At 60.9% G+C, this 55,876-nt stretch carries 56 protein-coding genes, 1 tRNA gene and 1 pseudogene (1 of these 58 cut by a window edge); 17 read left to right on the forward strand and 41 right to left on the reverse strand.

Going from position 1 to position 55,876, the window contains the following annotated elements; translation table 11 throughout:
• Positions 1-162: 162 nt before the first annotated feature.
• Positions 163-651: a tRNA adenosine(34) deaminase TadA gene (gene tadA / locus TRP66_RS22065; RefSeq protein WP_333407198.1), complete on the reverse strand. Its 489-nt coding sequence runs from the start codon at positions 649-651 to the stop codon at positions 163-165.
• Positions 651-2,024 carry a multicopper oxidase family protein gene (locus tag TRP66_RS22070; RefSeq protein WP_333407200.1) on the reverse strand — a complete coding sequence of 458 codons (1,374 nt, stop codon included), beginning with the start codon at positions 2,022-2,024 and terminating at the stop codon, positions 651-653. The genes tadA and TRP66_RS22070 overlap by 1 nt, the downstream gene beginning before the upstream one ends.
• A gap of 378 nt (positions 2,025-2,402) precedes the next feature.
• Between TRP66_RS22070 and TRP66_RS23760 the strand changes: the two are divergent.
• Both TRP66_RS23760 and TRP66_RS23765 read left to right on the forward strand, forming a co-directional pair.
• Positions 2,403-3,194: pseudogene (locus tag TRP66_RS23760) on the forward strand (cache domain-containing protein); the annotation flags it as partial.
• Positions 3,195-3,611: 417 nt separating this feature from the next.
• Positions 3,612-4,313 carry a methyl-accepting chemotaxis protein gene (locus TRP66_RS23765; RefSeq protein ID WP_442965247.1) on the forward strand — a complete coding sequence of 234 codons (702 nt, stop codon included), beginning with the start codon at positions 3,612-3,614 and terminating at the stop codon, positions 4,311-4,313.
• Between the two features lie 250 nt (positions 4,314-4,563).
• Here TRP66_RS23765 and guaA read toward each other — a convergent pair whose 3' ends face one another.
• From guaA to TRP66_RS22095, 4 genes are all read right to left on the reverse strand, one after another.
• Positions 4,564-6,141, reverse strand: a complete 1,578-nt coding sequence (gene guaA, locus TRP66_RS22080; RefSeq protein WP_333407204.1) for a glutamine-hydrolyzing GMP synthase — start codon at positions 6,139-6,141, stop codon at positions 4,564-4,566.
• A gap of 125 nt (positions 6,142-6,266) precedes the next feature.
• The gene (gene guaB / locus TRP66_RS22085; protein WP_333407206.1) at positions 6,267-7,736 is read right to left on the reverse strand and encodes an IMP dehydrogenase; all 1,470 of its coding nucleotides are present in this window, start codon (positions 7,734-7,736) and stop codon (positions 6,267-6,269) included.
• 95 nt (positions 7,737-7,831) lie between these two features.
• Positions 7,832-8,380 carry a sugar ABC transporter ATPase gene (locus TRP66_RS22090; protein ID WP_333407208.1) on the reverse strand — a complete coding sequence of 183 codons (549 nt, stop codon included), beginning with the start codon at positions 8,378-8,380 and terminating at the stop codon, positions 7,832-7,834.
• A gap of 69 nt (positions 8,381-8,449) precedes the next feature.
• Positions 8,450-9,229, reverse strand: coding sequence for a sulfite exporter TauE/SafE family protein (locus TRP66_RS22095; protein WP_333407226.1), 780 nt, complete (start codon positions 9,227-9,229; stop codon positions 8,450-8,452).
• A gap of 234 nt (positions 9,230-9,463) precedes the next feature.
• Here TRP66_RS22095 and xseA point away from each other — a divergent pair, with 234 nt between their 5' ends.
• The 4 genes from xseA (at position 9,464) to TRP66_RS22115 (ending at position 15,018) form a co-directional block, all read left to right on the forward strand.
• A complete protein-coding gene (gene xseA / locus TRP66_RS22100; protein WP_333407228.1) occupies positions 9,464-10,843 on the forward strand; it encodes an exodeoxyribonuclease VII large subunit in 1,380 nt (459 codons plus the stop codon).
• Between the two features lie 4 nt (positions 10,844-10,847).
• On the forward strand, positions 10,848-11,672 hold the full coding sequence (locus TRP66_RS22105; protein WP_333407230.1) for a peptidoglycan DD-metalloendopeptidase family protein: 825 nt from the start codon (positions 10,848-10,850) through the stop codon (positions 11,670-11,672).
• 434 nt (positions 11,673-12,106) lie between these two features.
• Positions 12,107-13,777 carry a 2-isopropylmalate synthase gene (gene leuA / locus TRP66_RS22110; protein ID WP_333407232.1) on the forward strand — a complete coding sequence of 557 codons (1,671 nt, stop codon included), beginning with the start codon at positions 12,107-12,109 and terminating at the stop codon, positions 13,775-13,777.
• 371 nt (positions 13,778-14,148) lie between these two features.
• Positions 14,149-15,018 carry an isocitrate lyase/PEP mutase family protein gene (locus TRP66_RS22115; protein WP_333407234.1) on the forward strand — a complete coding sequence of 290 codons (870 nt, stop codon included), beginning with the start codon at positions 14,149-14,151 and terminating at the stop codon, positions 15,016-15,018.
• A gap of 160 nt (positions 15,019-15,178) precedes the next feature.
• Here the strand turns inward: TRP66_RS22115 and TRP66_RS22120 are convergent, their stop codons facing one another.
• From TRP66_RS22120 to trmJ, 22 genes are all read right to left on the reverse strand, one after another.
• A complete protein-coding gene (locus TRP66_RS22120; RefSeq protein WP_333407236.1) occupies positions 15,179-15,598 on the reverse strand; it encodes a hypothetical protein in 420 nt (139 codons plus the stop codon).
• 57 nt (positions 15,599-15,655) lie between these two features.
• Positions 15,656-16,447, reverse strand: coding sequence for an amidohydrolase (locus TRP66_RS22125; protein ID WP_333407238.1), 792 nt, complete (start codon positions 16,445-16,447; stop codon positions 15,656-15,658).
• Positions 16,435-17,583 carry a pyridoxal phosphate-dependent aminotransferase gene (locus tag TRP66_RS22130; RefSeq protein ID WP_333407240.1) on the reverse strand — a complete coding sequence of 383 codons (1,149 nt, stop codon included), beginning with the start codon at positions 17,581-17,583 and terminating at the stop codon, positions 16,435-16,437. Before TRP66_RS22130 ends, TRP66_RS22125 begins: the two co-directional genes overlap by 13 nt.
• 116 nt (positions 17,584-17,699) lie before the next feature.
• On the reverse strand, positions 17,700-19,169 hold the full coding sequence (der, locus tag TRP66_RS22135; protein ID WP_333407242.1) for a ribosome biogenesis GTPase Der: 1,470 nt from the start codon (positions 19,167-19,169) through the stop codon (positions 17,700-17,702).
• Positions 19,170-19,309: 140 nt separating this feature from the next.
• Positions 19,310-20,461 carry an outer membrane protein assembly factor BamB gene (gene bamB / locus TRP66_RS22140; RefSeq protein WP_333407244.1) on the reverse strand — a complete coding sequence of 384 codons (1,152 nt, stop codon included), beginning with the start codon at positions 20,459-20,461 and terminating at the stop codon, positions 19,310-19,312.
• Positions 20,454-21,062, reverse strand: a complete 609-nt coding sequence (locus TRP66_RS22145) for a tetratricopeptide repeat protein (RefSeq protein WP_333407415.1) — start codon at positions 21,060-21,062, stop codon at positions 20,454-20,456. Before TRP66_RS22145 ends, bamB begins: the two co-directional genes overlap by 8 nt.
• A 72-nt stretch (positions 21,063-21,134) precedes the next feature.
• The gene (gene hisS, locus TRP66_RS22150) at positions 21,135-22,424 is read right to left on the reverse strand and encodes a histidine--tRNA ligase (protein WP_333407245.1); all 1,290 of its coding nucleotides are present in this window, start codon (positions 22,422-22,424) and stop codon (positions 21,135-21,137) included.
• A gap of 22 nt (positions 22,425-22,446) precedes the next feature.
• On the reverse strand, positions 22,447-23,556 hold the full coding sequence (gene ispG, locus TRP66_RS22155; protein WP_333407247.1) for a flavodoxin-dependent (E)-4-hydroxy-3-methylbut-2-enyl-diphosphate synthase: 1,110 nt from the start codon (positions 23,554-23,556) through the stop codon (positions 22,447-22,449).
• 3 nt (positions 23,557-23,559) lie between these two features.
• Positions 23,560-24,570: a RodZ family helix-turn-helix domain-containing protein gene (locus tag TRP66_RS22160; protein WP_333407249.1), complete on the reverse strand. Its 1,011-nt coding sequence runs from the start codon at positions 24,568-24,570 to the stop codon at positions 23,560-23,562.
• A complete protein-coding gene (pilW, locus tag TRP66_RS22165; protein WP_333407251.1) occupies positions 24,570-25,328 on the reverse strand; it encodes a type IV pilus biogenesis/stability protein PilW in 759 nt (252 codons plus the stop codon). Before pilW ends, TRP66_RS22160 begins: the two co-directional genes overlap by 1 nt.
• Before the next feature lie 26 nt (positions 25,329-25,354).
• Positions 25,355-26,503 (reverse strand): 23S rRNA (adenine(2503)-C(2))-methyltransferase RlmN, encoded by a 1,149-nt coding sequence (rlmN, locus tag TRP66_RS22170; protein ID WP_333407253.1) that lies wholly within the window; start codon positions 26,501-26,503, stop codon positions 25,355-25,357.
• Positions 26,504-26,534: 31 nt separating this feature from the next.
• Positions 26,535-26,960, reverse strand: a complete 426-nt coding sequence (gene ndk, locus TRP66_RS22175) for a nucleoside-diphosphate kinase (protein ID WP_333407255.1) — start codon at positions 26,958-26,960, stop codon at positions 26,535-26,537.
• Positions 26,961-27,056: 96 nt separating this feature from the next.
• Positions 27,057-27,257, reverse strand: coding sequence for a Fe-S cluster assembly protein IscX (iscX, locus tag TRP66_RS22180; RefSeq protein WP_333407257.1), 201 nt, complete (start codon positions 27,255-27,257; stop codon positions 27,057-27,059).
• A 13-nt stretch (positions 27,258-27,270) separates the two neighbouring features.
• Positions 27,271-27,612 carry an ISC system 2Fe-2S type ferredoxin gene (gene fdx / locus TRP66_RS22185; RefSeq protein ID WP_333407259.1) on the reverse strand — a complete coding sequence of 114 codons (342 nt, stop codon included), beginning with the start codon at positions 27,610-27,612 and terminating at the stop codon, positions 27,271-27,273.
• Positions 27,612-29,477, reverse strand: coding sequence for a Fe-S protein assembly chaperone HscA (gene hscA / locus TRP66_RS22190; protein WP_333407261.1), 1,866 nt, complete (start codon positions 29,475-29,477; stop codon positions 27,612-27,614). Before hscA ends, fdx begins: the two co-directional genes overlap by 1 nt.
• Before the next feature lie 47 nt (positions 29,478-29,524).
• Entirely contained in the window at positions 29,525-30,046 is a 522-nt protein-coding gene (hscB, locus tag TRP66_RS22195) for a co-chaperone HscB (RefSeq protein ID WP_333407263.1), read from the reverse strand.
• Positions 30,047-30,056: 10 nt separating this feature from the next.
• Entirely contained in the window at positions 30,057-30,380 is a 324-nt protein-coding gene (gene iscA, locus TRP66_RS22200) for an iron-sulfur cluster assembly protein IscA (RefSeq protein ID WP_333407265.1), read from the reverse strand.
• Between the two features lie 42 nt (positions 30,381-30,422).
• Entirely contained in the window at positions 30,423-30,809 is a 387-nt protein-coding gene (gene iscU, locus TRP66_RS22205) for a Fe-S cluster assembly scaffold IscU (protein WP_002552476.1), read from the reverse strand.
• An 82-nt stretch (positions 30,810-30,891) separates the two neighbouring features.
• A complete protein-coding gene (locus TRP66_RS22210) occupies positions 30,892-32,106 on the reverse strand; it encodes an IscS subfamily cysteine desulfurase (RefSeq protein ID WP_333407343.1) in 1,215 nt (404 codons plus the stop codon).
• A gap of 45 nt (positions 32,107-32,151) precedes the next feature.
• On the reverse strand, positions 32,152-32,643 hold the full coding sequence (gene iscR, locus TRP66_RS22215; protein WP_333407345.1) for a Fe-S cluster assembly transcriptional regulator IscR: 492 nt from the start codon (positions 32,641-32,643) through the stop codon (positions 32,152-32,154).
• 157 nt (positions 32,644-32,800) lie between these two features.
• A complete protein-coding gene (gene cysE, locus TRP66_RS22220) occupies positions 32,801-33,577 on the reverse strand; it encodes a serine O-acetyltransferase (RefSeq protein ID WP_333407348.1) in 777 nt (258 codons plus the stop codon).
• Positions 33,577-34,350 carry a tRNA (cytosine(32)/uridine(32)-2'-O)-methyltransferase TrmJ gene (gene trmJ, locus TRP66_RS22225; RefSeq protein ID WP_333407350.1) on the reverse strand — a complete coding sequence of 258 codons (774 nt, stop codon included), beginning with the start codon at positions 34,348-34,350 and terminating at the stop codon, positions 33,577-33,579. The genes cysE and trmJ overlap by 1 nt, the downstream gene beginning before the upstream one ends.
• A 184-nt stretch (positions 34,351-34,534) precedes the next feature.
• Here trmJ and suhB point away from each other — a divergent pair, with 184 nt between their 5' ends.
• Positions 34,535-35,350 (forward strand): type III secretion system regulator SuhB, encoded by an 816-nt coding sequence (suhB, locus tag TRP66_RS22230; protein ID WP_333407352.1) that lies wholly within the window; start codon positions 34,535-34,537, stop codon positions 35,348-35,350.
• Positions 35,351-35,589: 239 nt separating this feature from the next.
• On the opposite strand, the gene TRP66_RS22235 is transcribed toward suhB, so the two are convergent.
• The 7 genes from TRP66_RS22235 to queA all read right to left on the reverse strand — a co-directional run bounded on the left by TRP66_RS22235 (position 35,590) and on the right by queA (position 42,801).
• Positions 35,590-36,108 carry an isochorismatase family protein gene (locus TRP66_RS22235; RefSeq protein WP_333407354.1) on the reverse strand — a complete coding sequence of 173 codons (519 nt, stop codon included), beginning with the start codon at positions 36,106-36,108 and terminating at the stop codon, positions 35,590-35,592.
• A gap of 596 nt (positions 36,109-36,704) precedes the next feature.
• Positions 36,705-37,250 (reverse strand): glycine zipper 2TM domain-containing protein, encoded by a 546-nt coding sequence (locus TRP66_RS22240; protein WP_333407356.1) that lies wholly within the window; start codon positions 37,248-37,250, stop codon positions 36,705-36,707.
• A gap of 109 nt (positions 37,251-37,359) precedes the next feature.
• On the reverse strand, positions 37,360-38,271 hold the full coding sequence (gene secF / locus TRP66_RS22245; protein ID WP_333407358.1) for a protein translocase subunit SecF: 912 nt from the start codon (positions 38,269-38,271) through the stop codon (positions 37,360-37,362).
• Between the two features lie 9 nt (positions 38,272-38,280).
• The gene (secD, locus tag TRP66_RS22250; RefSeq protein ID WP_333407361.1) at positions 38,281-40,149 is read right to left on the reverse strand and encodes a protein translocase subunit SecD; all 1,869 of its coding nucleotides are present in this window, start codon (positions 40,147-40,149) and stop codon (positions 38,281-38,283) included.
• 62 nt (positions 40,150-40,211) lie between these two features.
• On the reverse strand, positions 40,212-40,547 hold the full coding sequence (gene yajC, locus TRP66_RS22255) for a preprotein translocase subunit YajC (protein ID WP_333407363.1): 336 nt from the start codon (positions 40,545-40,547) through the stop codon (positions 40,212-40,214).
• 59 nt (positions 40,548-40,606) lie between these two features.
• Positions 40,607-41,722, reverse strand: coding sequence for a tRNA guanosine(34) transglycosylase Tgt (tgt, locus tag TRP66_RS22260; protein WP_333407417.1), 1,116 nt, complete (start codon positions 41,720-41,722; stop codon positions 40,607-40,609).
• Positions 41,723-41,736: 14 nt separating this feature from the next.
• Positions 41,737-42,801: a tRNA preQ1(34) S-adenosylmethionine ribosyltransferase-isomerase QueA gene (queA, locus tag TRP66_RS22265; RefSeq protein ID WP_333407365.1), complete on the reverse strand. Its 1,065-nt coding sequence runs from the start codon at positions 42,799-42,801 to the stop codon at positions 41,737-41,739.
• Positions 42,802-42,919: 118 nt separating this feature from the next.
• On the opposite strand from queA, the gene TRP66_RS22270 reads away from it, so the two are divergent.
• Positions 42,920-43,004 (forward strand) — tRNA-Leu (locus tag TRP66_RS22270).
• A gap of 303 nt (positions 43,005-43,307) precedes the next feature.
• Here the strand turns inward: TRP66_RS22270 and TRP66_RS22275 are convergent.
• Together TRP66_RS22275 and TRP66_RS22280 are read right to left on the reverse strand one after the other, a co-directional pair.
• Positions 43,308-44,162 carry an MBL fold metallo-hydrolase gene (locus tag TRP66_RS22275; RefSeq protein ID WP_333407367.1) on the reverse strand — a complete coding sequence of 285 codons (855 nt, stop codon included), beginning with the start codon at positions 44,160-44,162 and terminating at the stop codon, positions 43,308-43,310.
• Complete coding sequence (locus tag TRP66_RS22280; RefSeq protein WP_333407420.1) at positions 44,159-44,668, reverse strand: sugar ABC transporter; 510 nt, start codon at positions 44,666-44,668, stop codon at positions 44,159-44,161. The genes TRP66_RS22275 and TRP66_RS22280 overlap by 4 nt, the downstream gene beginning before the upstream one ends.
• Before the next feature lie 126 nt (positions 44,669-44,794).
• Between TRP66_RS22280 and TRP66_RS22285 the strand changes: the two genes are divergently transcribed.
• From TRP66_RS22285 to TRP66_RS22295, 3 genes are all read left to right on the forward strand, one after another.
• On the forward strand, positions 44,795-45,682 hold the full coding sequence (locus TRP66_RS22285; protein ID WP_333407369.1) for a LysR substrate-binding domain-containing protein: 888 nt from the start codon (positions 44,795-44,797) through the stop codon (positions 45,680-45,682).
• 109 nt (positions 45,683-45,791) lie between these two features.
• Complete coding sequence (locus TRP66_RS22290; RefSeq protein ID WP_333407371.1) at positions 45,792-46,025, forward strand: hypothetical protein; 234 nt, start codon at positions 45,792-45,794, stop codon at positions 46,023-46,025.
• Positions 46,026-46,057: 32 nt separating this feature from the next.
• The gene (locus TRP66_RS22295; RefSeq protein WP_333407373.1) at positions 46,058-46,693 is read left to right on the forward strand and encodes a hypothetical protein; all 636 of its coding nucleotides are present in this window, start codon (positions 46,058-46,060) and stop codon (positions 46,691-46,693) included.
• Between the two features lie 42 nt (positions 46,694-46,735).
• Here the strand turns inward: TRP66_RS22295 and TRP66_RS22300 are convergent, their stop codons facing one another.
• Positions 46,736-47,281 (reverse strand): hypothetical protein, encoded by a 546-nt coding sequence (locus TRP66_RS22300; RefSeq protein ID WP_333407375.1) that lies wholly within the window; start codon positions 47,279-47,281, stop codon positions 46,736-46,738.
• A gap of 247 nt (positions 47,282-47,528) precedes the next feature.
• On the opposite strand from TRP66_RS22300, the gene TRP66_RS22305 reads away from it, so the two are divergent.
• The 3 genes from TRP66_RS22305 (at position 47,529) to TRP66_RS22315 (ending at position 50,352) form a co-directional block, all read left to right on the forward strand.
• The gene (locus tag TRP66_RS22305; protein WP_333407377.1) at positions 47,529-47,951 is read left to right on the forward strand and encodes a GNAT family N-acetyltransferase; all 423 of its coding nucleotides are present in this window, start codon (positions 47,529-47,531) and stop codon (positions 47,949-47,951) included.
• A gap of 35 nt (positions 47,952-47,986) precedes the next feature.
• Positions 47,987-48,571, forward strand: coding sequence for an SMI1/KNR4 family protein (locus tag TRP66_RS22310; RefSeq protein ID WP_333407379.1), 585 nt, complete (start codon positions 47,987-47,989; stop codon positions 48,569-48,571).
• Between the two features lie 149 nt (positions 48,572-48,720).
• Positions 48,721-50,352, forward strand: a complete 1,632-nt coding sequence (locus TRP66_RS22315) for a methyl-accepting chemotaxis protein (protein ID WP_333407381.1) — start codon at positions 48,721-48,723, stop codon at positions 50,350-50,352.
• A gap of 86 nt (positions 50,353-50,438) precedes the next feature.
• Here the strand turns inward: TRP66_RS22315 and sodC are convergent, their stop codons facing one another.
• Positions 50,439-50,957, reverse strand: coding sequence for a superoxide dismutase [Cu-Zn] SodC (sodC, locus tag TRP66_RS22320; RefSeq protein ID WP_333407383.1), 519 nt, complete (start codon positions 50,955-50,957; stop codon positions 50,439-50,441).
• Between the two features lie 272 nt (positions 50,958-51,229).
• Between sodC and TRP66_RS22325 the strand changes: the two genes are divergently transcribed.
• On the forward strand, positions 51,230-51,889 hold the full coding sequence (locus TRP66_RS22325; RefSeq protein ID WP_333407385.1) for a hypothetical protein: 660 nt from the start codon (positions 51,230-51,232) through the stop codon (positions 51,887-51,889).
• A 109-nt stretch (positions 51,890-51,998) separates the two neighbouring features.
• Here TRP66_RS22325 and TRP66_RS22330 read toward each other — a convergent pair whose 3' ends face one another.
• On the reverse strand, positions 51,999-53,009 hold the full coding sequence (locus tag TRP66_RS22330; RefSeq protein ID WP_333407387.1) for a zinc-dependent alcohol dehydrogenase family protein: 1,011 nt from the start codon (positions 53,007-53,009) through the stop codon (positions 51,999-52,001).
• A gap of 128 nt (positions 53,010-53,137) precedes the next feature.
• Here TRP66_RS22330 and TRP66_RS22335 point away from each other — a divergent pair, with 128 nt between their 5' ends.
• Together TRP66_RS22335 and TRP66_RS22340 are read left to right on the forward strand one after the other, a co-directional pair.
• Entirely contained in the window at positions 53,138-53,932 is a 795-nt protein-coding gene (locus TRP66_RS22335; protein WP_333407422.1) for a transporter substrate-binding domain-containing protein, read from the forward strand.
• A gap of 68 nt (positions 53,933-54,000) precedes the next feature.
• Positions 54,001-54,981: an ATPase gene (locus TRP66_RS22340; RefSeq protein WP_333407389.1), complete on the forward strand. Its 981-nt coding sequence runs from the start codon at positions 54,001-54,003 to the stop codon at positions 54,979-54,981.
• Between the two features lie 53 nt (positions 54,982-55,034).
• On the opposite strand, the gene TRP66_RS22345 is transcribed toward TRP66_RS22340, so the two are convergent.
• Positions 55,035-55,876: the 3' portion of a branched-chain amino acid aminotransferase gene (locus TRP66_RS22345; RefSeq protein WP_333407391.1), read on the reverse strand. 178 nt of this gene lie beyond the right edge of the window; only the last 842 of its 1,020 coding nucleotides appear in the window; its start codon lies beyond the right edge, outside the window — the gene reads right to left on this strand; it ends in the stop codon at positions 55,035-55,037.

A 55,876-nucleotide genomic window follows, 5' to 3' on the forward strand; every position in this document is an offset into this window, starting at 1 on the left:
TCCTTGACCATCTTGGCGACTTCCAGCTTAAAGCTGACATCAAAGCTTCTGTTCTTCTTGCTCATGGAGACTCCTCAGTGGGTGTAGTTTCCCCTATTGAGGTGTCCGGAACCATTAAACCAGCACAGGCTCCTACGGGGTTTGCTGACGCGCAAGGTCGCTTTACCCCTTGCCCGCCGCCCTGCGCTGCTTGAAAAACTCACTCAACACCGCACCGCACTCTTCGCCCAGCACCCCGCCTTCGAACAACACTCGATGATTGAGAAACCCCTGGGCGAAGAACTGCCCCTGGCTCTGCACGATCCCGGCTTTCGGCTCCAGCGCGCCATACACGACCCGCCCGACGCGCGAATGCACGATCAAGCCTGCGCACATGCTGCATGGCTCCAGCGTCACATAGAGGGTGCTGCCCGGCAGCCGGTAATTGTCCACGGCTTTGGCCGCGTCCCGGATGGCGACCATCTCCGCGTGGGCGCTGGGGTCGCTGGTGCTGATCGGACAGTTGAAACCCCTGCCAACGATTTCCCCGTCCTGTACCAGCACCGCCCCCACCGGCACCTCACCCAGCAAGGCACCCTGCCGCGCCAGTTCCAGCGCTTCGCGCATGAAGTCCTGATCGCGGCTGCGATCGATAATCCGGGGCTGTCTCATCAGGCCACCTCGATGGCGGCCATCAAGCCGGTTTCCATGTGATCGATCACATGGCAATGGAACATCCACACACCCGGATTATCGGCAACCAGGGCCACCCGCGCCCGCTCGTTTCTGCCGAGCAGGAAAGTATCTGTGAAATAGGGCTCGATCTTGCGTCGATTGGAAGCGATCACTTTAAAACTCAAACCATGAAGGTGAATCGGGTGCTGGTACTGGGTCAGGTTACGCAGCTCGAAAATGTAGCTTTTGCCCAATACCAGTTTGGCAATGGGACGATCCGCGCAGGTCTTGTCGGTAATGTCCCAGGCCTGACCATTCACCTGCCACAGGCTGGGCGGCTTGCCGTTCTCGGTATTGACCGACACTGAGCCTGCCCACTCGAAATTGAAATTGATTGTCTCGGCATTTTCCAGATCCGGCTCCGCGACAGGATTGGGCGGCAGGGCCGGTGGCCATTCCCCGGCGGCTTCGGCACTGGCGACCGAACGAAAGGTGCCAAGGCGTACCGGACCGTTGCGAATGGAAATTTCCTCGCCGGCCGGCGGCGCCTTGATCGCCACGCACATGCGCATGCCCGGCCCGAGCCAGTAGTCCTTGCCAAACGGCCGAGGCCGGACCGGATTGCCGTCCAGCGCATAGATGCGCGCGTCGGCGCCCGGCAGGTTGATTCGATAGGTCACGGTGTTGTCGAGATTGAGCAGACGTACCCGCGTGATCTGCCCCGCCGGCAGGTCGATGACCCCTTGGGGGATGCCGTTCAGGGTCGACAGCCGCCCGGCCGTCCCTTCCCGCGCCGCTTCGCGCAGGATGCTGAACTCGGTGAAAGCGCCCTGCTCGTCCACATGCCAGCTCTTCAGGCTTACCGTGCGCTCATGCAGAAAACCCGTAGGCTCGCGTTCCTCGACTATCAGCGGCCCGACCAGCCCGCGACCCAGCTCCTCGCTGCTGCTGACATGCGGGTGATACCAGTAACTGCCGGCGTCCGACACCCGGAACTTGTAATCGAAATACTCGCCCGGCTTGACCGGCAATTGCGACACGTAAGGCACGCCGTCCATTTCCAGCGGCAGCCGGATGCCATGCCAATGGATCGTGGTTTCCACCGGCAACCGGTTGATGAAACGCAACCGCAGCCATTCCCCCTGCCGGACCCGTAGCTCGGTGCCCGGCACTGAACCACCGAACGCCCACGCCGGCGTCTGATGCCCCGGGACCAGCTCGACATCCAGCGGCGCGGCGATCAGCTCGAAATCATGCCCCTCACCCGGCCCTCGCCGCCCCAGCCAGTAACGCGACGCACCACCCGCCCCCAACCCCACCACGGCAAGACCGGCCAGACCTCCGATGAATTGTCGACGGGTGAAAGACATGAAAAGCAGACCTCGAAACAGCTGTGGAGAGGCGTCCAGAGCCGGACGCGAGGGGCGAATACGATACACCTGCTTTCAAGTGATGATAAGGCTGGGTGTCGCGCTGAAACATCGGGTAACCGTTCGGTGCCGAGGAGGGACTGCCGTGTATCACCGGATTTGGAAGTCATGTTTCAGAACACCCTGGCCGCCGGTCGCTTAGTTACTCAAAACGTCATGTGCGCCTCAACTCCCGGATTCGGCTGCCGTAATCAATTGCAGTCAGCCTTAATTCAGTGGAGCTTCAGCATGTCGTTACTTCCCAACCGCATCTCAGGGCGAATGACGCTGGGTATCCTGACGCTGCTGGTTCTCACGGCATTGGCGATTTATTCCGTCATGACCTTGGGCGGCAAGCCTCAGTTAGTCGCAGCAGGAACCGAGGCCGCGGAACAATCGGCCAGTGCAATTACCCGCCAGCTGGCCCTGCAAGTGAATCGCATCGAGGGCACCGCGACGGCGATGGCGCACCTTGCCGAAACCCTGCCCCGCGACGAAACCCTGCTCAAGGCCAATCTGCCTAACATAATCGACAGCCAGGGCGATGCCGCCATTGCAGGCGGCGGGCTGTGGCCAGAACCCAATAGTTTTACTGACGGTATCGATCGCCGGAGTTTCTTCTGGGCACGCAACGCCAGCAATAAGCTGGATTATTCGGACGAGTACAACGCCGCACAAACTCCGCCGTATCACGCTGAATCCTGGTACACCGGAGCGAAATCCGCGCCATCGGGACGTTGCGTGTGGTCGGATGCGTACCAGGACCCGGTCAGTGGCGTGGCGATGACAACTTGCAGCGTGCCCTACCGCGTACAGGGCGCGTTTGCCGGTGTCGCGACTATCGACCTGAAGCTTGACGGCCTCGCTGCCTTTCTCAAGGCCAAGGGGAATGTCACCGGCGGCTACGCTTTTGCGGTCGATCCTTCAGGGAACCTGCTGTTTTTTCCTGATGCAAAGAGCACCAAGGGCCTTCCGACCATTGCCGGGTTGAGCCAGGAACAACCGTGGTTGAAGCCGGTTGTCGACATCTTGTCGAGCAAACCGGCCGGCACGACAACGCTGTATCTGGAAAACGATGCGCGCCTGGATGGACCGGCTTACGTCACCCTGGAAACCATGGAAGGCACCGGCTGGCGCATCGGGCTGGTTACGCCCGAGGCCCGCGTGGTTGGACTTGCAAACCGGCTGACCGGGCAGATTTTGCTGTTCTTGCTGCCGCTGTTGGGCATTCTGCTGGGCCTCGCCTGGCTGGCTGGCAAACGGCTGCTCACTCAGCTTGAAGAAACCACTGCGCAAATCGAACGTCTGGGCCAAGGCGGTCAGGCAGGCGCTCAGCTGGAGATTCTGCGGTCCGATGAGCTCGGCGCGTTGCGCACTGCCGTCAACCATTACGCTGGCTCTCTGCAGGGCATGCTGCGACGCATTGCCGAGGAGTCTGTGTCACTGGAAGTCCAGGCCAATGAACTGGCGCAACTGTCCAATGGTCTGGCTGAACGGGCAGAAGCCCAACGCATGGACAACACCCTGCTCGCCACCGCCATTACTGAAATGTCGGCCAGCGCTAGCGAGGTCGCACGTAACACCACGGACTGCTCGGACACGGCCCGCAGCTCATTGGTAGAAGCGCAAAAGAGTCAGGACCAGGTCAACCGCAACGGTGAATCCATCGAAAGCCTGGCGACCGACATTTCAGGCGCGGCTACCGCTATGACTCAGCTGGGTGAAGACATCGAGCGCGTTGGCGGCGTGCTGGAAGTCATCAAATCGATCTCTCAGCAGACGAATCTGTTGGCGCTCAACGCTGCTATCGAGGCGGCCCGGGCCGGTGAACAAGGCCGTGGCTTTGCGGTGGTGGCAGATGAGGTGCGCACACTCGCAGGCCGCACACAAACGTCCGCCAACGAGATCCAGGAGATGATCACCCAGCTGCGCCAGGCATCGAATGCTGCCGTCACCACCATGCAGAACGGCGCTCAGCGTACGCGCGAATCAGTGCAACAGGCAGTCGGCGTATCCGCCACATTGGGCACTACGGTAGGCAGTTTCGACGACATCGTTCAGCGCGCCCAGCAGATCGCCGTTGCCGCCCAGGAGCAGAGCCACGTGACTCAGGAGATCAACGAACTGGCGGTACGTATCCATGCGGCCAGTGAAGAAGGTGCCCGAGACGCGAGCACCCTCCGGGAACTGGGCAAAGGCATGCAATCGATCTCAACCCGTCTGGGCGGATTGAGCCGCGGCACGCATTAACCTTCAACATTGGGGCAAACAGGCATCAGTTTGACGAAGCTGATGCCTGTTTGCCTTTGCAGCCAAGCGTGGACCGACTGTGGTGGTCCAGATCGCTGCGATGGTAATGCTTCAGATAACTTTGTTCCCTGTCCGACTCTTCTCCGCAAGTCAGACCGATTTTACCGGACCCAAAAAGCCAAAAGCCCGCAATTACGCGGGCTCCAGGGCATTTTTTGCTAGATCGTGCCGGGCTATGCCGGACGCGGGATCATTCCCACTCAATCGTCGCCGGCGGCTTGCTCGACACGTCGTACGTCACGCGGGAAATGCCTTCGATTTCGTTGATGATACGGCCGCTGACGGTTTCCAGCAGTTCGTATGGCAGGTGGGCCCAGCGGGCGGTCATGAAGTCGATGGTTTCGACGGCGCGCAGGGCTACTACCCAGGCGTAACGACGGCCATCGCCAACCACGCCGACGGATTTGACCGGCTGGAACACGACGAATGCCTGGCTGACCTTGTGGTACCAGTCAGCCTTGCGCAGTTCTTCGATGAAGATGTGGTCGGCACGACGCAGCAGGTCGGCGTATTCCTTCTTCACTTCACCCAGGATGCGCACGCCCAGGCCCGGCCCCGGGAACGGGTGGCGGTAGACCATGTCGTACGGCAGGCCCAGCTCCAGGCCCAGACGACGGACTTCGTCCTTGAACAGTTCGCGCAGTGGCTCGACCAGCTTGAGGTTCATTTCTTCCGGCAGGCCGCCCACGTTGTGGTGCGACTTGATCACATGGGCCTTGCCGCTTTTCGCGCCAGCCGACTCGATCACGTCCGGGTAGATGGTGCCTTGGGCCAGGTACTTGATGTTTTCCAGCTTGCAGGATTCGGCATCGAACACGTCGATGAAGGTGCGGCCGATGATCTTGCGCTTTTTCTCCGGATCGCTTTCGCCAGCCAGATTGGTCAGGAACTGCTCTTCGGCGTTGGCGCGGATGACCTTGACGCCCATGTTCTCGGCGAACATGGCCATGACCTGCTCGCCTTCATGCAGACGCAGCAGACCGTTGTCGACGAAGACGCAGGTCAGCTGGTCGCCGATGGCCTTGTGCAGCAATGCCGCGACGACGGACGAGTCGACGCCGCCGGACAGGCCCAGCAGGACATTGTCGGTGCCGACCTGGGCGCGGATGTTGGCGATCGCGTCTTCAGCGATGTGCGACGGGGTCCACAAAGCTTCGCAACCGCAGATGTCGAGGATGAAGCGCGACAGGATGCGACCGCCCTGCTTGGTGTGGGTCACTTCAGGGTGGAACTGTACGCCGTAGTAGGCGCGAGTGTCGTCGGCCATGCCGGCGATTGGGCAGCTCGGGGTGCTTGCCAGCACATGGAAGCCGTCCGGGATTTCGGTGACCTTGTCGCCGTGGCTCATCCAGACGTCGAGGCCGAATACGCCATCGGCGTCGATGTGGTCTTCGATGCCTTCCAGGATACGGCTCTTGCCGACGACGTCGACGCGGGCATAACCGAATTCACGCAGGTCGGAACCGGCAACGCGGCCACCCAGCTGTTCAGCCATGGTCTGCATGCCGTAGCAGATACCGAAGACCGGCACGCCCAGGTCGAACACGGCTTGCGGAGCACGGGGGCTGTTGGCTTCATGGACGGACTCGGGGCCGCCGGCCAGGATGATCCCGCGCGGAGCGAATTCGCGAATCGCTTCGTCATCCATGTCGAATGGGTGCAGTTCGCAATAAACGCCGATTTCACGCACGCGACGGGCGATCAATTGGGTGTACTGCGAACCGAAATCGAGGATCAGGATACGGTGGGCGTGAATGTCGAGGGACATGGGCGAGGCTCTAAAGAGCAGCTGCAAGCTTTAAGTTGCAAGCTGCAAGTTGTCGAAGTCGCGACAGTTGCGTAACCGCAACCGTCGCTTGTAGCTCAAGGCTTGTCGCTTGGAGCCGGGAGGCTTCAGCCAACCCTGTAGTTCGGCGCTTCCTTGGTGATCTGCACGTCGTGGACGTGGGATTCAGCCATGCCGGCACCGGTGATGCGGACGAACTCGGGCTTGGTGCGCATTTCTTCGATGTCGGCGCTACCGGTGTAGCCCATCGAAGAGCGCAGGCCGCCCATCAACTGGTGGATGATCGCGGCCAGCGAGCCCTTGTAGGCAACACGACCTTCGATCCCTTCCGGTACGAGTTTTTCGGCGCCGGCGGAAGAGTCCTGGAAGTAACGGTCCGAGGAACCCTGAGCCTGGGACATCGCACCCAGCGAGCCCATGCCGCGATAGGCCTTATAGGAACGGCCCTGGAACAGTTCGATCTCGCCCGGTGCTTCTTCGGTACCGGCGAACATCGAACCCATCATCACGCAGGAGGCGCCCGCGACGATGGCCTTGGACAGGTCACCGGAGAAGCGGATACCGCCGTCGGCGATCAGCGGAACGCCGGTGCCTTCCAGCGCGGCGGCCACGTTGGCGATGGCGCTGATCTGTGGAACGCCGACCCCGGCAACGATACGGGTGGTGCAGATCGAGCCTGGGCCGATACCGACCTTGACTGCGTCAGCGCCAGCGGCGGCCAGTGCCTTGGCAGCGGCGCCGGTGGCAATGTTGCCGCCGATGACCTGGACTTCGGGGAAGTTTTCCTTGACCCAGCGAACGCGGTCGATCACGCCCTTGGAGTGACCGTGCGCGGTGTCAACCACGACGACGTCAACCCCGGCCGCAACCAGCGCGGTGACGCGATCACCGGTGTCCTTGCCGGTGCCGACGGCGGCGCCGACACGCAGACGACCCTGGTCGTCCTTGCTCGCCAGCGGGTAAGCCTTGGCCTTTTCGATGTCCTTGACGGTCATCATGCCCTTGAGCATGAACTTGCTGTCGACGATCAGGACTTTCTCGAGACGGTGCTTGTGCAGCAGCTCGCGAACTTCGTTCTTGTCGGCGCCTTCGCGGACGGTGACCAGACGCTCTTTGGGCGTCATCACTTCGCGGACAGGCACATCCAGACGGTTTTCGAAGCGAACGTCACGAGAGGTCACGATGCCGACCAGGTCGCCATCATGCAGTACCGGAACGCCGGAAATATTGTGCAGGCGGGTGAGCTCGAACAGGTCACGCACCGTGGCATCGGCCTCGATGGTGATCGGATCCTTGACGACACCGGCTTCGAACTTCTTGACCTTGCGGACTTCGGCAGCCTGCTGCTCGATGGTCATGTTCTTGTGGATGATACCGATACCGCCTTCCTGAGCCATGGCGATCGCCAGACGGGCTTCAGTGACAGTGTCCATTGCAGCGGAGACCAAAGGAATATTCAGCTCGATGCCACGGGTCAAACGGGTTTTCAGACTGACTTCGTTAGGCAGCACCTCGGAATAACCAGGCACTAGGAGAATGTCGTCGAACGTTAGGGCTTCTTGACTGATACGCAGCATCGCGGGGGCTCCCGGGAGGGAAAATTGGAAGCGCGCCATTATACCCATACACCCCCGCCGGCTCAACGCAAACCTCAGTTCTGCGTCAAACGGCCCTACAGACGCACTTTGACGAAGGAAACCGGGCGGTCCAGACGTTCGGCGAAGTCGTCGAGAAAGGTCTGGGTGAACGACGCATCCAGCCAGTTGTTGAAGATGAAGCCAAGGTTGGAAAAGCCGCAGGGATCAAGGAACAGAAAGCCATTGATGTCGTCTTCATGACGACATTCCGGGCAGATGAAGTTGTCCGTGTGCCCCGGCATCCAGTCTTCAAGGCTGTCGAACAGCGCTTCGCCGATTTCCCGCCGACACTCCGGACAGCCCGCCTCTTCGGCAAAATCCTTGAGCGGGGTAAAGATACAGCGCCTGGTCACGATCTCCAGGCCATTGATCGGCTCACCGAACGGCAATGCGTCCGGATTCTCGACCACCCTGCGCGCGCCCGGCGCAATGGCATAGGCCATCCGGTTGCCGGCCCGACCGCAGGTGCTCAACTCCGGCTCGACGACATTGAGCTTGATCAGCCAGCGCAGAATCAGACGCGCTCTGGCTTCATGCGCCGGGAAAGTGGAAATTTGCGGGACGATGATGCTCTGGGTGTTCATGCAGGCCTGTCGCGGTACGGTTCAAAGCGGCAGCTTAATCGGCCACAAGGTGAGGTCAAGCTCCTTCGCTCAGCCAGTCAGGTAACGCACGATCAGTGCCAGCCCGCTGACCAGCACCAGCCAGGTCACCAGACGCACGAAGGTCTCGCGGGACATTTTCAGCGTCAGGCTTCGTCCCGTGCGCGAGCCGATCAGCATGGCAGGAAGCAGGCAGGCCGCCAGAAGCAGCAGCGGCACATCCGCGTAGACGCCCGCGATCAGAAACAGACTGAGGCGCACGATGGCGCTGGCGCTGATCAGCGCGCTCTGGGTCGCGCGTGCCTGGTCTTTGTCGACAAGACGACTATTGAGATAGACCGCATAGAGGAACCCGCCGCTGCCGAACAGGGCTCCAAACAGGCCACCCACTGTGCCCATCGGGATCGCCCAGCCCGCCGCCAGGCGGTCGGGCCGCACTTTGGTGCTCAGGCTGTAGATGGCGTACGCGGTGATGAACAGCCCCATCAACAGGAGCAGCAAGTCGGACTTCAGGTTCAGCAGAAAAACCACGCCCATCAGGCAGCCCACTGCCATGCAAGGCAGCAGACGCAACAGCTCCGCGCGCACCACTGAGCGGCGTGACGGCAGCAGATTGCCGAACGCCGCGAGAAAATCCAGCATCACCAGCAAGGGAATGATCCGCGACAGCGGCATGAAATGAATGAGGATGGGGCCGGCCACCAGTGCCGTGCCGAAACCGGCGATGCCAAAGACTATATAAGCGGCGGTGACTGCAAGTTCGATCACGATCCAGTCCAGAGGACCGAAGCCCAGTTCTGCGAATGCAGCGGCGATGTCGATACTTCCCACGTTCTCGTCCTTGAAGAATGGCGTGTGCGGACAATAGCAAAAGTGACCGGGATCCGTAGGAGCCACCGAGGCGGCGTTCCGCCTTGCTGGCGATACCGCGCCGCCTGAATCGCCAGCAAGCTGGCTCCTACGGGCGATCCGGACAATGCGGTATCGGCAGCAAGATGGATCGCCGCCCCGCTGGCTCCTACAGGAACGGTGCAGCGGGCCGGCAATGCCTTTATGATGCCCCCTATGATCAAAGACCCTTTCGCAAGACTCGGCCTCGACCGGGAAGTCCTCACTGTCAGCCAGCTCAACGGGCGTGCCCGGGTGTTGCTGGAGGATGTGTTCAGCAGCATCTGGGTGGAGGGCGAGATCTCCAACCTTTCGCGCCCGGCGTCCGGCCACGTGTACTTCACCCTCAAGGACTCCGGTGCCCAGGTTCGTTGCGCCCTGTTCCGCCAGAGCGCGGCGCGGGTACGGCAGGCGCTGCGCGACGGTCTGCAGGTCAAGGTTCGCGGCAAGGTCTCGCTGTTCGAAGGGCGCGGCGATTATCAGTTGATCCTGGACACGGTCGAGCCGGCCGGCGATGGCGCGCTGCGTCTAGCGTTCGATGCGCTGAAGGCCAAGCTCAGCGAAGAAGGCCTGTTCAGCCCCGAGCGCAAAGTCCCGCTGCCGCTGCATCCGCAGCGCATCGGGATCATCAGTTCGCCGACCGGCGCGGTGATCCGCGACATCATCAGCGTGTTCCGCCGGCGTGCGCCCAGGGTCCAGCTGACGCTGATTCCCACTGCAGTCCAAGGGCGTGAAGCCATCAACCAGATCGTCCGCGCCCTGAAACTGGCCGACGCGCGGGGTTTCGACGCGTTGATCCTCGCTCGCGGCGGTGGCTCGCTGGAAGACCTGTGGTGCTTCAACGAGGAAGCCGTGGCGCGGGCCATCGATGCCTGCGTGACGCCGATCGTCAGCGCGGTCGGACATGAAACGGATGTGTCGATCAGCGACTTCGTGGCCGACGTCCGCGCGCCGACGCCCTCCGCCGCCGCCGAACTGCTGGCGCCCGACTCCAGCGACCTGCACCGCCGGGTTGACAATCTGCATCGCCGGCTGGTCAGCCGCATGCAGGATCGGCTCATGCGCGAACGCCTGCGTCTCGAAGGACTGTCGCGTCGTCTGCGCCATCCCGGCGAACGCCTGCGCCAGCAAGCGCAACGCCTCGACGATCTGGACATGCGCCTGCGCCGGGCCTTCGAGCAGAACATGCACAAGCGTCAGGTGCGACTGGCCCATATGGAAAGCCGTCTCGCGGCGCAACATCCCGGACGCACCCTGAAGTTTCTGCGTCAGCGCCTCGACGTTCTTGCCGAACGTTTGCCGCGCGCGATGCGCGAGGGGCTCAAGACCCGCCAACTGCAACTGCAAAGTCAGGTTCAGACTCTGCATGTGGTCAGCCCGCTTGCCACGCTCGGCCGGGGTTACAGCATCCTGCTCGACGAGCGCGGTCATGCCATACGCGCCGCCTCGCAGACCCGCACCGGCCAGCGTCTGACCGCGCGGCTTGGCGAAGGCGAGCTGCAAGTTCGCGTCGAAGACAATCACCTCACGCCCGTCACCCTTTCTCTGCTGGATTGACCGAATGCTTCGTCTGATCGCTCCCCTGCTCGCCCTGCTCATCTGCCTACCTGCCCATGCCGACAGCTTTATTACTCGCGCCCTGAACAAGCCGGTGCCGGGCGGTGTGGCGGTCATCGACCTGGGCACGGGAGCGCAGGCGCCCAAGGCAACGTATCAGGGCAAACCGGTGATGGTGATCAAGGAACAAGGGGTTCGCTGGCTGGCCATCGTTGGGATTCCGTTGACCGTCAAACCGGGCAGCGAGCAGTTGATGAGCAGCGGTCGCGCCATCGGCTTCACGGTGGGCAGCAAGAAATACCCGGAACAGCGCATCACCTTGAAGAACAAGCGCCAGGTCAATCCGAATCCTGACGACGTCAAGCGCATCGAAGCCGAACTGGCCGAACAGATTCGCGCCTATCGCAGCTTTACGCCGGGCACGCCGAGCAACTTGATCCTCGACAAACCGGTCAACGGCCCTCTGTCGAGCAAGTTCGGCGTACGCCGCTTCTTCAACGGCGAAGAACGCAACCCGCACGCGGGGCTGGATTTCGCGGTCCCGGCCGGCACGCCGATCAAGTCGCCGGCGGCCGGCAAGGTGATTCTGATCGGCAACTATTTCTTCAACGGCAACACCGTGTTCGTCGATCACGGGCAGGGCTTCATCAGCATGTTCTGCCACATGTCGAAGATCGACGTGAAGACCGGCGACAGCGTGATGCGCGGGGGTGTCGTCGGCCGCGTCGGCTCCACCGGCCGCGCCACCGGCCCGCACATGCACTGGAACGTCAGCCTCAACGATGCGCGGGTTGATCCGGCGATCTTCATCGGTGCGTTTCAGCCGTAGTGTTCAAGGATACGTCCACGCCGTAGGAGCCAGCTTGCTGGCGATAGCGATATTCAGCCGTTCAACATTTCGGTGTTTCGGTCCATCGCCAGCAAGCTGGCTCCTACGACGACCTGCATAGCCAGGTGAATTGCGGACACCGATCTCAGACAACAATAATCAAACAGCTAAAATCAAAAAGATGGCACAAATAGCCTTTAAAACCTCTTTTCTGAGAATTTCTCCCAATTTTTTCCAAGTGCTTGCCATCCCCTGAGCCAATGGTTACGGTTGGCCTCATGAATACCTCCCATACCCTCATCCTGTCGCGCCAGCATCGGTGCCTCAGCCTGGTCAGCGCACGACTGCCGGGCTCGATTGCGGTGCCTCGCCCCTGAATCGCGTTTTCGGTTGGCCGCCTCTTTCCGGCCTGTTCAGCACAAAGGATTACTACAATGACCATGCTCAAAGATCCCTCGAAGAAGTACCGTGCGTTTCCGACCATCGATCTGCCCGATCGCACCTGGCCATCCAAGGCCATCACTGCGACGCCGATCTGGTGCAGTTCCGACCTGCGCGACGGTAACCAATCGCTGATCGAGCCCATGGATGCGGTCAAGAAACTGCGCTTCTGGAAGACGTTGGTGAAGGTCGGCGTGAAGGAAATCGAAGCCTCATTCCCCTCCGCCTCGCAGACCGATTTCGACTTCGTGCGCACTCTGATCGAAGAAGGCCATATCCCGGATGACACCACCATTCAGGTGCTGACCCAAGCGCGCGAAGACCTGATCGCCCGTACCTTCGAATCGCTGCGCGGCGCCAAGAAGGCCATCGTGCACCTGTACAACGCCACCAGCCCGTCTTTCCGCCGCATTGTCTTCAACCAGGACAAGGCCGGCGTGAAGGAAATCGCCGTCAACGCCGCCAAGCTGTTCGTCAAGTACGCGGCCGAGCAGCCTGAAACCCAGTGGACGTTCCAGTATTCGCCGGAAACCTTCAGCGCAACCGAGCTGGAGTTCGCCAAGGAGGTCTGTGACGCCGTAATCGAGGTCTGGAACCCGACCCCGCAGAACAAGATCATCCTCAACCTGCCGGCCACTGTCGAAGTGTCGACGCCAAACGTCTACGCGGACCAGATCGAATGGTTCTGCCGCAACGTCAACCGCCGTGACAGCGTGCTCATCAGCCTGCACACCCACAACGACCGCGGCACCGGGGTGGCCGCGACCGAGCTGGGTCTGATGGCAGGTGCCGATCGCGTCGAAGGCTGCCTGTTCGGCAACGGCGAGCGTACCGGCAACGTGGATCTGGTGACTCTGGCGCTGAATCTCTACACCCAGGGCATCGACCCAGAGCTGGATTTCTCCGACATCGATGGCGTGCGCAAGGTCGTCGAAGAGTGCAATCAGATCCCGGTTCACCCTCGTCACCCCTACGTGGGCGATCTGGTGCACACCGCCTTCTCCGGCTCACACCAGGATGCCATCCGCAAAGGTTTCGCCAAGCAGCAGGAAGGCTCGGTATGGGAAGTGCCTTACCTGCCGATCGACCCGGCCGACATCGGCCGCAGCTACGAAGCGGTTATTCGCGTCAACAGCCAGTCGGGCAAAGGCGGCATCACGTACCTGCTCGAACAGGAATACGGCATTTCCCTGCCGCGTCGCATGCAGATCGAATTCAGTCAGGTCGTCCAGGGTGAAACCGACCGCCTGGGCCTGGAAATGACCGCCGAGCAGATCCACGCGTTGCTGCGTCGCGAGTACCTGCAAGCCAACACGCCTTATGCGTTGATCAGCCACAAGTTGCAGGAGGAGAACGGCAACAGCGCGGTGGATGCCGAAGTGCACGTAGACGGCGAAACCCAGCACTGGCGCGGCAAGGGTAAAGGCGCTCTGGAGGCGATGGTCGCCGGCCTGCCGGTTGCAGTGGAAATCATGGACTACAACGAACACGCCATTGGTTCGGGCACTACTGCCAAAGCAGCCGCGTACATCGAACTGCGGGTCAATGGCGACCGCGCGGTGCACGGTGTGGGTATTGATGAAAACATCACCACCGCCAGCTTCCGGGCACTGTTCAGCGCGCTGAATCGCTCGTTGAGCCAGGCACAAGCCAAAGCCGCCTGACGGTTGAACCAAGGGTCGGCGGGCACCTGCCCGTCGACTTCTTTACCCTTTCAATTCCGCCTGCCCGCTCCAGATTCCGCCATCGCGCACCTTTCATTCTGCGCATACCCCATGCCCATATCGGCATAATCTTTTGATTTACGCTGTGGTAGCATGCTGCCTTTACTTTGATCCGGTTATATGCCGATGGCCATCCAGTCGCTGTCGCAGTCCGATCGAATGCATCTTTCAGTTTCACTCTTCATCCAATAATCACGACGACTCTGCTTTGATATCCGGACGAAAAGAATGCGCGGGCCGACCACCCATGCATTGAGAAAATCCATCGGCCTCGGTAACGCTGAGCTGATCCAATCACATTTGGAGCGATTATGCCCAAGGCTTCCCATCAGGACCTGCGCCGTGATTTCCGCGCACTGACCTCCTCGAATTCCTGCTTTCACACTGCCTCGGTGTTTGACCCGATGTCCGCGCGGATCGCTGCGGATCTTGGCTTCGAGGTCGGCATCCTCGGCGGCTCGGTCGCTTCCCTGCAAGTGCTCGCCGCACCCGACTTCGCCCTGATCACCTTGAGCGAATTCGTCGAACAAGCCACCCGCATCGGTCGCGTGGCGCAGTTGCCGGTCATCGCCGACGCCGACCACGGCTATGGCAACGCGCTGAACGTGATGCGCACGGTCACCGAACTGGAGCGAGCGGGGATTTCCGCGCTCACCATCGAAGACACACTGTTGCCCGCGCAATTCGGCCGCAAGTCGACGGATCTGATTTCCACCGCCGAAGGTGTCGGCAAGATCCGCGCGGCACTGGAAGCCCGTGTCGATCCCGAACTGTCGATCTTCGCCCGCACCAATGCGGCGATCATCCCGGTCCAGGAAGCCAACAGCCGTGCGTTGCAGTACCAGAGCGCGGGCGCGGACGGCATCACCATCGTCGGCGTGCGCGACTTCGAGCACCTGGCACAGCTGTCGGAAGGCGTCACCGTCCCGCTGATGCTGGTCACCTATGGCAACCCCGAGCTACACGACAATGCACGGCTGGCCGAGATGGGCGTACGCATCTGTGTCGACGGCCACGCGGCGTATTTCGCAGCCATCAAGGCGACCTACGACTGCCTGCGCGAGCAGCGGCAGATCGTGAGCAGCACGGCTGACATGAGCGCTACTGAGCTGACCCACACCTACACCCAGCCGCAGGACTACGTGGAATGGGCGAAGAAGTTCATGAATGTGAACGAGTAAACGGTGTTCCGTGGGAGGGAGCGCCAGCTCGCGACAGCGACAGTGAGCTCACTGCCGTCTTCGCGAGCTTCGCTCCCTCCCACATGAATACCGCCCCATCCAGAAGTCGCGAGTGAAAAACGCCCGGTCATCAGCCGGGCGTTTTTCATTGCGTCGCTCATCACGCGGTCGTGCTGACACCGCCTTGGGTGGTCAGGGTGATCAAGGTCGCATTGAGCGTCTGCAGGGTAGCGTTGGTCGCCGCGATCTGGACCTGGATGGCCATGACCTTTTGCGCCTTTTCTTCCTCGCTGCCGCTGCCGTTCTGCGCCGCGCTCAACTGAGCCTGCTGCTGGGCCAGTTCCTTCTTGGCGGCTTCGATCTGCTCCTTGATCTTGGCGATGGTTTCTTCAGTAGACGAAGACGTCGCCGAGCCGCCGCCGGCACCGCCGGCTTTCGCGCCCGACATGGAAACGCTGGCGGTCTTTTCGGTGCTTGTGCTGGCGGTTGCAGCAGCCTGTTCTTCCGCAGCCGGGGTTTTGACGGTAAGCGATAACGAAGCGCTGTATGGGCTAAGCCCGGAGGTGTTGATGGTGGTCATGGCAAACTCCTGTTGGTCTGCACCCTGTATCGGCCGCCCGGAAACAATCTGAAGCATTTAGCTGACGCTGAATCTGTCCGCGTCCAGATGCGCCGGAAACCGGGTCCGGTAACCGTGCAGATCCACCGCGCTCAAGGCCGCCTGAAACACCCCGTTAGCTTCTGCCACGTTGAGCAGACACTCGCCCTGGTAATCCAGGACCTGGCTGTCGCCGGTATAGGCCAGCCCTTTGCCGTCATCACCGATCCGGTTGACCGCCGCGACATAGCACAGGTTTTCGATCGCCCGCGCCGGCAGCAGGCGGTTCCAGTGCTGACGACGCGCACCCGGCCAGTTGGCGGTGTAGATCAGCAGGTCAGTGTCTTGCATGGCCCGGCTCCACACCGGGAACCGCAGGTCGTAACAGATCAGCGGCCGCACTTGCCAACCCTTGACCTCGAACACACAGCGTTCCGCTCCGGCGCTGTAGTGCTCATGCTCGCAGGCCATACGGAACAGGTGGCGCTTGTCATAGTGAGACAGTTCGCCGTCGGGCCGCGCCCAGAGCAGACGATTGCGGTAGCTGCCGTCGGCGGCCTGAATGATCACGCTGCCGGTGACCACCGCCTCCAGCCGCTGCGCCTGTGCCAGCAGCCAATGCGATGTCGGACCGTCCTCCGGTTCCGCCAGCGCTTCGGATTCCATCGAGAAACCGGTGGTGAACATTTCCGGCAGGATGATCAGGTCGGCTTCCGCCGCCTGGCCCAGTAGTCGTTCGAAGTGCTCCAGATTCGTTTCGCGGTCGTGCCAGGCCAGTTCGGTCTGGATCAGTGCGATGTTCAGATTCGGTAGCTGGCTCAGATCACGCATAGTTTTTCCGCCGCCTTACGCAGCGTCTCCTCGCGCTTGGCGAAGCACAGCCGAATCAACCGCTGCCCTTCGGGTGGAGTCTGGTAGAAGACTGAAATGGGAATGCTGGCGACGCCATGCTCCCGGGTCATCCATAGCGCCATGTCGACGTCGTCGAGATCCGGACGAACCTGCGAATAGTCCATCAGTTGGAAATAGGTCCCCGCCGCTGGGGTGAAACTGAAGCGCGAAGCGGCGAGCTGATGGCAGAAGAAATCCCGCTTGGCCTGATAAAACACGGGCAGCTCCTCGACATGCTCGGGGTGCTCGGCCATGAAATCGGCCAGTGCATACTGCAACGGCGTGACGCTGCAAAAGCTGACGTACTGGTGGACCTTGCGCAGCTCGGCAGTCAGCGCCAGCGGCGCGACCACATAACCGGTCTTCCAGCCGGTGACGTGATAGGTCTTGCCGAACGAGTTGACCACGAACGCCCGCGAGTACAGCGCTTCGTGATCCAGCACGCTTGCATGCCGCACGCCATCGAACACCAGATGCTCATAGACCTCGTCGCTGAGCAGGTAGATGTCACGGTCGGCAATCAGTGCAGAAAGCTGGTCCAGGTCTGCGCGGGAGATCAACGCACCGCTGGGGTTGTGCGGGCTGTTGATCACGATCATGCGGGTCCGGGGGCTGAGCGCATCGCTGAGTTTCTGCCAGTCGATGGCGAAGTCGCCGGGGCTCAGTTGCACATGGACGCAGCGCCCGCCGGCCAGTTCGACCGAAGGCTCGTAGCTGTCGTAGCAAGGATCGAAAATGATGACTTCGTCACCGGGGCGGATGACCGTCTGAATGGCGCAGAAAATCGCCTGGGTCGCACCGGGCGTGATGGTGATTTCAGTCTCCGGATCGACCTGCCGACCATAACTGCGGGAAATCTTGGCAGCCACCTGCTGACGCAGCGCGGGCAGGCCGGTCATGGGCGAATACTGGTTAAAACCTTCGGCAGCCCGGCGACTGAGCGCATCGCGTAGCGCTTGCGGCCCGTCGAAGTCCGGGAAACCCTGGGACAGATTGAGCGCGCCGGTATCGGCGGCCAGTTGAGACATGACGGTGAAGATAGTGGTGCCCACGTTGGGCAGCTTGCTGTCGATCATGACGCTCTTCCCTGCAAACACCCGGCGCCACGTCGGCACGGGTCTGGCAGGATAGCCCAGCGAACGCCCACAAAAAAAGGCGCCAGCGGCGCCTTTTTCAGAAAAGCCCTACAGAATCAGCGCTTGTCACGACGCTTCTTGTCGGCCTTCTTGTGGTGCGACATCAAACGACGCTTCTTGTTGACCTGACGGTCCGTCAGCGTGTTCTTGTTGCCCTCGTAAGGGTTGTCGCCGCCCTTGAACTCGATGCGAATCGGCGTACCGACCAGCTTCAGAACCCGGCGATAGGTGTTCTCCAGGTAGCGTACATAAGACTTGGGCACTTTCTCGACCTGGTTGCCGTGAATCACGATCAGCGGCGGGTTGGCGCCACCCAGGTGAGCGTAACGCAGCTTGATGCGGCGGCTGCCGACCATTGGCGGCGCGTGCTCGCTGACGGCGTCTTCCAGAATCTGCGTCAGGCGGCTGGTTGGCCAGCGGGTCACGGCGGACTTGAAGGAAGCCTGGACCGATTTGTACAGGTTGCCGACGCCGGTGCCGTGCAGTGCGGAGATGAAGTGAATGTCGGCGAAATCGACGAAGAACAGCCGGCGCTCCAGCTCAGTCTTCACGTAGTCACGTTCACCCGGCTGCATGCCGTCCCACTTGTTCAGTGCGATGACGATGGCCCGGCCCGATTCCAGCGCGAAGCCCAGCAAGTTAAGGTCGTGGTCGACCACGCCTTCGCGAGCGTCCATCACGAAGATCACCACGTTGGCATCCTTGATGGCCTGCAACGTCTTGACCACCGAGAACTTCTCGACCTCTTCGTGGATTTTGCCGCGCTTGCGCACACCAGCGGTGTCGATCAGCGTGTACTTCTCTTCGTTGCGTTCGAAAGGAATGTAGATGCTGTCGCGAGTCGTGCCCGGCTGGTCGTAGACGATGACCCGGTCTTCACCCAGCATGCGGTTGACCAGGGTCGATTTGCCCACGTTTGGACGACCGATGATGGCGATCTTGATGCCATCTTTCTCGCTCGGGCCCGGAATGCGCTTGGCTTCCTCGCCTTCGGCGACGTCTTCAATCTCGCCTTCTTCGGGTTCGTCATCGTCCTTGGGGAAGTCCTTGAGGGCGATTTCCAGCATCTGCGAGATGCCGCGGCCATGCGCGCCGGCAACCGGAATCGCATCGCCCAGACCCATGGGGCTGAATTCGGCGCGAGCCAGGTTTTCGTCGATGTTGTCGATCTTGTTGGCGACCACATAGGAACGCTTGTTGCGCTTGCGCAGGTGCTCGCCAATCATCTGGTCCGCGGCGGTGTAGCCCGCCTTGGCGTCCACCAGGAACAGCACGACATCGGCTTCTTCGATAGCCAGCAGAGACTGCTCGGCCATCTTCTCATCCATGCCGTGCTCGTCGCCGGAAATACCGCCAGTGTCGATCAGAATATAGGAGCGCCCTTGCCACTTCGCCTCTCCGTATTGGCGATCACGGGTGAGACCGGACAGGTCGCCGACGATGGCGTCGCGGGTCCGGGTCAGGCGGTTGAACATGGTGGACTTGCCGACGTTCGGTCGACCCACCAGGGCGATTACGGGAACCATTAGGCTCTCCACTTCGTTATTTCAGAAAATACAAAAGCCGCTGCGGGGCAGCGGCCGGAGTTCGGAGCGGCACGGTCAGGTGCCGCGGCCTTGCCGTAACAAGGCGGCCAGGAGCCCGAAGCCCCTGACCTGGACGATCATCACTTGATGGTCAGGGCTTCCAGTTTGCCGCTGTTGCCATACACGTAAATCATGTCGCCGACGACCAGCGGGCGCGCCCGCAGACCGTCGCTGTCGATACGCTCGCGACCGACGAAGCGGCCATCGACCTGGCTCAACAGGTGAAGATAGCCTTCCATGTCGCCGACCGCCACGTAGCTGGAGAACACCTCGGGTGCGCCCAACTGGCGACGCGCCAGCGACTCGTTGCTCCACAAAGCGCTGGACGAGCGCTCGTCGATACCTTCGACGGTGCCGGACGCCAGAGTGGCATACACGCTGCCGAAACCCTGAGCCACACCCGAGTAGCTGGAGGCATCACGCTGCCAGAGCACACGGCCGCTATCCAGTTCCAGACCCGCTACGCGACCCTGGTAGCTGGCAACGTAGAGCGTACCGCCGGACAGCAGCAGGCCACCGTCGATATCGACCACGCGCTCCAGTTCCGAGCGACCTTGCGGGATCGCAATGCGCTGCTCCCAGACCGGGACGCCGTTGGAGGTGTCCAGCGCCACGACCTTACCGGTCGACAGACCCGCGATGGCGAGGCGATTGGTCACCAGCGGCGCGCCGGTGCCACGCAGGGTCAGTACCGCAGGCGTGCTTTCGTAGATCCAGCGCTGACTGCCGGTGACCGCGTCGAGACCGATCACGCGGTCGTCCTGAGTCTGGACCACGACCACGTCACCGTTGGTAGCGGGCGGAGCCAGCACCTCGCTGGTCACGCGGGCGCGCCAGCGCTCTTCACCGGAAGAAGAATCCAGGGCGATGACTTCGCCCTTGGTGGTGCCGAGCATGACCATGCCGTAGCCGACGCCGACCGCGCCGGATACCGGCAGCTCAAGATCTTTTTCCCAGATCACGTCACCGGTCAGGCGGTCCAGAGACATGACCTCACCGTTCACGTCGCTGGCATAGATGCGGTCGCCGTCGATGGCGGGGACCAGCATGTTGTAGGTTTCACCCTGACCGTCGCCGATCGAGTGACTCCACTGTTTCTGCAGGACGACCTCTTCCTTGAAATCGGTCAGTTCGGCCGGCGGAAGTTCCTTCTTGCTGTTGCTGCTGCAACCCGCGGCCAGAATGGCCAGAGCCAGCAATGCTGCATGTTTCCAACGAATCACGTCACGCATCCCCTTTCGCCAGATCGTCGAGCTTCATTTGCAGGCCACCGACCGCTGCTTCTTCCGAGAGCGCGGACTTGGCCTTCTGGTATGCAGCATGTGCCTCGTCGGTGCGACCCAGTTGCACCAGCAGGTCACCCTTGAGTTCTTCGCGGCTGGCCAGGAACGCCTTGTCGGCATCGCCGGCGAGCAGCTTGAGCGCTTCTTCGCCTTTGTTCTGGGCGGCCAGAACACGTGCCAGACGCTGACGGGCCAGTTCGCCCAGTGTCACGTTCGCCGGCTTGTCCGCAACGGTTTTCAGTTCCGCCGCGGCGTCATCGAGCTTGCCGTTGTCCACCGCCACCTTGGCGACGAAGAGGCTACCAAATTGCGCATAGGCCGTACCACCGAACTCGCTCTTGAGCTTGCCGGCGATTTCCGCAACGCGCGTGGTGTCGGCCTGGCCGCTCGGCGTCAATGCGGTTTCCAGCAGTTGCTGGTAAAGGATCGAGGCGCCCTGCGACTGGTTGGTCTGGTACTTCTGCCAGGCCTGCCAGCCGAAGACCACGATTAGCGCCAACAGACCGCCGGTGACCAGGGGCTTGCCGTTACGCTGCCACCAGTCCTTCATTACCGCCAGCTCTTCATCTTCGGTACGCGACACCCCAATACTCCTATTCGCTAAATCGGCTTTTAATCAGCTTCAACCCTGCACGATGCAGGAGGCCAGGTGCTCGGACAGAGCATCCCAGGCAATGTTTTGTTGGTCGCCCTGCCCGCGCAACGGCTTGACGCCGATGATCTGCTGCGCAAGTTCTTCTTCGCCCAGGATCAAGGCATACAGCGCCCCGCTCTTGTCGGCCTTCTTGAACTGGCTCTTGAAGCTGCCGGCGCCGGCGTTGACCTGCAGGCGCAGGCTCGGCAAGCGGTCACGCAGCTGCTCGGTCAGCGTCAGGGCCGCGAGCTCAGCGGCTTCGCCGAACGCGCAGACGTAGACGTCGATCTGGCGGGAAATTTCTTCCGGCACCTGCTCCAGGGTTTCCAGCAGCAGCACCAGACGTTCGATGCCCATGGCGAAACCGACGCCAGCGGTGGGCTTGCCGCCCATCTGCTCGACCAGACCGTCATAACGGCCCCCCGCGCACACAGTGCCCTGAGCGCCCAACTGATCGGTCACCCACTCGAAAACGGTCTTGCTGTAGTAGTCCAGACCACGCACCAGCTTGGGGTTGATGACGTAAGGGATGCCGGCCGCGTCGAGACGTGCCTTCAGACCTTCGAAGTGAACCCGTGATTCTTCGTCCAGATAGTCAGCCAGCTTGGGAGCGTCGACCAGCACAGCCTGGGTTTCAGGATGCTTGGTGTCCAGGACCCGCAGCGGGTTGGTCTTGAGGCGACGCTGGCTGTCTTCGTCCAGCTGGTCCAGGCGGGCCGTCAGATACTCGACCAGCGCATCGCGGTAGCGCGCGCGGGCTTCGCTGGTGCCCAGGCTGTTGAGTTCGAGTTTGACCGCATTGCGGATGCCCAGCAGGCCCCACAGGCGCCAGGTCATCACGATCAGTTCGGCATCGATGTCGGGACCGTCGAGATTAAAGACTTCCACGCCGATCTGGTGGAACTGGCGATAGCGGCCCTTCTGCGGGCGTTCATGGCGGAACATCGGGCCGATGTACCAGAGTTTCTGCACCTGGCCGCCGCCGGTGATGCCGTGCTCCAGCACGGCGCGCACGCAGGCCGCGGTGCCTTCGGGGCGCAGGGTCAGGGAATCGCCGTTACGGTCGGCGAAGGTGTACATCTCCTTCTCGACGATATCGGTGACCTCGCCGATGGAGCGCTTGAACAGGTCGGTGAACTCGACGATCGGCATGCGGATCTGGCGATAACCGTAGTTATCCAGCAACCCGGCGACCGTGCCTTCGAAGTGACGCCACAACGGGGTCTGCTCGGGCAGGATATCGTTCATGCCACGAATGGCTTGCAGAGACTTACTCACAAAAAATCCTTAGCAATCTGGGTTAGCCGCGCACGATAACCGAGGCGTCGGCCTGGGCTTTCTCGGCGGCTTTCTCGCGAATCAGACGTTCGAGATCGTCCACGAGATTGTCGTTGGTCAGCTTCTGCGCGGGCTTGCCGTCGATGTAGATCAGGTTCGGCGTGCCACCGGTGAGGCCGATATGAGCTTCCTTCGCTTCGCCGGGGCCGTTGACCACACAGCCGATGACCGCGACGTCCAGCGGCACCAGCAAGTCCTCCAGGCGCCCTTCCAGTTCGTTCATGGTCTTGACCACGTCGAAATTCTGCCGCGAGCAGCTTGGGCAGGCGATGAAGTTGATGCCACGGGAACGCAGGTGCAGCGACTTGAGAATGTCGTAGCCGACCTTCACTTCCTCGACCGGGTCGGCCGCCAGCGAGATGCGGATAGTATCGCCAATCCCTTCGGCGAGCAGCATACCCAGCCCAACCGCGGATTTCACCGTGCCCGAGCGCAATCCGCCCGCTTCGGTGATGCCCAGGTGCAGTGGCTGTACGATCTGCCTGGCCAACAAACGATAGGCTTCAACGGCCATGAACACGTCGGACGCCTTCACGCTGACCTTGAAGTCGGGAAAGTTGAGACGGTCGAGATGCTCGACGTGCCGCAGCGCGGATTCGACCAGCGCTTCGGGAGTCGGCTCGCCGTATTTCTTCTGCAGGTCTTTTTCCAGCGAACCGGCGTTGACGCCGATGCGGATCGGGATGCCGCGATCCCGCGCCGCATCGACCACCGCGCGCACGCGGTCTTCGCGACCGATGTTGCCCGGATTGATGCGCAGGCAGTCGACGCCCAGCTCGGCGACCCGCAAGGCAATGCGGTAGTCGAAGTGAATGTCGGCAACCAGCGGGACCTTGACCTGCTGCTTGATACGGCCGAAGGCTTCGGCCGCGTCCATGTCCGGCACCGACACGCGCACGATGTCGACACCGGCCGCTTCCAGACGATTGATCTGGGCAACCGTGGCCGCTACGTCATTGGTATCGCTGTTGGTCATGCTCTGGACAGCGATCGGGGCGTCGCCACCGACCGGCACGGAGCCGACCCAGATCTTTCGGGATTCGCGACGCTTGATAGGGGATTGGCCGTGCATGATTTATTGCCCTAGTTTCAGGCGAGCAGTTTCGCCGCTGGTGAAAGGGGCCACATCGACAGGCTGCCCGTTATAGCTGACCTGCGCACCGCGGGCATAACCCAGGCGCAGCGTGAGCGGTGGCTTGCCGCTGACATCCAGGCTGTCGCCCTTGCGCTTCAGGCCGCTCATCAGCACCTTGCCGTTGCCGTCAGTGACCTGGGTCCAGCAATCGGCGGTGAACTGCAGGCGAATCTGACCTGCGCCGGCCACGAACGGAGCGGGCTCCGGTGCCGGCGCCGGTTCCTGCGCAGGGGCAGCTGGCGTCGACTGGCGCGGCACGGATGGGGTGAGCGTCGCCGTCGCCGCGGGTGGCGTGACAGGCTCGGCCGGAGTCGGTGCCGGCGCGGCGGCAGGCGCCGTCGCAGGCGTGCCGGTTGCGGCGGCTGGCGTGTCGGTGGAAGACGACGGGTTCAGCGCCAGCGGCGCTTCGTTGCTGTCCTGATTCTCGACTACCGCCTGATCTTCAGGCTCGTCCAGCGGATGGATCTGAGTGGTGCCGTCCGCGCTTTCGACTTCGACGTGCTCAAGGTTCAGGCCGGACGGCTCCTTGCCGCGCAGCGTGCTCTGATCCTGCCACCAGACGAAACCGCCGCCCACCAGCACCAGCAACAACAGCAGGCTGACAATACGCAGAATGTTGTGGGAGAGACGCACCGGCTCTTCGATACGGCCAAGCGCGTGCACCGAACTGCCCTTGCCGTCGGTACCGGTGTACTGATCGAACTGCTCGACCAGCGCCGCCTGATCAAGCCCCAGCAATTTGGCGTAAGCGCGCACATAGCCACGGGCGAACGTGTGACCTGGCAGTTTATCGAACTGGCCGTTCTCCAGATTGCTCAGGGAGGTGACGGTGAGGTTCATCCTGTGAGCGACGTCTGGCAGCGACCAGTTCTTGCTCTCACGGGCCTGGCGCAGGGTTTCTCCAGGGTTCAGGCGAGTGGTTGCTACAACTTCGGGATGCGCCGCTTTCATCATTGCTCCGACAGGTATTGCTGATATTCCGGCGTACCGGGATAAAGTCTTTTGAGTTGCAGGCCGAAACTGGCTGCCTTGTCGCGGTCTTCGTAAATCTTCGCCAGCCGCGTGCCAAGCAACAGGCTGCGTGCGTTCTGCTCGCTCAGCTGGCTGAAGCGGTCGTAATAATCCCGCGCCGGCACATATTGCCGATCTTCGAAGGACAATTCAGCCATTTCCAGCAAAGCGCGTGGTTGCTGACGATCCAGACGCAGGGCCTTGGTGAAATGTTCGCGGGCCAGATCGGGTTTGCCAAGCTTCAGCGCCGTCATGCCCAGGCTTTCGAATACCCGCGACCGCTCAGGATACAGGTTATCGGCGGCCGCCTGTTCAAAACGCGCGTAAGCTTCGGCATAACGCTGCTGCTCGTAGAGGAAGCTGCCGTAATTGTTGACGATTCGCGCGTCGTTGCCGCTGGCTGAAATGGCTTTGCGAAAGTGCTGATCGGCCAGCTCCGGCTCCATTTCCACCTGGAACACCAGCGCCAGCGCTGCGTTGGCCTGGGGATCGGAGCTGTCCAGCTCCAGCGCTTTTTTCAGCGGCACTTTGGCGCGCTCGCTCTGGCCCTGCTGAAGATAGCCAAGGCCCAGTTGCACGTAGGCTTCGCGTGCCTTGTCGCGCCCTTCGGCGGTGGTGAGCGGGTTGACGTTACCTGTCGATACGCAGCCCACCAGCATGATGACGAAACAGAGCATCAATGGAATGCGCACAGACATGGGGTCCCTCTCAGTCAGTTTCGCAATCAGTTTCGGGTGGCGGTGGCTGCTGCCCGATCGGCCTCAGCGGTCAGATCCCGTACGGCGATATAGCGCTCGCTGCGACGGGTCCGGTCCATGACCTGTCCGACGAGCTGGCCGCAGGCGGCATCGATGTCTTCGCCACGGGTAGTGCGCACGGTCACGTTGTAGCCGGCCTGATGCAGCAGGTCCTGGAAGCGACGGATCGCATTGTTGCTCGGACGCTCGTAGCCGGAGTGCGGGAACGGGTTGAACGGGATCAAGTTGATCTTGCAAGGCGTGTCCTTGAGCAGCTCGATCATCTCGACCGCATGCTCGACCTGATCGTTGACGTCCTTGAGCAGGGTGTACTCGACGGTCAACACACGCTTTTCGCCCAGGTTGGACATGTAGCGGCGACACGATTCGAGCAGCATCTTCAAGGGATACTTCTTGTTGATCGGTACCAGCTGGTTGCGCAGCGCGTCGTTCGGCGCGTGCAGCGACAAGGCCAGGGAAACGTCGATGTGCTTGGACAGCTCGTCGATCATCGGTACCACGCCGGAGGTGGACAAGGTCACCCGGCGCTTGGAAATGCCATACCCCAGGTCATCCAGCATCAGATGCATGGCGGTGATGACATTGTCGAAGTTCAGCAGCGGCTCGCCCATGCCCATCATCACCACGTTGGTGATGGCGCGGTCGATGGTCGCCGGGACGCTGCCAAAGGATTTGTTGGCAATCCATACCTGACCGATCACTTCGGCGGCGGTGAGGTTGCTGTTGAAGCCTTGTTTGCCGGTGGAGCAGAAACTGCAATCCAGGGCGCAGCCCGCCTGGGACGACACGCACAAGGTGCCGCGCTTGCCCTGCGGGATGTAGACGGTCTCGACGCAGCTGCCGGACTCCACGCGAACCACCCACTTGCGGGTGCCATCGCTGGAAATGTCCTCGCTGACGACTTCGGGACCGCGAATTTCCGCACAGGCCTTGAGCTTCTCGCGCAAGGCCTTGCTGACGTTCGTCATGGCGTCGAAATCGTCGACGCCGAAGTGGTGAATCCACTTCATGACCTGACCGGCACGGAAGCGCTTCTCCCCGATAGAGTCGAAGAATTTTTCCATTTCCAGCTGAGTCAGACCCAACAGGTTGGTTTTACCAGTCGATGCAATCATGAATTCACCCTTCACTCGCGGTCGGCAGACCTTAGCGAGTGGTTACCTCGGTAGCTGCGAAGAAGTAAGCGATTTCGCGAGCGGCGGCTGCTTCGGAGTCGGAACCGTGAACAGCGTTGGCGTCGATGGATTCGGCGAAATCAGCACGGATGGTGCCGGCAGCAGCTTCTTTAGGGTTGGTAGCGCCCATCAGCTCACGGTTCAGAGCGATAGCGTTTTCACCTTCCAGAACCTGAACGACGACAGGACCGGAGATCATGAAGGCAACCAGGTCACCGAAGAAGCCACGCTCTTTGTGCTCAGCGTAGAAACCTTCTGCCTCGGCCTTGGACAGCTGCTTCAGCTTGGAAGCAACGACGCGCAGACCGGCTTTTTCGAAACGAGTGGTGATCTCGCCGATTACGTTTTTAGCAACGGCGTCAGGCTTGATGATGGAGAAAGTACGTTGAACAGCCATGTGAAACTCCAGAAACAGTGAGTGAAGCGAAAAATTAAACCCGCGAATTATACGCGGGTTCGGGTGTATTGCCTAACTTGCGTGCGTTGCCGAACGTTATTCGGCTTCTTCGATCCACAACCCCTGGATCGCTTCGAGAACCTTCTCGCCGCCGCGGGCCGGATCGTCGTCGAACTCCGGCAGATCCATGACCAGATTGCGCAGCTTGACGAAGTTCACCGACAGCGGGTCGAGATCCGGATGGCGCTCGGCCAGCTGGATCGCGATCTCCTGCACATCAACCCATTTCAGACTCATTACGGGCTCCTTGTCAGTGCGGGGCTTCGGCCGCATGGTTGAGCGAATACTTGGGAATTTCAACCGTCAGGTCTTCATTTCCGACGACTGCCTGACAGGACAGACGGGACTGCGCTTCAAGCCCCCAGGCCTTGTCGAGCATGTCTTCCTCAAGCTCGTCGGCTTCTTCCAGCGAGTCGAAGCCCTCACGAATGACGCAATGACAGGTGGTGCAGGCACAGACGCCGCCGCAGGCGCTTTCGATCTCGATGTGGTGCTCATGCGCCAGTTCAAGTACCGAGGTGCCGGGCTCGGCTTCTACGACCAGCCCTTCCGGGCAGAGCACGGCATGGGGCAGAAAAATGACCTGCGGCATCAGTTATCCTCGATTTCATTCAGGTTGCGCCCGGCCAGTGCGGCTTTGACCGTCGAATCAAGGCGGCGGGCGGCAAATGCATCGGTCACCTGCGACAGACGCTTGGTCTGTTGCTCGATGGCATTGCCATCGGTGCCTTGCATCAGTTCACGGAGCTGGTCCATTTCCAGATTGATGACCATGCGCTCTTCTTCATCGAGAAGGCGTTCGCCGTCGGCGTCCATCGCGCCCTGCACGGCTTCGAGCAGGCGCTCGGCATCGACCTGGTGTTCACGCAGCACGCGGGCGACCTTGTCATCGCCGGCGTACTGGAAAGAGTCCTTGAGCATGCGGGCGATTTCGCCATCGGTCAGGCCGTAGGACGGCTTGACCTGGATGCTCGCCTCAACGCCCGATGCAATCTCGCGGGCCGCCACGCTGAGCAGGCCATCGGCATCCACCTGGAAAGTGACGCGGATCTTGGCCGCGCCCGCCACCATCGGCGGAATGCCACGCAACTCGAAGCGCGCCAGCGAGCGACAGTCGCTGATCAGCTCGCGCTCGCCCTGCAGGACGTGGATCATCATGGCCGTCTGGCCGTCTTTATACGTGGTGAATTCCTGCCCGCGCGCGACCGGAATCGTCGTGTTGCGAGGAATCACCTTCTCCATCAGCCCGCCCATGGTTTCCAGGCCGAGAGAAAGCGGAATCACGTCCAGCAACAGCAGTTCTTCGCCGTCGCGCTTGTTGCCGGCCAGGGTATCGGCCTGAATCGCCGCGCCAATCGCCACCACCTGATCAGGATCGATGGTGGTCAACGGCTGACGACCGAACAGCTCGGCAACGGCGTCGCGAACACGCGGTACCCGAGTCGAACCGCCGACCATGACGACCGCCTGGACTTCTTCCAGCTCGATGCCGGAATCACGCACGGCGCGGCGACAGGCTTTCAGGCTGCGCGCGACCATCGGCTCGATCAACCCATTGAAGGCTTCGCGAGTCAGCACACCGCTCCAGCCTTCATAGGTGATTTCCGTCGACTCGGCGGCGCTCAGCGCTTCCTTCGCGGCACAGGCAATCTGCAGCAGACGACGCTGGACCGCCGGCGCCATGTCCACGGACAGGCCCGCTTCGGCCATGATCCAGCCGGCGATAGCGTGATCGAAATCGTCGCCGCCCAGCGCGGTATCACCGCCGGTCGCCAGCACTTCGAATACGCCGCCAGTCAGGCGCAGGATGGAAATGTCGAACGTGCCGCCGCCCAGATCGTAGATCGCGACCACGCCTTCGGCCTTCTGATCCAGACCGTAGGCCACGGCAGCCGCAGTCGGCTCGTTGAGCAGACGCAGCACGTTGAGACCCGCGAAGCGCGCAGCGTCCTTGGTCGCCTGGCGCTGGGCATCGTCGAAATACGCCGGGACAGTGATCACCGCGCCGACCAGTTCGCCGCCCAGCGACTCTTCAGCACGCTGACGCAGGACCTTGAGAATGTCCGCCGAGACTTCCACCGGGCTCTTGGGCCCCTGCACGGTCTCGATGAACGGCATATGCGATTCACCTTCGACGAAGCGGTAAGGCAGCTGCTCGCCCAGTTGCTTGACGTCGCTCAGACCACGCCCCATCAGGCGCTTGACCGACAGCACGGTATTGAACGGATCGGAGGAAGCGGCGGCCTTGGCCGACTCGCCAACTTCGACGCGGTCGGCGTGATAGCGCACGGCGGACGGCAGGATGACCTGGCCTTGCGCATCGGCCAGAGGCTCGGAAAGGCCGCTGCGCAACGCAGCGACCAGCGAATTGGTGGTGCCCAGGTCAATGCCGACAGCCAGACGACGCTGGTGCGGTTGCGGGCTCTGGCCGGGTTCGGCGATCTGCAGTAAGGCCATGCTGTTATCGAATAATCACACTGGCGTGCGGCCGGAGCGGCACGGGGTTAATCGTCGAGGCGCTCTTCCAGCTGGCGCACTTCGTAGGAAAGCTTGTCGAGGAACTGCATGCGACGCATCAGGCGTTCAGCCTGCTCGCGCTGCGCTGCGTCATCCCAACAGGCGGCGAAGCTGTCTTCGAGCTGTTCCTGAGCGGTCTTGAGCCGGCGCTTGAACGCCGCGACGCCGTCCAGATCCGCGTCATCCTGCAGGTCTTCGAGCTCTTCGCGCCATTGCATCTGCTGCAGAAGAAAATCGGGATCATGCACGGTGACTTCGAGCGGAATCTCGTCGCCTTTCAGCGTCAGGAGATAGCGAGCGCGCTTGGGCGCGCTCTTGAGCGTCTGATAAGCCTCGTTGAGGCTCGCGGAACGCTCGAGCGCAACACGCTGCTCACGCTCGGGAGCATCGGCGAAACGGTCCGGGTGGACGTTGCGCGCCAGCTCGCGATAACGGACTGCCAACTGCTCGAGATCCAGACGAAATGCCGGCTGAAGGTCGAACAGGGCGAAATGACAAGGAGTACCCACGATATCAGCCTCAGACGTTGAAGCTTTCGCCACAGCCACACTCGCCACGCGAGTTCGGGTTGTTGAACTTGAAGCCTTCGTTCAAGCCCTCGCGAACGAAGTCCAGCTCGGTACCGTCGAGATACACCAGACTTTTCGGATCGATGATGATCTTCACGCCATGCTGTTCGAACACGGTGTCCTCGCTGGCCGCCTCGTCGACGAACTCGAGCACGTAGGCAAGACCGGAACAGCCCGTGGTGCGAACACCCAGACGAATGCCATCACCCTTGCCGCGCCCCTCGAGAGAACGACGCACGTGGTTCGCGGCAGCTTCTGTCATGCTGATAGCCATTGGATCTCCTTGCTTGTCGCCAGCTTCGCGAAAAAGAACTGCTTAAAGCAGGCCTTTCTTCTGCTTGTAGTCACGAACCGCTGCCTTGATGGCGTCTTCGGCGAGGACCGAGCAGTGGATCTTCACCGGCGGCAGCGCGAGCTCTTCAGCCAGCTGGGTGTTCTTGATGGTTTCCGCTTCGTCCAGCGTCTTGCCCTTCATCCACTCAGTGGCCAGGGAGCTGGAAGCGATCGCCGAACCGCAGCCGTAGGTCTTGAACTTGGCGTCTTCGATAACGCCCTGCTCGTTGACCTTGATCTGCAGACGCATCACGTCTCCGCATGCGGGAGCGCCCACCATGCCGGTGCCGACATCCGGATCTTCCGCATTCATCTTGCCGACGTTGCGCGGGTTCTCGTAGTGGTCGATGACCTTTTCGCTGTAAGCCATGATTCTGTTCCTCTCACATCAGGGAGCCGCTCTACAGGCCATGGCTCGATCAGCGCATGGCCCGGGTGTCAGGCGGCTTGAATTAATGCGCCGCCCACTCGATCTTGGAGATATCGACGCCGTCTTTGAACATGTCCCACAGCGGCGACAGTGCGCGCAGCTTGGTGACCGCCTCGCAGACTTTCTGCGCGGCGTAGTCGATCTCCTCTTCGGTCGTGAAGCGGCCGAAGGTGAAGCGTATCGAGCTGTGTGCCAGTTCGTCATTACGACCAAGGGCGCGCAGCACGTACGAAGGCTCCAGGGACGCCGAGGTGCAGGCCGAACCGGACGATACCGCCAGATCCTTGAGCGCCATGATCAGCGACTCGCCTTCGACATAGTTGAAGCTAAGGTTCAGGTTGTGCGGAACGCGAGCGGTCAGGCTGCCGTTGACGTACAGCTCTTCGAGATCTTCGACCTGCTTGAAGAAACGGTCGCTCAGCGCCTTGATGCGCACGTTCTCGCTCGCCATCTCTTCCTTGGCGATGCGGAAGGCTTCGCCCATGCCGACGATCTGGTGAGTGGCCAGGGTGCCGGAGCGCATGCCGCGCTCATGACCGCCGCCGTGCATGGTGGCTTCCAGACGAACACGCGGCTTGCGGCTCACGTACAGTGCGCCGATACCCTTGGGACCGTAGGTCTTGTGCGCCGAGAACGACATCAAGTCGACCTTCAGGCTCGACAGATCGATTTCGACCTTACCGGTGGATTGCGCCGCATCGACATGGAACAGCACGCCGCGCGAACGGGTCAGCTCGCCGATGGCCGCGATGTCATTGATGGTGCCGATCTCGTTGTTCACGTGCATGATCGAAACCAGAATGGTGTCGTCGCGCAGTGCGGCTTCGACCATCGCAGGAGTGATCAGGCCATCTTCGCCCGGCTCGATGTAGGTCACTTCGAAGCCTTCACGCTCCAGCTGGCGCGTGGTATCCAGGACGGCCTTGTGCTCGACCTTGGAGGTGATGATGTGCTTGCCCTTGGTGTGATAGAAGTGCGCCACACCCTTGATGGCCAGGTTGTCGGACTCGGTGGCACCGGAGGTCCAGACGATTTCACGCGGATCGGCATTGACCAGATCGGCCACCTGACGACGAGCATTCTCGACGGCCTCTTCGGCTTTCCAGCCGAATACGTGGGAACGCGAGGCCGGATTGCCGAAGTTTCCGTCAACCAGCAGGCAATCGATCATTTTCTGCGCTACTCGCGGATCGACCGGGGTCGTCGCGGAGTAATCGAGGTAAATCGGCAACTTCATTGAAAATCTCCTATCAGGCTGGCGTACCGCTCAGTCAAAGTGGGTTCATTCGACGGCGGACGTTTCGATCTTATCCAGTTGCGGCGTCTTGCTGCTGCAGCGACGCAGGTCCTGGCGCTGGGCGACTTCCTGTACCTCACGGCGAGTGACAAGGTCCGCCAAGCTGATACCGCTCAGAAATTCGTGAATCTGTTGGCTCAGGTCGCACCACAGATGGTGGGTCAGGCAGGTGTCGCCACCGTGGCAGTCACCCAGGCCCTGACACCGCGTGGCATCGACCGATTCGTTCACCGCGTCGACCACCTGAGCAACCTGGATGCCCTGCATGTCACGGGACAGCTGATAGCCGCCGCCGGGACCACGGACGCTGGAAACCAGGTTGCCGCGACGCAGTTTGGCGAACAGTTGCTCGAGGTAGGAAAGGGAAATGCCCTGCCGCTCGGAAATGTCGGCCAGAGACACTGGCCCGTTCTGCGCGTGCAATGCCAGGTCAAGCATTGCCGTGACAGCGTAACGGCCTTTAGTCGTGAGTCGCATGGCGTGTACCGCAAAGGATCAGAATGGGAGCGAGTATGCTATTCCCGAGTGTTTAAGTCAACTATTAGACCAAGTAAAACAGTCGGGATTAGCTGAATTTGCGGGCCACATGATAGCAAGAATGCGGACACATGGACACGCCCGAAGACGCCGGCTATCACTGTGTGTGCGCTTCGCTCTTGTCCTTCACGCAGTCGAAGACTTCGTCGCGCAGTTCCGGCAGTTCCTTTGCGCAGTAGTCGCTGCCCAGCCGGTTAAGCGCACCGCACATGCCTTCGAGACGATCGTCGACGGCCTGCAGGTGATCCAGCAACTGGCCGATGGCACGCGCCACGGGGTCGGGCATGTCGCCGCTGACGCCATAGGCATCGAAGCCCAGCTTCTCGGCGATCGCCTTGCGCCGCGCCTCGGTCTCGTCGGTGGATTTGACGATGACCCGGCCCGGAATACCTACCGCCGTCGCGCCAGCCGGCACCGGCTTGGTCACCACCGCGTTGGAGCCGATCTTGGCGCCGGCGCCTACCGTGAACGGGCCGAGCACCTTGGCGCCAGCGCCCACCACGACGCCGTCTTCCAGAGTGGGATGACGCTTGCCGGCGTTCCAGCTCGTGCCGCCCAGGGTGACGCCCTGATACAGCGTCACGTCATTGCCGATCTCGGCGGTTTCACCGATCACGATGCCCATGCCGTGGTCGATGAAGAAGCGACGACCGATGCGCGCACCGGGATGAATCTCGATGCCCGTTGCCCAGCGCCCGATGTTGGACACGACGCGCGCCGGCCACTTCCAGCCTTTGCGCCACAGGATGTGAGCGAAGCGATGCATCCAGATCGCGTGCATGCCGGGGTAGCAGGTCAGCACATCGAACGCGTTGCGCGCGGCCGGATCACGATGGAATACACTCTGGATATCTTCTCGCAGACGCTCGAACATCACTGATCCTTCCGCTTGTGGGGTTCGCCCCGTGCCGTTTTTTGAGTCTCGGTGAGGATGCCGCGCAGGATGCTCAGCTCTGAGCGTTCCACTTCGCTACGGCCGTACAACCGGCGCAGACGCGCCATCAGGTGGCGAGGCTTTTCCGGGTCGAGGAAGCCTATGGCGACCAGCGTCGATTCCAGATGCCCGTAGAAACCTTCCATTTCATCCATCGTCGCCAGCTCGGCCTGATGCTGAGTGGCCGCCTCCGGCTTTTCGGTACTCCCAGGCGCCTGTTCCGCCGCCAGCCACGCCATACGCACTTCGTAGCTGAGCACCTGCACCGCCGCCGCCAGATTCAGCGAGCTGAACTGCGGATCCGACGGGATATGCACATGGTAATGACAGCGCTGCAACTCTTCATTGGTGAGGCCGGCATGCTCGCGCCCGAACACCAGCGCGACTTCGCCGCCCTGCCCCGCCTGCTCCACGACCTTAACGCCCGACTCACGCGGGTCGAGCATCGGCCAGGGCAGGCTGCGGTCGCGGGCGCTGGTGCCCAGCACCAGCTTGCAGCCGACCAGCGCTTCCTCAAGGGTTGCGACGACTTGCGCGCTTTCGAGGATATCGGTCGCCCCGGAGGCACGGGCATCGGCCTCGGGGGATGGAAAGACCCGGGGATCGACCAGCACAAGGCGCGAGAGCCCCATGTTTTTCATGGCACGGGCAGCCCCGCCGATATTTCCGGGATGGGTAGTGCCGACCAGGACAACACGAATGTTCTGCAGCAATGCGAAGGCTCACTGACACGATTGAAGGGGGCCAAATATTACAGAACCGCTCTGATTAAGGCTATGAACCTGTGCGGCGATCTGTCACCCGAAACCGGACGACCGTGACAACGCAAGGCTGGAAATAATTCCCTACAGGCCCTAGAATGCCCGGCTCTCTTTAACAACCTTAGGTGATTTGTCCATGCAGCCCATGCTGAATATCGCGCTGCGCGCCGCCCGCAGCGCCAGTGAATTGATTTTCCGCTCCATCGAGCGCCTGGACACCATCAAGGTTGACGAAAAAGAAGCCAAAGACTACGTCACGGAAATCGACCGTGCCGCCGAGCAGAGCATCATCGCAGCCCTGCGCAAGGCTTATCCTACCCACGGCATCCTCGGCGAGGAAAGCGGCCTGCACGCTGGCAGCGGCGAGGGCGAAGATTACCTGTGGATCATCGACCCACTGGATGGCACCACCAACTTCGTACGCGGCATTCCACACTTCGCGGTCAGCATCGCCTGCAAATACCGTGGTCGCCTTGAGCACGCCGTCATTCTGGACCCGGTCCGCCAGGAAGAATTCACCGCCAGCCGTGGCCGCGGCGCCGCACTGAATGGTCGCCGCCTGCGCGTCAGCCAGCGCAAGAGCCTCGAAGGCGCCCTGCTGGGCACCGGCTTCCCGTTCCGCGATGAGCAAATGGACGGCCTGGAAAACTACCTCGGCATGTTCCGCGCCCTGGTCGGCCAGACCGCCGGCATCCGCCGCGCCGGTGCCGCGAGCCTGGACCTGGCCTATGTCGCCGCCGGCCGTTTCGACGCTTTCTGGGAGTCGGGCCTGTCCGAGTGGGACATGGCAGCGGGCGCTCTGCTGATTCAGGAAGCCGGCGGTCTGGTCAGCGACTTCACAGGCGGTCACGACTTCCTGGAGAAAGGCCATATCGTTGCGGGCAACACCAAGTGCTTCAAGGCAGTCCTGACTGCCATTGCTCCACACCTGCCGCATTCGTTGAAGCGCTAAGTCGTTTCGGGATTCGCAGAGGAAAGGCACCTTCGGGTGCCTTTTTTGCGTTCTGGAGGTTAACCACTCGACGCTTGAAGCGCGATCATTGTGGGAGGGAGCTTGCTCGCGACGCAGATGGCGCGGGGCTTCAGAGGTATCGCGTCGAGACGGTCGCGACCAAGGTCCCTCCCACAAGGTGTAGACCTGAGGCCCTATCGCCAGCAAGCTGGCTCCTACATCACGAACCCGAACCGTAATCAGAAGCTCCATTCCGCAGCCCGGACCAGTTGGCAGAACGGCCCGTCAAGCGTTGCATTGTGATGAGAAACAATGTCCTCCGCCTTCATCAAAGGCGTGTCTGAACAGGTATGACCATCTGCAACCAGGACCGCATCGAAACCAAGATCACGAGCAGCACGGCAGGTGCTGTCGACGCAGTATTGAGTTTTCATTCCCGTAATGACCACACCGGTAACCCCACTGGACCGGAGCTTGTCCGTCAGGCCGGTCATTTCGAAGGCGTTGGGCCGGTGTTTCTCGAATATTACCTCTGCACCCAGAAGACAAAGTTCCCGCGCAACCAGTGTCAACGGGCTGTCTGCTGCGATTGGAGATCCAGCGGGCCCGACGTGACGCGCGAGAAAAATGGGAACGCCAGCGCTGCGTGCCTTCGCCATCAAGGCATTCACTGTTTCCAGCAACTCTGTGCAACGCCATGGTTTTTCCGGGCCATGAACAAGCCCGACTTGAACATCGAGTATCAACAGGGCGTACATGGGAGCATCTCCTTGCGTTTGAGCCAGCGCACAAGGACATAAAAAAGGCCCTGTCCATCGCTGGCGGGCCTTTGAAGTTCGTCTGCTATTGGCTCACGACACCTCGCACGCTCCGCTCTGAGCGGTCGTGATTGTGGTTGTCGAGGCAAGGCAGTAGTTAGTCATGAATCGACAGTAGCAACATCACGACGCGCTGACAAGCAAGCCAAGCGCTTCTGACAGGTAGAGCTGTGGATTGGCCATAAGACTTCCCGACTGAAGACTCCAAGATAGCCCATGCAGTGAACCTTCACTCTGTATGAGAGGCTCACACTTTGTAGTGGGAGGGAGCTTGCTCGCGACGCAGGCAGCGCGGTGCTTCAGGAGTAGCGTGTAAAGAATGTCGCGACCCAGGTCCCTCCCACAGATATCCTCAACCCTGACCTGTAGGAGCCAGCGGGCGGCGATCCGTCTTGCTGGCGATCCGTCTTGCTGGCGACAAAGGGTTACGCGGTTGCCAGTTCTATCGCCAGCAAGCTGGCTCCTACAGGTGGTTTGCTGCGCGGGCCGGAAACGAAAAAAGCACCCGAAGGTGCTTTTTTCAGATATCCAAGGGCTTATTGAGCCGGGGCCTGGCCCAGAATCAATTGGCCTTTCTCGTCGACCGGAATCTGCGCGCCCGGATCACGATCCATGCGCACCTGACTGACCTTGTCGTTGAGCTTGTATTTCACGTCGTAGCCCACGACCTTGTCGCTGATGTCGTTGACCGTGCTGCAACGGCGCTGGGTCGTGGTGTAGGTGTCACGCTCCTGCATGCCTTCCTGCACCTTGTTGCCTGCATAACCGCCGCCGACCGCACCCGCGACCGTGGCGATCTTCTTGCCGTTGCCACCACCGACCTGGTTGCCCAGCAGGCCGCCTGCGATGGCGCCCACCACACTGCCCACGATCTGATGCTGATCCTTGACCGGTGCCTGACGGGTCACCGTTACGTCCTTGCACACCTCACGAGGTGTCTTGATCTGTTGCTTGACCGGCTCGACCGCCAACACATCTGCATACTCGGGGCCGCCCTTGACCAGGCTATAGGTGGCAACAGCGCCGCCGGCTGTCACGACAGCAGCACCTAAAACAGCACCAACAAGCATCGACTTGTTCACTTTGAACCTCCTGACCATCGAAAGCGCGGTCGCCCGCGCCACACCTTGGGTTTGAGCAAAAAAAAGGGCGCGAGTTCCACTCGCGCCCTTTTCTTATGCCTTAACGGTCTTAAGGAAGATCGTCAGCCTTGTCGGCTACCACCGGCGGAATCAGGTCCTCGGTGGTCAGGTTCAGCCAGATCAGCACCACGTTGGCGATGTAGATGGACGAGTAAGTACCCGCCAGTACGCCGATGAACAACGCGATGGAGAATCCTTCCAGACTGTCGCCGCCAAATGCCCACAGCGCGATGATCGCCAGCAGCGTCGAGACCGAGGTCGCGATGGTGCGCAGCAGTGTCTGGGTGGTCGAGATGTTGATGTTTTCGATCAGCGAAGCCTTGCGCAGCAGGCGGAAGTTTTCACGAATCCGGTCGAAGACCACGATGGTGTCGTTGAGCGAGTAACCGATGATCGCCAGCACCGCCGCCAGCACCGTCAGGTCGAAGGTGATCTGGAAGAACGACAGGATACCCATGGTCACGACCACGTCGTGAATCAGCGACAGGATCGCGCCGACCGCAAACTTCCACTGAAAGCGGAACGCCAGATAGATCAGGACGCCACCGAGCGCCAGCAGCATGCCGATCCCGCCCTGATCGCGCAGCTCTTCGCCAACCTGAGGACCGACGAATTCGACGCGCTTGACCACGGCCGGATTGTCCGCGCCGGAGGTGCGCAGCGCTTCGGCGACCTTGGTGCCCAGTTGCGGATCGTCGCCCGGCATCCGGACCAGCAGATCGGTGGTCGCACCGAAGCTCTGTACGACGGCTTCGGTGTAACCGGCCGCAACCAGCTCTTCGCGCACCTTGCCCAGGTCCGCCGGACGCTCGTAGGTCAGCTCGATCAGCGTACCGCCGGTGAAGTCCAGACCGAAGTTGAGCCCTTTAGAGAACCAGCTGAACAGCGCCAGAACGGTAAGGAGCACGGTAACGGTGAACGCAACATTGCGAACGCCCATGAAGTTGATGGTACGTAACATGGCAGCCCCTTAAATCCACAACTTCTTGAAGTCACGACCGCCGTAGATCAGGTTGACCATTGCGCGGGTCACCATGATGGCCGTAAACATCGAGGTAAAGATCCCGAGCGACATGGTCACCGCGAACCCTTTGACCGGGCCTGTGCCCATCGCAAAGAGAATGCCGCCGACCAGCAGCGTCGTCAGGTTGGCGTCGAGGATCGCGGTGTACGCACGGTCGAAGCCTTCGTTGATGGCACGCTGGACGCTCATGCCCTTGGCGATCTCTTCACGGATACGCGAGAAGATCAGCACGTTGGCGTCCACCGCCATGCCCATGGTCAACACGATACCGGCGATACCCGGCAGGGTCAGTGTCGCACCCAGCAAGGACATCAGCGCCAGCAGCATGACCATGTTCAGGGCCAGTGCCACAGTGGCGATCAGGCCGAAGAAACGGTAGATGGCCATGATGAACAGCGACACAAGCAGCATGCCCCACAGGGATGCGTCGATACCCTTGGTGATGTTGTCGGCACCCAGGCTCGGGCCGATGGTACGTTCTTCGGCGAAGTACATCGGCGCGGCCAGACCACCGGCACGCAGCAGCAGCGCGAGTTCGGAAGCTTCACCCTGGCCGTTCAGGCCGGTGATGCGGAACTGGCTGCCCAGCGGCGACTGAATGGTCGCCAGGCTGATGATCTTCTTGTCTTCCTTGAAGGTCTGCACCGGCACGTCTTTCTCGACGCCGTCGACGACCTGCTTGGCATAAGTGGTGGTCGGCCGCTGCTCGATGAAGATCACCGCCATGCTGCGACCCACGTTGCTGCGGGTAGCACGACTCATCAGTTCGCCGCCGTGACCATCGAGGTTGATGTTCACCTGCGGACGGCCCTGCTCGTCGAAGCTTGCCTTGGCGTCGGTCACCTGGTCACCGGTGATGATCAGCCCGCGCTCCACGGCCGCGGCCGGACGGCCACCTTCGCGGAACTCGAACATTTCGGTGGTGGCCTTGGTATCGTCCGGACCCGCACCGAGGCGGAATTCCAGGTTGGCGGTCTTGCCGAGAATACGCTTGGCTTCGGCAGTGTCCTGCACGCCCGGCAGCTCGACCACGATGCGGTTGGCGCCCTGGCGCTGAACCAGCGGCTCGGCGACGCCCAGCTCGTTGACCCGGTTGCGAACGGTGGTCAGGTTCTGCTTGATGGAGTATTCACGAATCTCGGCCAGTTTGGCCGGCGTCAGCGCCATGCGCAGCACGGGAATCCCGTTCAGCTCGGCAGGCGTGGTTTCGAAATCGGTAAAGGATTTGCGCAGCAGGGCACGAGCCTGCTCGCGCTCGGCGTCATCGCTGAAGCCCAGCTGAAGAGTGTTGCCCAGTTGCGGCAGGCTGCGATAACGCACCTTCTCTTTGCGCAGCAGGGTCTTGGCTTCGCCTTCGTAGACTTTCAGACGGGCATCGATGGCCTTGTCCATGTCCACTTCCAGCAGGAAGTGCACACCGCCGGACAGGTCCAGGCCCAGCTTCATCGGGCTTGCGCCCACGTTACGCAGCCATTGCGGAGTGGTTCGGGCCAGGTTCAGCGCGACGACATAGTCATCGCCCAGCGCCTTGCGCACGACATCCTTGGCCGGGAGTTGGTCTTCCTGCTTGCTCAGACGCAACAAACCGCCCTTGCCATTCTCGTCCAGAGAAGATGCCTTGACCGAGATACCGGCATCGGTCAGCGCCTTGGCCGCACGATCCACATCCGCCTGGGTGATCTGCAACGCCGTGCTGGCGCCACTGATCTGAATGGCCGAATCATCAGGGTAGAGATTGGGTGCGGAATAAATAAAACCGATCGCCAGCACTGCCAGGATCAGTACGTATTTCCACAGAGGGTATTTGTTCAGCATCACGCCGCCCGCTTAGAACGCGGGGCGCCTTGCGCGCCCCGTCAATGGGTAGAAGTTGTTACTCAGATCGCTTTCAAAGTGCCCTTTGGCAGAGTGGCTGCAACCGAACCCTTCTGGATCTTCAGTTCAACGGTGTCGGACACTTCGATGACTACGAAGTCGTCGGTCACTTTGTTGATCTTGCCGGCGATACCACCGGTGGTCACCACTTCGTCACCCTTCTGCAGATTGCTCAGCAGGTTCTTCTGCTCTTTGGCGCGCTTGGCCTGTGGACGCCAGATCATCAGATAGAAGATGACCAGAAAACCCACCAGGAAGATCCACTCGAAACCGGTGCCCGCAGGACCGGCAGCCGGTGCAGCAGCATCCGCGAAAGCGGGAGAGATGAAAAAGCTCATTTAGCGCTCCAGTTGCATCATTAATTAGTATTGAAAAGCAGGAAAGACTCGTTCACTTTTCAGTCAAGCGGCGGTGTTGGAAGACCGCGCCTGGCATAGAAGGCATCGACGAAGGCGGCCAATGTACCCTGTTGAATAGCCTCGCGCAAACCAGCCATAAGGCGCTGGTAGTGCCGCAAATTGTGGATCGTATTGAGCATGCTCCCCAGCATTTCTCCACACTTGTCCAGGTGATGCAGATAAGCGCGGGAAAAGTTCTGACAGGTGTAGCAATCGCATGTCGGATCCAGCGGCGATTCATCGTGGCGATGGAACGCATTGCGGATTTTCAGCACACCGGTATCGATGAACAAATGGCCGTTGCGCGCGTTACGAGTCGGCATCACGCAGTCGAACATGTCGACGCCGCGGCGCACACCTTCGACCAGATCTTCGGGCTTGCCTACACCCATCAAGTAACGAGGTTTGTCTGCCGGCATCTGGCCCGGCAGGTAATCCAGCACCTTGATCATCTCGTGCTTGGGCTCGCCCACCGACAGGCCGCCGATAGCCAGGCCGTCGAACCCGATCTGATCCAGACCTTCCAGCGAGCGCATGCGCAGGTTTTCATGCATGCCGCCCTGCACGATGCCGAACAGCGCGGCGGTGTTCTCGCCGTGGGCGATCTTGGAACGCTTGGCCCAGCGCAGCGACAGCTCCATGGAGATACGCGCAGTGTTTTCGTCCGCCGGGTACGGCGTGCATTCGTCGAAGATCATCACGATGTCCGACCCCAGGTCGCGCTGGACCTGCATGGACTCTTCAGGCCCCATGAACACCTTGGCGCCATCGACCGGCGAGGCGAAGGTCACGCCCTCCTCCTTGATCTTGCGCATCGCACCCAGGCTGAACACCTGGAAACCGCCGGAGTCGGTCAGAATCGGCCCTTTCCATTGCATGAAATCGTGCAGGTCGCCGTGGCCCTTGATGACCTCGGTGCCCGGACGCAGCCACAGGTGGAACGTGTTGCCGAGAATGATCTGCGCGCCGGTCGCTTCGATGTCGCGCGGCAGCATGCCCTTGACCGTGCCATAGGTGCCCACCGGCATGAACGCCGGGGTTTCCACCACGCCACGCGGGAACGTCAGGCGCCCGCGACGGGCCTTGCCGTCGGTAGCCAACAGCTCGAAAGACATACGACAGGTGCGACTCATGCTTGATCCTCTGGGGCCGAAGCGTGCGGAGCCGTCGGCGCGGGATTGCGGGTGATGAACATGGCATCACCGTAACTGAAAAAGCGGTAACCGTTTTCGACGGCCGCGGCATAGGCCGCCATCGTCTCGGGATAACCGGCGAACGCCGAAACCAGCATCAAGAGCGTGGATTCGGGCAAATGGAAGTTGGTCACCAGCGCATCGACCACATGAAACGGCCGACCGGGATAAATGAAGATATCGGTGTCGCCGCTGAACGGCTTCAACACGCCATCACGCGCCGCGCTTTCCAGCGAACGCACGCTGGTCGTCCCCACCGCCACCACACGCCCGCCACGCGCGCGGCAGGCGGCCACGGCGTCGACCACGTCCTGACTGACTTCCAGCCATTCGTTGTGCATGTGATGGTCTTCGATGCGCTCGACCCGCACCGGCTGGAAAGTGCCCGCGCCGACATGCAGCGTCACGAAAGCCGTCTCGACGCCCTTGGCGGCAATCGCCTCCAGCAGCGGCTGATCGAAATGCAGACCCGCGGTCGGCGCGGCAACCGCGCCGGCGCGCTGGGCGTACACGGTCTGATAGCGCTCGCGGTCCGCGCCTTCGTCAGGACGATCTATATAAGGAGGCAATGGCATATGCCCGACGCGATCGAGCAGCGGCAACACCTCCTCGGCGAAGCGCAGCTCGAACAGCGTGTCGTGCCGCGCCACCATCTCGGCCTCCCCGCCGCCGTCGATCAGCACCGTCGAACCCGGCTTGGGCGACTTGCTCGACCGCACATGGGCCAGCACGCGATGGCTGTCCAGCACCCGCTCCACCAGAATCTCCAGCTTGCCGCCGGACGCCTTCTGGCCGAACAGACGCGCCGGAATGACCCGAGTGTTGTTGAACACCATCAGGTCGCCAGGGCGCAAATGCTCCAGCAGATCAGTGAATTGACGATGAGCCAGCTCACCCGTGACCCCGTCCAGGGTCAACAGCCGGCTACTGCGACGCTCGGCCAGCGGATGGCGAGCGATCAGGGAATCGGGGAGATCGAAGGTAAAGTCAGCGACGCGCATGATGGGGTTCGTTCAGCAGGGCCGGGAAGTTTATCCGGTTTGGGCGGATTAGTAAAAAAGCCCTCGCAAATCCCTGTTGACCAAGCCAAACCGCATCCCTATACTTCGCCGCCATTGAGCCCTGATGGCGGAATTGGTAGACGCGGCGGATTCAAAATCCGTTTTCGAAAGGAGTGGGAGTTCGAGTCTCCCTCGGGGCACCAGGATTGAGAGAAACCTCGCATTGAGCGGGGTTTTTTTTCGTCTGGGGAAAGTAAGCTCCGGCTTTGCCGTATCTTCGGGCAACCGCACCCGGTTGTTGGCGTTCCTGATCTGAAATGTGGAGACCGTGGGACGTGCAGGCGGTAATAGCCTGTTGAGCCCTATACTCTTTCGTGGACGACTGGCAGTCACCGACCACCAGCCGCTGTCCTGAGCAGTGAGACCCACGCGCGCATTGAAGGCAGGATGCACAGTCTCAAGCGCGAAACCTCCTTCGAAACACGACTCGCGCACCCATGCCCTTATCAGGTTTCATAAACAATCGCGTAGGTATTTCCTGAACGCCTGACATGGGCAAAACCGAGCTTCCCCAAATGCATGCCTGCGATCAACAAGTTGTCTGCACTGACGACATCCAGCAGCCTTGTTCGCGTAGCCGCGGACATCAACGGGTCTTGATCGAAGGCAATCGTGACCTCAGGGCGCGCAATTTGAATTTGCGGAAAATGAACGATATCGCCCCATACCAACAGCCCTCCCGCCGTAGACTCCAGCTGATAGCCGCAGTGTCCGACCGTATGCCCCGGCAACGGCACCGCATTGATACCGGGCAGTACGCCATTAGCCGTAAACGGACGCAGACTTTGCCGGTACCGACCAAATACACTTCGAGCCAATTGAAAGTTTCCCCGTGCGCGTTCACTGGCTTGGGCGAGGTGACGATCGTCTTGCCAGAAGGACAGCTCTCGCTGATGCACTACTAACTCAGCGTTGGCGAAAGCCATTTCTCCATCAGGGCTCAACAAACCACCTATGTGGTCCGGATGTGCGTGGGTTAACAGAATGGTGTCTATGTCGCCAGGTTGCACGCCGGCCAATGCAAGATTGGCCAGCAACTCGCCGCCCCATCGTTTGAAGCCACCGGCGCCGGCATCAATCAGAATCGTGCGGCCTTGGCCACGTACCAGATAACAGTTGATATGGATAGAAGCCGACTTGCTGATACCGGCGGCTAACTGAAGACGTACGGCGTCTGCCGGGGCGATATTGGCGAGATAGTCCAGGCTCGCATCCAGATAGCCGTCGCTGATGGCTGTGACTGAAAACGCGCCAACCTGCCGACCGGGGAGTACCCGGCAATTGTTGTCGACATAACTCATGAGCGTAACTGCACGGTCAATGCGTCATAGACATTCAGCCCCTGTAGATCGCTGGCGTCAGCCTGATGGCGATCTACTTTGGTCAGCCAACGATGTACGGGGGTCTTGTCCAGGGCGACCGCATGCAAAGCGATAGGGTTAAGGCCCAATTCCCACAGAGCTTGAGGCCCCTGCTCACTGACCAACAGGAGTTGGCCCTCGCCCACCGTAACGGCCTGATCCGCCCCGGCGTAGAGATTTCTTACCCAATCAGTGATGTGCGACTGCCAGCGGGAGAAATTGCCCCCTCCTTTTTGGCGGTACTCGTCACTCTGCAACACAGCAGGGGTGTCGACTGAATGCAGTGCCAGATAGGCCGGACAATCACCACTCAAGGCTTTGAAGCGTTGCGAGGATCTGAGCCCGCTGACCGAAATCAGAGCGGGCAGTTTCTCCAGGTTATAGAACGCATTCCACTCGGCTTCGCTGGCAGGATCTGCGTAATTGCATTCAACGGTGTAGATCATCATTGTCACTTCATGGATTGATGTTTCATCATGCTACTTATAGAGAAACCGTCTATAAAACGAAGTATTGGCAAGCTTCAGTGACTGAACATCAAGCTGAGCAATGTGAACGAATCAGGAACAACCATGCGCCGAAAGCTTCCCAGCAATGCTGCCTTGATGGCGTTCGAGACCGCCGCCCGCCATGACAGTTTCGCCCGTGCCGCAGATGAGCTGGCCTTGACCGAGGGCGCCATCAGTAGGCAGATAGGGCGTCTGGAAACCTTTCTCGGTGTCATGCTGTTCGAGCGCGTCGGCAATCGCGTGCGGCTTTTGCCCAATGGCGAGCGTTACGCAGCCCAAGTGCGCGAACTGCTCCAGCGCCTCGACAGAGAAAGCCAGTATCTGATGGGCCAGCCCAGCGACGGCGCAAACCTTGACATTGCCGTCAGCCCAACCTTTGCCTTGTGCTGGCTGATCCCTCGATTGTCCGACTTCGCGCGGCAGCATCCGAATATCTGTGTGAATCTCTCGGAACGCACAGAGCCGTTTGTTCTTGCCGGCAGTGGCTTTGACGCTGCGATTCATTTTGAGCACCCGGCCTGGGCAGGCATGCACACGCACCGCCTGTTGAATGAAGTGTTAATTCCGGTTTGCCACCCTGCACTGGTGGACCCGGGCGGCCAGGCCACTACACTGGATTTACTCCCGCGACTACACCGGCGACAAAATCCGGACGCGTGGGAGCGCTATGCCGAGCAAACCGGAATCGTGCTGAGCAAAGCAGCGATGGGCGCTCGCTACGACTTGCATGCGATGCTGATCCAGGCCGCACTGGCAGGCTTGGGCGTTGCACTCGTACCACGCTTGTACGTGGAAACAGAATTGGATCAAGGTCGGCTGGTTGCGCCATGGCCACAGGAAAAGAACGTCTCCAAGACCTTTTGCCTTGTGCTACCCGAGCCTCTTGAGCTAAGCCGCGCACCACTCCAGACGTTTGCGCATTGGCTATGTGATCAAGCGCGTGGGAAATAGAGGCAGGCGCTGTTGCCAGCACCGCACGAGCCCGCCGACGTCATTCCGAATGATCCGTGATTAAACTATCTTCATTGACCGCGCACATCGTTGTGTGTGTGTGTGTGTGATGCAATGGCCGAATGAGTTCTGGTTTCGTTTACCGGACGTGCCGACGGTGGTGACCGAGATTCCTGCGCCGCCGGGGCGGCGGTTATGGCAAAAGGTCGTGGCGCGTATTGATTCGAGCGGCTTGTTCACTGAAGGGAATCTGGCTTGGTCGCTTGGAACAGCCAGCCATGTGACTAGCCATTCTTTTGCCATCATACAAAACCCGTTAGAATCCGCTCCAGCTTTTATCTGAAAGCCCCCCCGTAATTATTCAAGGAAGTAATCATGCAGTTTGGAAAAATCCTGGGGCTGGCTCTGCTCCTGAGCCTGGGCGGATGCGCCAGTTTTACCAAGGACGAGGTCGCTCCGGTCGCCCTGCCATCGATGGCGAATTACACCCAGAAGCCGAACGTTTATGTCGATTTCGACTTTTTTATGGGCGATCCGTCCAGCAGCGGCGCGACCGAAGTGCCGCAGGCTCGGGATCAGTTGCAGCCTGAACTGAAGCGTGCGTTCACTGAGTCCGGCTTGTTTGGGCGTGTGACGTTCGACGAGTTCGAGAAGCAGCCGGGCGATTACAGTCTTCGCCTCAAGGTTTACAACCATCCGCCTGGGGGTGGGCAGATGGCTATGGCGTTCATCAGTGGTCTGACGTTCACCATCATTCCTACGATGGCGACCGACCAGTACACCATGAGCCTGGAGACAGTGGACGGCCAAGGCCAGTCCCTGAGCAAAGATATCAACCACGACGCGATCAATACCTGGATCGGAATCTGGTTCCTGCCGCTGGCGGATAATACCCCGAAGGCCGCGATCACCGATACTTTCAACCGGCAGGTTAACGCTCTGCTCAAGGAATGGGTCGACGCGAATCGCATGAAGTACTCGGCACTGGACGTGCGAATTCCTCGCGCTTGAGTCCAACTGAAAAGAGCCGCTATTGCGGCTCTTTTTTTATGCTTACTTCAACGCCTGAATGAACTTCGGGTCGCTGTAAAGCGACTTGAGCAGGGCTTGAAGCATCGGGTTGTAGTTGTTCGCGGCAGCAGGGATCGCAATGGCTCCGAAGAAGCTGCTGTCCCAATCATGGCTGACATCCTTGGTCGCCTCGTACAGCACTTGGGTGCCTTGACGCAGAGTAAAATGCGCCGCCAATTCGCCGTGGCCATTCGCTACGCCACTGTTGAGGAAGTTTTTAGTGACCTGGATCTGCAACTGGCGATCGGCCTGCGGATTCAACAATCCGGCACGCCGCAATTCGTCATTGATTGCCTGTTGAATGTGCAATGGAACACTGCCCGCAGGCGAGGAAATCGGGTTCATGCGAACCACCAGGGAGCCTTGGCCCGAGTCGGCTGTCACCTGTGCATCGTGTACGGGTTGGAGCGGCGCGTTCTGCCTGAGCTGCTGAACGTTCTGGTAGTTGGGCTCATAGCGCGGAATGGTTGCGCCACAGCCTTGGAGCAACAGGGCGAAGAATGGAATGGCTAGGTAAAGCTTGTTCACGGCTGATCCTTTGCGTGATTAAGAGGGGGCGGGATTATCGACTGATTGCGTTATGCCATCAAGCAAACACTTGCCTAGACTTCTCTAGGGATGCGCTTCGGCATATGCAGTGGCTGGTGATCGGAGCCATATGCGGTCTGATACAGTCGACGTAACTCGTCGGATCTGGTTGGTAGCTGCCATGTCCAGCTTGGCATCTCTGCATACCCGTCACTTCGATATGCGCATAAAAGACAAGGAGAACCGCTTGAGCTTACGGATCGAAATAAAGGACAACCCGGACGAGGCTGACTATCAGGCAATCGTCGCGCCACTGCGGGCTTACAATCAGGCGCAGGCTGGCGTGGAGGTGGCGGCGAAAGTCGCGCTGTTGATTAACGATGAATCGGGCACTACGCAAGGAGGGCTGCATGGCAGGATTTTCGGACACTGGCTGTTCGTCGAGCTGTTGGTCGTGCCGGAAGCCGCCCGAGGCCAAGGGATGGGTTCGAAGTTGATGAACTTGGCGGAGGCGGTGGCGCGTGACAAAGGCTGCGTCGGGGTCTGGCTGGACACCTTCTCGTTTCAGGCGCCGGACTTCTACCAGAAGCTGGGGTACAGCGTCTTCGGCGAGCTGAAAGATTACCCGCCTGGGCATAGCCGCTTCTTTTTGCAAAAGCGCTTCGCCTGACCAATGACAGACGCCATCTCAAGAAGGCCCCTTCCATGACCCTCGTAGACACTTACCTCACCGGCCTGAAGAAAGCCCTGCCCGAGGACGATCTGGACCAATTGGCGCTGGCGCACGGCGCTTCACCGGCGGATCTGCAAAAGCTCGTCGAGCGTTATCCGCTCTGCCCGGCCAGTCTGCTGGAGTTGCTTGGCAAAATCGACGGCACGCATTTCCGGGATTACCCCACCGGCTCCGTTGCGGTGCTGATGCTGGGTTCGGATGTGTACGAATATCCGTATTACTTGAGTTCCGTGCAGCAGATTCTTGAGGAAGGCGACGCCTATACCCAGAGCATTGCGCAGATGTACGACGGTTACTTGGACGACGATCCTGAGCTGATCGGGCCGGGCATTGATGCTTCACTGCCGATGAACAAGCGGCTGTGTTTCTCGCAGTGCATGAACAATGGCGGGACTTCGGTGCTGTATCTCGATTTCGACCCGGCAGCTGGCGGAACGCCGGGTCAGGTCGTTCGCTATCTGCACGACCCTGACAGCTACAAGGTCATTGCCTTGAGCTTCGACGATTACCTGCGTCAGCTGATGCATGACGGGTATTCGTTCTTCTTCGAATACTGAACAGCCACAAGCCGCGGCGCGAAGGATGTTGCCCCCTTGGCGCCCAATATTTCGAGATATTCCAATAATCCGACTCGCGCCCCTTTAGCTGAAGCGTTTCAGGTCGATAGCGCACTATCATTCAGTCATTCATATGAATAGGTAAGCTCGTGAACTTGAGACGTCTCAACATCGCTCCTCGGTCCCTGCTGTGCTTCGGCTTCTTCGCTCTGCTGATTACAGCGCTGGGGCTCTATTCCCTGCTTCAAGCCTCGAACCTCAAGAATGCGCGTGAAGAACTGCAGACTGGCGTCATGCCCACAGTGCAGGCAATCGCACAGATTCAGAGTGACCTGCTCACCATTCGTTTGGGTAACACCAACCTGCGTACGGCGGGCACGCCCCAGGCCCTGGAGATCGCCAATACGCGCATCACTCAAGGTCGCAAGGATCTGGAGACGCATGTCAGAAACCTGAAAGCGCTGATGGCTACCGATGCGGGCAAAGCCGCGTATGTGCAGATGGAAAGCGATATGACGGCCTATCTGGCGGTGCACTCGCGCTACCTCGAGGCCGTCAGGTTGAACCGCGAAGACATGATCAATGCCATGACCAGTGCGACCGGTGAGCAGACATTGGCCGCCAACAAGCTGGGCAAGGATATCGTCGAGATGTCGCGCCTGGCTGATATCCGGGTGGCTCAGTCAGACGCTGCGGCGGACAAGAGCTATGCGCAGTCGCGTGATGTGACCATCGCCGCGATTCTGGTGGCGCTGTGCGCGACCTTCGGCCTTGCCGCACTGTTCACTCGCAGTCTCGCAGCGCCGATTGCCAAGGCGCTGGCCGTTGCCGAGCAGATTGCCGCCAATGACCTGAGCAAGCCCATTGATGTTGACGGGAAAGACGAGCCGGGCCGTCTGCTGGGCGCGCTGGCCGTCATGCAGCAGAACTTGCGTCGTACGCTGGGTGAGTTGGGTGATTCATCGAATCAGCTGGCCTCGACGTCCGAAGAGATGACGGCGGTCACCGAGGATTCGCTGCGTGGCGTGCAGCGTCAGAACGATGAAATCAATCAGGCGGCCACGGCGATCAATCAGATGAGCGCGGCGGTCGAGGAAGTGGCGCGCAACGCGGCGGCGGCTTCGACGGCGGCGCATGAGTCGAGCAAATCCGCCGAGAACGGCCGTCAGCGCGTTGGCGAGACGGTCAGCGTGATTTCCGAGCTGCACGATGCGGTCGGCGCGACTGCCAATGAGATCGACGGTCTGGCGGCCGAGGTGCAGAACATCAGCGGCGTGCTGGATGTGATCCGTGGCGTGGCCGATCAGACCAATCTGCTGGCGCTCAACGCGGCCATCGAAGCGGCGCGGGCTGGCGAAGCCGGGCGTGGGTTTGCGGTCGTGGCGGATGAGGTTCGGGCGCTGGCGCATCGTACCCAGCAGTCCACTGCCGAGATCGAGAAGATGATTGCCTCGATTCAGGGCGGCGCAAGCAAGGCGGTGGATGCCATGAGCCACAGCAGCGAGCGTGCGCGTGCCAGTCTGGAGGTGGCTGAGGCCGCAGGCGAAGCACTGGCGGAGATCACGGCGGCGATTGTGCAGATCAACGAGCGCAACACGACCATCGCGTCGGCGACCGAAGAGCAGGCGCAGGTCGCTCGCGAGGTGGATCGCAACCTGACCAGCATTCGGGATCTGTCGTTGCAGACATCAGCCGGAGCCAATCAGACGGCGGCGGCCAGTGGGGAGTTGTCGCAGTTGGCGGTGGGGTTGAATCAGGTGGTGCTGCGGTTCAAGGTTTGAAGAGTCCGGGGCGCGATTGGTGATCGCCAGCAAGCTGGCTCCTACGGGCAGTTGACCCGTGGGAGCCAGCTTGCTGGCGATGGGTGTCAGATCACGCCGCAGGCCGCGCGGTCGCCGCCACCGCCCAGGGGTTTGGGATGGTCGGAATGGTTGTCACCGCCGACGTGGACCATCAGCGCCCGGCCTTTGATTTCGGAGAGTTTCTTGATGCGTGGCGCCAGCACCGGGTAGTTGGCGGTGCCGTCGGCGTTCACGTAGATCGCCGGCAGGTCGCCCAGGTGGCCTTCGCCGTATGGACCAAGGTGCTTGCCGGTCTTGGTCGGGTCGAAGTGGCCGCCGGCCGCCAGGGCCGCGCCTTTGACGCCGTCCTTGGTGCCCGCTTCGCAGCTGCCGTTTTCGTGGACATGGAAGCCATGCACGCCAGCCGGCAGGCTGGTCAGTTTCGGGGTGAACACCAGGCCGTACTGAGTTTCTTCGATCGAAACGGTGCCGATGGGTTTAGGCGCGCCGTCGGCGCTGACGAGGTTTACGGGAACGTCCATCGATGCTGCGTGGACACTGAAAGAAAATACGCCAAGCAGGCCTAGCCAGAGATGAGGTTTCATACGATTCGACACGTCCTTCGTCAGATAAATGGTGTCGGGTACAGCTCGGGCAAGGACGCATGAAGCCTGCATTCTCTCGCTCCGCAGCCGCTCGACGTTCTATAGCAGCACGATCTGTGACCACAGTACGACGGGTTTGATGCATACGGCTGTCAATTCGTCCGTCCAGCCCCGGTTCACAGCAGCAGATCACGGCCTGCTCGGCTAATCTTTACCCAGTCATTTGAGCGGTTGATTCTTCAATCACCTTGATTGATGGGGCTAGAACAAGAATGAAAGACCCCTACGCGTTCGGTTTTTACTGCGCCTGTTTCGCGCTGACGGTGGTGGTCGGCGCGGTGTTCTATAGCGCGGCGGTCAGCAACTCGCCGGGCAGCGCGGCCAGCGCCTACTACATCATCGAAGCCGCCGCCTCGCTGACCGAAGCGCTCGCCATCGTGGGCATCGCCGGGGTGGTGTTCAAGGCTTACGGATCCTGGAAGCACGATACCCGCCAGCACAAGGCGCTGAGCATCATCTGGGATGCCAATGTGGCATTTCGGGAGATCGAGATCGGCTTCAACGAATGGTTCTTCGGCCCGACCGCCAGTCAACGCAGCGAAACCGATCACGGGAAGATCGATACCCTGCTCGGCGCCAGCACGCTGGGGGCTGCGCTCAAGGCCTTCAAGAAGCAATGCATTCTGCTGGACAAGGTAGTGGTCAAGGATCACTGGCGCTGGCTTAACCATGCCACGCAACTGGACATGCTGGCCCGCGCCCTGAGCGCAGAGGCGTTCGGCGTGGTGGGCAAAGGCAAGGTCACGCATACCATCGTGGACATTCTGTACACCCATGAGGGTGAAACCTGGCAGCGGACCCAGGCGGATTGGGAGGCGGAGATGAAGGCTATCGAGCAGCAATTGGGGGTGTTGGAAGAGGCGTATACCTGAGGTTTGCTGCCGCTGCGCGGCGGATCGCGGATGAATCCGCTCCTACGGGTCGTAACCGGTCTGTAGGAGCGGCTTTAGTCGCGAAGCGTCCGGTCAGCGAGCAAGCCGGTCAGAACTCCAGACAGATCTTGCCGAAGTGCCGGCCGCTCTCCTGGTGTTTGAACGCTTCGACGATGTCGGTCAGCGGGAAGCTGCGGTCGATGACCGGGCGCATGCCGTTGGCGTCGATGGCACGGACCATGTCCTGTTGCTGGCTGCGGCTGCCGACCAGCACGCCTTGCAGACGCAGTTGCTTGACCAGCGCCGGGACGATTTCCAGCTGGGTGCTGACCCCGCTCAGAATGCCGATCATCGAGATATGCCCGCCCACACAGGCCGCGTGCATCGACTGCTGCAAAGTCGTCGCGCCGCCGACTTCGATGATGTGGTCAACGCCTCGGCCGTCGGTCAGTTTACGGGCCGTCTCGCCCCAATTCTCGTCTTCCCGATAGTTGATCAGATGATCCGCGCCAAGCGCCTTCAGACGCTCCAGTTTTTCGTCGGAAGACGAGGTCGCTATGACCGTAGCCCCGGCCATCTTGGCGAATTGCAGGGCGAAGATCGACACACCGCCAGTGCCTTGCACCAGCACGGTATCGCCCGGCTTGAGGCCGTCGTCGGCCATGAGCGCACGCCAGGCCGTCAGGCCGGCGGTCGTGAGGGTGGCCGCTTCGGCGTGGCTGAAACCCTTCGGCGCCAGGGTGAAGGACGTGGCGCGGGCGGTCACTTGTTCCCGAGCGTAGCCGTCGATGCCGTCCCCCGGCACTGTGACGAAACCTTCGACCAGCGGCTCGCCACTGATCCAGTCCGGGAAGAAAGTGCTCACCACCGAATCGCCGACCTTGAATTCGCTGACGCCCTCGCCCACCGCGGTCACCACCCCCGCGCCGTCGGCCATCGGGATGCGGTTCTCGCTCGGGCCCCACATACCGCTGACGACTGCAAAGTCGTGATAGTTGAGGGAGTTAGCGTGCAGGCGCACGGTGATTTCCCCGGCGCTCGGTGCCGCGACGTCACTCTGCCCCACGATCACGCGGTCATACCCGCCGCCTGCCTGTACATAAATGGTCGTATTGCTCATATCTGCCGCTCCTTCGCTTTAAGATGGGCCTGTTCAGGCTATGACCTCGTCGGCCTGATTTCGATTGAGCCGATTGCTCATGTCTTGCTCACAAGGAAACCATAACAATGCTGCGAGCTCCCGCCACCATGACGATCTTCAAGGGTTACGCCGTGACCACGCTGTTGCTGTGCACGCCGCTGGCGATGGCGCAGACCGGAACCGACACGGTCTCGCATCTGGACGAAATCCAGCGCAAGGGCCATTTGGCCGTCTGCACCACTGGCGACTACACGCCCTATACCTTCCTGCGCGAAGACGGCGAATACGAGGGGATCGACATCACCATGGCGCGCTCGCTGGCCAAGAGCCTGGGGGTCGAAGTGCAATGGGTGCCTACGACCTGGAAGACCCTGCTGCCCGACATGGTAGCCGGCAAGTGCGATATCAGCATGGGCGGTGTCTCGGTCACCCTGGAGCGGCAGAAGAAGGCGTTCTTCAGCGACACCCTGGATGTGGACGGCAAAATCCCGTTGGTGCGTTGCAACGAGGAGCCGCTGTACCAGACAGTCGAGCAGATCAACCAGCCTTCGGTGCGGGTGATCGAACCGGCCGGCGGCACCAACGAGGCGTTCGTGCGCGCCCACCTGCCCAAGGCCAGCCTGGCGTTCCACGACAACAAGACCATCTTTCAGCAGCTGCTCGACAAGAAAGCCGACGTGATGATCACTGACACGTCCGAGGCGCTTTATCAGCAGAAGCGCATGCCCGGTCTGTGCGCGGTCAACCCGACCCGCTACATGCAATATGGCGAAAAAGCCTATTTGCTGCCTCGTGACGACATCGCCTGGAAGAGCTACGTGGACCAGTGGCTGCACTTGAGCAAGGCCACCGGCGTCTATCAGCAGGCGTTGAGCCAATGGCTGGCCGTACCGCAGCCGTAAAAGCGGCGCTTGCATGCTGTAGCACGCTGAAATAGGTTGGGCTCATCGCACAGGAAAAGGCCACCAGCATGAAGCCCAGCAAACCCATCACCCGGGCATTCTGCGTCGAGTTGCAGCAGGAGCTTTCGATTGCGGCGGCTCGACGGGAGTATTTTTCCCAGGAGCCGCCGCGCGCGCGTTTCGAGTTTCTGTGCTCGACCGAAGCCTGTCGGGCCTTGGGGGCGAAGATCACCGGGGTGCGCTACGACGTCAAGCCGCAGGACAATCCGACCTACGTGGCCGCGCACTTTCGCGCCAATCCGCATTACGATCACGACGCCAGTTGCGAATGGGTGGGCGAGCCGGAGGAAGACGAGGCGCTGGCGGCTGCGGATAGCACCGACCCGCAAGCCCAGGCACGCAAGGCCAGGCGCAAGCTGGACGATTACGTCGACGTGTTTGACCCGGTGCTCGATAAACCCGTCAAGGAAAAGGCCGGCCCCGACAAAGCCGGGCCGCGCACGGCAGATGCCGCAGCTTCCGCAGCGCCCTCCTCACAGCCGACCGAGCGCAAGACGCCCCGCTACAGCGAAACCCGGACCAACAATCTGGAACGGCTGGTGGATTGCTACCGGCAGGCCAGGGCCGAGCTGTCCGCCGAAGAGTTCAAATTGCTCAACCTGCGCATTCCAGGCCAGGGCGAAATGCCGTTGCGCTCGTATTTTCGCCATATTAAATACGCCCAGCCTGGCGACAATGGCCGGGTGCTGTATGGCGGCGGGCTGGTTGAGCGCTATGGCGCGGGGTTCAAATTCAAGTTCTTTGACCGGCTCGAAGGCAAGCTGGTGACCCTGTATGTGTCGCCCGCGCAGATGCAGGCGTACCGCTCCAGCCGTTACATCACTGAATTGCTCAGCCATGCCGAAGAGGTCAAGTTCTTCACGGTGTATGCGTTGGGCAACCTGGCCAAGAGCCCGTCAGGCAAAAGCTACGGGCTGGAGGTCTCGGACTTGCGTCATCTGGCGATCGTGCTGGGGCCACCCAAGGATGTTGCCGAACCTCAGGCATGAAAAAAAGGAAGCGCGCCGGAGCGCTGCTTCCCTTTGTCTGACCGAAAGCCGGATCAGACTTTGACGATCCAGCCCGCCGGGCCTTCAATGTCGCCGGACTGCACGCCGGTCAGTTCCTTGTACAGGCGCTGGGTCACCGGACCGACTTCGGTCTGGCTGTAGAACACGTGCAGGTGGTCCTTGTAGGAGATGCCGCCGATCGGCGTGATCACCGCGGCGGTGCCGCACGCGCCGGCTTCCTTGAACTCACCGATCTGGTCGATGAACACGTCGCCTTCTTCGACGGTCAGGCCCAGACGGGTCTTCGCCAGCTCGATCAGCGACAGGCGGGTGATGCCCGGCAGTACCGACGGCGATTTCGGCGTCAGGAAGACATCGTCCTTGGTGATGGCAAAGAAGTTGGCCGAACCCACTTCCTCGATTTTGCTGTGGGTTTGCGGGTCGAGGTAGATGCAGTCCGCGAAGCTTTGCTTCTTGGCTTCGGAACCGGGCATCAGGCTGGCGGCATAGTTGCCGCCGACCTTGGCCGCGCCGGTGCCGTTGGGCGCGGCGCGGTCGTAGCCGGAAATCACGAAGTTGTTCGGCTTCAGGCCGCCTTTGAAGTAGGCACCGACCGGGATGCAGAACACCGAGAAAATGAATTCAGGCGCGGTGCGCACGCCGATGTTGTCGCCTACGCCGATCACGAACGGGCGCAGGTACAGCGCGCCGCCGGAGCCGTAGGGGGGAATGAAGCGTTCGTTGGCTTTGACGACCTGCTTGCAGGCCTCGATGAAGACGTCGGTCGGTACATGGGGCATCAACAGACGCGAGCAGCTGCGCTGCATGCGCTCGGCGTTCTGGTCAGGGCGGAACAGGTTGATCGAGCCGTCCTTGCAACGATACGCCTTGAGAC

It is taken from the genome of Pseudomonas sp. JDS28PS106 (genome assembly GCF_036706555.1).
Taxonomy (GTDB): domain Bacteria; phylum Pseudomonadota; class Gammaproteobacteria; order Pseudomonadales; family Pseudomonadaceae; genus Aquipseudomonas.

What these genes read in the sequence shown, in the direction of transcription:
- TRP66_RS23765 (WP_442965247.1), top strand. Translation starts at nt 3,612, where the DNA reads ATGTCGGCCAGCGCTAGCGAGGTCGCACGTAACACCACGGACTGCTCG.
- TRP66_RS22310 (WP_333407379.1), top strand. Translation starts at nt 47,987, where the DNA reads ATGACCCTCGTAGACACTTACCTCACCGGCCTGAAGAAAGCCCTGCCC.
- iscR (WP_333407345.1), bottom strand. Translation starts at nt 32,643, where the DNA reads ATGCGACTCACGACTAAAGGCCGTTACGCTGTCACGGCAATGCTTGAC.
- suhB (WP_333407352.1), top strand. Translation starts at nt 34,535, where the DNA reads ATGCAGCCCATGCTGAATATCGCGCTGCGCGCCGCCCGCAGCGCCAGT.
- TRP66_RS22280 (WP_333407420.1), bottom strand. Translation starts at nt 44,668, where the DNA reads ATGATCTACACCGTTGAATGCAATTACGCAGATCCTGCCAGCGAAGCC.
- iscU (WP_002552476.1), bottom strand. Translation starts at nt 30,809, where the DNA reads ATGGCTTACAGCGAAAAGGTCATCGACCACTACGAGAACCCGCGCAAC.
- TRP66_RS22130 (WP_333407240.1), bottom strand. Translation starts at nt 17,583, where the DNA reads ATGATCGACAGCAAGCTGCCCAACGTGGGCACCACTATCTTCACCGTC.
- iscX (WP_333407257.1), bottom strand. Translation starts at nt 27,257, where the DNA reads ATGAGTCTGAAATGGGTTGATGTGCAGGAGATCGCGATCCAGCTGGCC.
- guaB (WP_333407206.1), bottom strand. Translation starts at nt 7,736, where the DNA reads ATGCTGCGTATCAGTCAAGAAGCCCTAACGTTCGACGACATTCTCCTA.
- sodC (WP_333407383.1), bottom strand. Translation starts at nt 50,957, where the DNA reads ATGAAACCTCATCTCTGGCTAGGCCTGCTTGGCGTATTTTCTTTCAGT.
- TRP66_RS22325 (WP_333407385.1), top strand. Translation starts at nt 51,230, where the DNA reads ATGAAAGACCCCTACGCGTTCGGTTTTTACTGCGCCTGTTTCGCGCTG.
- queA (WP_333407365.1), bottom strand. Translation starts at nt 42,801, where the DNA reads ATGCGCGTCGCTGACTTTACCTTCGATCTCCCCGATTCCCTGATCGCT.
- TRP66_RS22120 (WP_333407236.1), bottom strand. Translation starts at nt 15,598, where the DNA reads ATGACCACCATCAACACCTCCGGGCTTAGCCCATACAGCGCTTCGTTA.
- ndk (WP_333407255.1), bottom strand. Translation starts at nt 26,960, where the DNA reads ATGGCTGTTCAACGTACTTTCTCCATCATCAAGCCTGACGCCGTTGCT.
- TRP66_RS22125 (WP_333407238.1), bottom strand. Translation starts at nt 16,447, where the DNA reads ATGCGTGATCTGAGCCAGCTACCGAATCTGAACATCGCACTGATCCAG.
- TRP66_RS22295 (WP_333407373.1), top strand. Translation starts at nt 46,058, where the DNA reads ATGCAGTTTGGAAAAATCCTGGGGCTGGCTCTGCTCCTGAGCCTGGGC.
- bamB (WP_333407244.1), bottom strand. Translation starts at nt 20,461, where the DNA reads ATGCGTGACGTGATTCGTTGGAAACATGCAGCATTGCTGGCTCTGGCC.
- tgt (WP_333407417.1), bottom strand. Translation starts at nt 41,722, where the DNA reads ATGTCTTTCGAGCTGTTGGCTACCGACGGCAAGGCCCGTCGCGGGCGC.
- TRP66_RS22115 (WP_333407234.1), top strand. Translation starts at nt 14,149, where the DNA reads ATGCCCAAGGCTTCCCATCAGGACCTGCGCCGTGATTTCCGCGCACTG.
- tadA (WP_333407198.1), bottom strand. Translation starts at nt 651, where the DNA reads ATGAGACAGCCCCGGATTATCGATCGCAGCCGCGATCAGGACTTCATG.
- xseA (WP_333407228.1), top strand. Translation starts at nt 9,464, where the DNA reads ATGATCAAAGACCCTTTCGCAAGACTCGGCCTCGACCGGGAAGTCCTC.
- pilW (WP_333407251.1), bottom strand. Translation starts at nt 25,328, where the DNA reads ATGTCTGTGCGCATTCCATTGATGCTCTGTTTCGTCATCATGCTGGTG.
- TRP66_RS22235 (WP_333407354.1), bottom strand. Translation starts at nt 36,108, where the DNA reads ATGTACGCCCTGTTGATACTCGATGTTCAAGTCGGGCTTGTTCATGGC.
- yajC (WP_333407363.1), bottom strand. Translation starts at nt 40,547, where the DNA reads ATGAGCTTTTTCATCTCTCCCGCTTTCGCGGATGCTGCTGCACCGGCT.
- TRP66_RS22340 (WP_333407389.1), top strand. Translation starts at nt 54,001, where the DNA reads ATGAAGCCCAGCAAACCCATCACCCGGGCATTCTGCGTCGAGTTGCAG.
- TRP66_RS22275 (WP_333407367.1), bottom strand. Translation starts at nt 44,162, where the DNA reads ATGAGTTATGTCGACAACAATTGCCGGGTACTCCCCGGTCGGCAGGTT.
- TRP66_RS22210 (WP_333407343.1), bottom strand. Translation starts at nt 32,106, where the DNA reads ATGAAGTTGCCGATTTACCTCGATTACTCCGCGACGACCCCGGTCGAT.
- TRP66_RS22145 (WP_333407415.1), bottom strand. Translation starts at nt 21,062, where the DNA reads ATGAAGGACTGGTGGCAGCGTAACGGCAAGCCCCTGGTCACCGGCGGT.
- der (WP_333407242.1), bottom strand. Translation starts at nt 19,169, where the DNA reads ATGGTTCCCGTAATCGCCCTGGTGGGTCGACCGAACGTCGGCAAGTCC.
- rlmN (WP_333407253.1), bottom strand. Translation starts at nt 26,503, where the DNA reads ATGATTGCATCGACTGGTAAAACCAACCTGTTGGGTCTGACTCAGCTG.
- TRP66_RS22090 (WP_333407208.1), bottom strand. Translation starts at nt 8,380, where the DNA reads ATGAACACCCAGAGCATCATCGTCCCGCAAATTTCCACTTTCCCGGCG.
- guaA (WP_333407204.1), bottom strand. Translation starts at nt 6,141, where the DNA reads ATGTCCCTCGACATTCACGCCCACCGTATCCTGATCCTCGATTTCGGT.
- TRP66_RS22330 (WP_333407387.1), bottom strand. Translation starts at nt 53,009, where the DNA reads ATGAGCAATACGACCATTTATGTACAGGCAGGCGGCGGGTATGACCGC.
- ispG (WP_333407247.1), bottom strand. Translation starts at nt 23,556, where the DNA reads ATGCACGGCCAATCCCCTATCAAGCGTCGCGAATCCCGAAAGATCTGG.
- leuA (WP_333407232.1), top strand. Translation starts at nt 12,107, where the DNA reads ATGACCATGCTCAAAGATCCCTCGAAGAAGTACCGTGCGTTTCCGACC.
- cysE (WP_333407348.1), bottom strand. Translation starts at nt 33,577, where the DNA reads ATGTTCGAGCGTCTGCGAGAAGATATCCAGAGTGTATTCCATCGTGAT.
- TRP66_RS22335 (WP_333407422.1), top strand. Translation starts at nt 53,138, where the DNA reads ATGACGATCTTCAAGGGTTACGCCGTGACCACGCTGTTGCTGTGCACG.
- TRP66_RS22285 (WP_333407369.1), top strand. Translation starts at nt 44,795, where the DNA reads ATGCGCCGAAAGCTTCCCAGCAATGCTGCCTTGATGGCGTTCGAGACC.
- secF (WP_333407358.1), bottom strand. Translation starts at nt 38,271, where the DNA reads ATGTTACGTACCATCAACTTCATGGGCGTTCGCAATGTTGCGTTCACC.
- TRP66_RS22160 (WP_333407249.1), bottom strand. Translation starts at nt 24,570, where the DNA reads ATGAAAGCGGCGCATCCCGAAGTTGTAGCAACCACTCGCCTGAACCCT.
- TRP66_RS22290 (WP_333407371.1), top strand. Translation starts at nt 45,792, where the DNA reads ATGCAATGGCCGAATGAGTTCTGGTTTCGTTTACCGGACGTGCCGACG.
- iscA (WP_333407265.1), bottom strand. Translation starts at nt 30,380, where the DNA reads ATGGCTATCAGCATGACAGAAGCTGCCGCGAACCACGTGCGTCGTTCT.
- TRP66_RS22070 (WP_333407200.1), bottom strand. Translation starts at nt 2,024, where the DNA reads ATGTCTTTCACCCGTCGACAATTCATCGGAGGTCTGGCCGGTCTTGCC.
- fdx (WP_333407259.1), bottom strand. Translation starts at nt 27,612, where the DNA reads ATGCCGCAGGTCATTTTTCTGCCCCATGCCGTGCTCTGCCCGGAAGGG.
- secD (WP_333407361.1), bottom strand. Translation starts at nt 40,149, where the DNA reads ATGCTGAACAAATACCCTCTGTGGAAATACGTACTGATCCTGGCAGTG.
- TRP66_RS22105 (WP_333407230.1), top strand. Translation starts at nt 10,848, where the DNA reads ATGCTTCGTCTGATCGCTCCCCTGCTCGCCCTGCTCATCTGCCTACCT.
- hscA (WP_333407261.1), bottom strand. Translation starts at nt 29,477, where the DNA reads ATGGCCTTACTGCAGATCGCCGAACCCGGCCAGAGCCCGCAACCGCAC.